Origin of the sequence: Shewanella goraebulensis (assembly GCF_030252245.1) — a bacterium.
Classification (GTDB): domain Bacteria; phylum Pseudomonadota; class Gammaproteobacteria; order Enterobacterales; family Shewanellaceae; genus Shewanella; species Shewanella goraebulensis.
In genome coordinates, this window is record NZ_CP126972.1 from 3,460,289 (window position 1) to 3,517,959 (window position 57,671).

The following is a 57,671-nucleotide window of genomic DNA, read 5'->3' on the forward strand; positions in this document are numbered from 1 at the left end:
CAATAAAAATAGACCCTGTTGACACCATCTTTGTCGGCGGCGCCTCTGGATACACTGGTGCATAAAATGGATCATCAGGGATAGGTTTTTGCTGTGTCGAGCTACAACCTGCCAATATAATTGCTGATGCTAAGACTAGATATTTATTCATCATCCCTTCTCCTAATCATCAAACGCTATAAGTTTTGTGTCACGTAAGACATCATCTGATCGACAGCTGAAATCACTTTAGAATTCATTTCGTAAATTCGCTGACTTTGAATAAGATTCACTAACTCTTCAGTCACATTTACATTTGACGTTTCCAATGCACCCTGTCGAATAGCACCTAAACCATCTAGTGAGGCAGTACCCTGGATTGGTGTTCCACTTGCACCCGTTTCGGTATAAAGGTTTTGCCCCAATGGATCTAGCCCTGATGGATTAATAAAATCACTCATCGAGAGTTGACCGACAACAGTACTTTCCGTCGCGCCAGATAATTTTACTGATACTTCACCTTCGGCTGAAACGGTAATCGATGTGGCATCATCAGGAATAGTAATTGACGGCTGCAATACATAACCAGAACCCGGTGTAACTATTTGACCATTTTCATCAAGACTGAACTGACCATTACGAGTGTAAGCTGCTGTGCCATCAGGCATTTCAACTTCAAAAAAACCTGGTCCTTCAATCATCAAATCCAAAGAGTTATCAGTGGTGAGCATATTACCTTGGGTAAACATCTTTTGAGTCGCGACCACTTTGGTACCCGCACCAATGTTTAAGCCATTTGGCAATTTAGTGTTATCAGCACTAATACCACCAGCTTGATTAACCGTTTGGTAAAGTAAATCTTCAAATACCGCGCGGCTTTTTTTATAGCCAACGGTACTCGCATTTGCCACATTGTTAGAAATAACTGCAATATCGGTTTGTTGGGCGTCTAGGCCAGTTTTACTTATCCATAAAGCGGGATGCATAATAATTACTCCTAACTAATTCTCATTAAAGATGACGAGGCGCGATCAAGATCTTCGGCATTTTTCATCATCTTCACTTGCATTTCGTATTGACGTTGAATATCAATTAACGCCACCATTTCCGATACAGCATTAACATTGCTGCCCTCAACCGCCCCACTTTCGACAGTAACATTAGGGTCATTGGGTGCATTTAAACCCGAAGTCAGTCTGAATAAGCCATCTTCACCACGCATCATTTCAGCGTTATCTGGATTAACTAATTTAATTCGTGCAACTTCTTCAATCACATCTGCAGTTGCGCCCTGCGGTCTTACTGAAATAATGCCATCAGGTGATATTTGAACTTTATCGATAGGCAGCGGCAGTACAATTGGTCCCGCTTCACCCATCACTGGATTACCACGGCCATTGGTAAGTAGCCCTGTACTGTCAAAACTTAGACTTCCTGAACGGGTATAAGCTTCACCGCCTTCTTTACTTTGCACCGCAATCCAACCTTGATCTTTAATCGCAATATCTAAATCACGACCAGTTGTTTTAATTGGGCCAGAGTTAAAGTTATGCCCAGGACTTTCAGTCATAGCAAACACACGCGTTGGTAAACCTTCGCCAAACGCTTGCATGGAGCGAGCTTGAGCTAGATCAGCTTTAAAACCATCAGTATTGGCATTAGCTAAATTATTGGCACGAACAGCCAAAGCATTCATATTTTGCTTTGCTCCACTCATGGCAACATAAAGTAGTTTGTCCATTTGCTGCTCCGTCAAACTTTTTACATAACAAAAGATATACACAGAACTAGCAATCAATGTGCCAAAACACAAAAGGAGCATCAATAAAGGCTAACAAAATGAATTTAAAAAGAAATGAAGTATAAAGTGATAGAAATGAAAGGAGGAAAGAACAATAAAATGGCAAAGAGTTGCCATAGTGGCAACTCTTTGACTAGCTAAAATCGTTGATACATACGATTTAGCGGATTTGAAGAATTGATTGGTTCAAGGTGTTATTCACTTCAAGCGTACGCGAGTTAGCTTGGAAGTTACGTTGAGCAGAAATTAAATCAACCAACTCCGTTGTCAGATCAACATTAGACTGCTCAAGTGCTGAAGACCGAATGCCGCCAAATGTACCGCTATTCGCTTCACCCGCTAGTGCGGCGCCAGAATCTAAGCTCGCCTTCCAAGATGTATTACCTACTTGAGTTAAACCTTGTTCATTAGCAAAACGAACCAAAGCAACTCGTGCTAACGGCTCTGTTGTACCATTACTGTAACTTGCTGTTACTAATCCATCTTCACCGATTCCAACATTAGTTAAGCGACCTACAGTAGTACCATCTTGGGTTAACTCAGTCACTTCAAATGGTGATGCGTATTGCGTTGGGTTATTAAATCCAAGTGTGATTTTCTGGGTCCCATCAGCGCCAGGACCTAAAACATTGGCGCCGTTTACACCCAGCTCTACCGTTTCAACTGTGGTAGGGTCAGATCCAGTATAAGCACCAGCATCATTGAACTTTAATACTGAGCCTTTCCAACCTGAGGCATTTTCTGCTAATGCTGTACCATCAGCAATGCCATCACCAGTTGTATCAACGCCATATGAACCACCATTGGCTTGGTCTATGTCCACTTGCTTGCCATCAACCGCGTAAAAAGCAACCCAGTTACTTTCGCCGGTGTAAGCCCCATCAGTCGGCTTAACAAAATAAGTCGTCATGATATGAGACTCACCTAACGAATCATATATCGTTACAGAAGTTGAATTATTAAACGTGTCTGGATCATTCGGGTCGAAGTTAGCAGGATCTAATGTTGACTCACCCACATTTAAATTCATTTGCAAGCCAACATTACTGGTTTGAACTGGGCTACCTGCGGTATCAGGGATTTTAATCGGTACCGTACTCGATAAACTCACTGAAGTAGAGTTACCGTCAGCATCAACAGGGAAACCTTGAAGATAATTACCTGCAGAATCCGTCATAAAGCTTTCAGAGTTAACTTTGAAAGCGCCAGCACGGGTAAATGAATGATCCTGTGTGCCCACTTCAGAAGCTGTGACAAAAAAACCACCGCCACTGATTGCCATATCAAGTGAGTTACTGGTGAACTGTAAACTACCTTGCTGGAACTGCTGAGCAACTTGAGTCGTTGTTGCACCACCACCCACTGCTGTTTTACTGTTAGAAAAGATAGAATTAGCATAAACATCAGCAAATTCTGCACGCGACTCTTTAAAGCCGATAGTGTTAACGTTAGCAATGTTATTTGCTGTGGTATTGAGATCTTTTTGAGCAGCGGAAATACCACTCAAAGCAATGTTAAACGACATAATTTACCCCTTCTCTTACTAATTCTATTTGTTTTTAATCGACAGTATTCTGACAACTATCGCAATTTAGTTTTTAAGCTTGCCATTATCTAACTTGCCTTAAATTAACTTTCAGCTACTGCAAGTACGTCTGATAATTGAATACCGCCAATACCACGAAGATTTAATATTGCACCAGTTGTTACATCACCTAATGAAACACTGGAAACGTGAGCGTAAGTCGATACCGCTAAATCTTCTGATGTGCCATCAATTTTACCGTTCGCTTTGATGGCATAGTTTCCTTCAGCAACGGGCTCACCATTCTTATCAAGACCGTCCCATGTCACATCGATGTTCCCGCCCGCAGATCCATCAACTTCAAATGTTCTAATGACTTGACCCGTTTCATCTTCGATATTGACAGTAATGCTATCAATCGGAGTTGGCGTACTGATCACCCCTTTGACTTCAGAGCTATCAGTGCCAATATGGCCTGTATCAGACGGAATAAGTACTTTCTGTCCAACAAGGCCAGATGCCTGCAGTGCTTGGCTAGAGCTGGTTAAGGTATTGAGGTTTAGAATCTCTTCATTTAGCTTGGCAATACCATCTACCGTCGAGAAGGATGCCATTTGAGAAATCATTTGATCATTTTCTACTGGTTTAAATGGGTCCTGCATAGACAACTGCTGACTCAATAATGCAAAGAAATCTGATTGAGTCAGTTCCTGACTATTAGGTTCAGGTGTTTCAGCTGCTTCAGCATGCTGAACACTGTCTAAATAAGCATTACTACTCGTTTCAGTTTGCGTGGTGTTAGAAGCTATACCAGTAGAACTCGCTGACTGGGTTTGCGGCAAACTTTGACTACTGTAAGGATTAACGAGGCTCATTTGTTACCTCCAACAAAATTCATATTACTTACCCATACGAAGCGTTTGTTGCAGCATCGATTTTGCCGCATCAGCCACTTGGACATTCATTTGATATGACCGAGAAGCAGAAATCATATCTGCCATTTCTTCCATCACATTCACATTCGGTTTATAAATAAATCCGTCACCATCAGCCATTGGGTGATCAGGAGAAAACTCCTTTAACAACGGTTTATCACTTTCAACAATGCCTTTAACGCTGACACTGTGAGAACTATTCTGTTGACTGGTTGCTTTAGCCATTTCAGCTTCAAAAATCGGATGGCGAGACTTATAAGTTTGCTCAACGCTACTTGAGACAGAATCAGCATTAGCAATGTTACTGGCAGTGGTATTAAGTCGTACCGATTGCGCTGACATACCAGAACCTGACACATTAAATATATTAAAAAGACTCATAATTAATCCCCTCTAATCGCTTTACGCATGCCAGAAAATTTACTTTCCAGAAATCCTAGTGACATTTGATACTCTAATGAGTTTTGCATAAACGCTGCTTGTTCTTGCTGGGAGTCAACGGTATTGCCATCACCTGTATCAGGTTGATTAGGAACGCGGAACTGAACATGTTCTTGGCTAAGGGCCTTTAAATCGAAATGTTTGTCAGTTGTTTGACTCATCTGTAGCCCTTGCTGATGTGAACGAGCACTGTTCATTGCAGATGCAAAGTCGACATCACGGGCCTTATAGCCTGGCGTATTTGAATTGGCGATATTGCTTGATAGCACTTCAGCCCTTTGAGCGCGTATACCCAATGAGTATTGATGTATCCCCAAACCATTTTCAAAATTAATCGCCATAAAATTGCCTCCATCAGCTAACTGAGATGAATAAAGCAAAGGCTGTGCCAAAAAAATGTAGAAATAACCTAGGAAAGGATAAAAAACAAAATGCCAGCGAATGCTGGCATTGGAATATATAAAAAACCTTTAATTACAAAACGTTGAAACTAAGTTTTCTTTTGGTAGTAAATACCTGGATTACATCGAACCATATTGAATTCATCAGTTAAGCCTGAAATAGATTCTGACGCTCCTAAAAATAATATGCCGTTAGGGTTTAGAGCGGCAGCAAATTGCCGCAGTATTTTAGCTTTTGCCTCAGGGGCAAAATAAATCAGTACATTACGGCAGAAAATAATGTCGTATTTGCCAAGTAAGCTATAACTTTCTAGCAAATTATGAGCTCTAAAATTCACTAAACGCTTAACATTATCTTTAATCTTCATATTGCCAGAAGGCAATGGATCAAAAAATTGCCTTTTACGCTCAGGGGATAAACCACGGGCTAATGCCAAACTGTCATATTCCGCATTTTTACAGCGCTCGAGCATTGAGGGTGATAAATCTGTCGCTTGAATTGTGGCATTACCTGGCAATGCGCCCGGCTTACGCTGTTGATACTCAAGAATAGTCATTGCTAAAGAATAGGGTTCTTGCCCTGATGAACACGCCGCTGACCATATTTTTAACGGTCGGCCTAGACGACTATATTCTGGCAATAAAGTATTGTGCAGTAATTCAAACGGGTATTTATCTCTAAACCACAATGTCTCATTCGTGGTCATCGCATCGATAACTTCTGCTCTTAATTGTCTTTCTGTGGGCTTCATCGAACGTTTAACCACTTCAGATAATGAAGGAAGATCATACTTCCCCATTAAAGGTGCTAAACGACTTCTTACTAAATATTGTTTATTATCACCTAATACAATGCCGCTGTGCTGCTCTAAAAAGAGCTTAAACTGATTATATTCTGCTTCAGCGAGTGATTTATTAGTCACATTTACACCCTATTATAAAGAGATTGCCCTTGTGGCCATCTCAGTGTGAACCGGTCACTTAACTATCAAACTTGTTTAATCTTCAGAAAAGGCATAATAAACCTAAGTCTGCCTTTGTATATACTGTCTTTGCATATAATAATAGACAGACTATTGCCACAATGCTTATAAAATTAAGTGTTTATTCACAGCAGATGCTAATTCATCAGGGTTGAATTTTGCGATAAAATCATTAGCCCCAACTTTCTCGACCATAGCTTGGTTGAAAACCCCACTTAAAGAGGTGTGCAATACCACTTTTATGTCTTTAAGCTTAGGATCATCACGTATTTCTGCGGTCAAGGTATAACCATCCATTTCTGGCATTTCAATATCTGAAATAATTAATGGGATCTCGTCAGCAACATTATCCATTTCAGTTGCAATGGCTTTGAGCTTTTCAAGGGCATCTTTACCATCAATCGCAGTATCAATTTGCAAATTTAACGACTCAAGTGAACGTATAATTTGTTTTCTCGCTACCGCTGAATCATCAATGACCATAATGTGATAATGCTGTTCGCGATCAATGGTTAGCGCTTCATCTGCTTCTTTACTGATTTCAGTTTTAACTGGTGATATTTCATCTAAGATTTTTTCAACATCCAAAATCTCTACCAATTCACCTTCAATTTCTGTCACCGCCGTCAAATATGAGTTACGACCGGCACCTTGTGGAGGCGGCATAATAGATTCCCAATTCATATTGATAATGCGCTCAACAGAACTGACTAAGAAACCTTGAATACTGCGGTTATACTCAGCAATAATGATGAAACAGTTTTCAGTTGAAGTTAATGGGCGGCCACCCGTTGCCGCACTTAAATCAATCACAGAAATAGTCGAGCCGCGGATATGTGCAATCCCTTTAATCATAGGGCTTAGGCGCGGTAAAGTGGTTAATGGCGGACACTGTAAGACTTCTTTTACTTTAAAAACGTTAATACCAAAACGTTGACGGCCATTCAATTTAAAAAGCAACAACTCGAGTCTGTTTTGACCAACAAGTTGGGTACGTTTATTGACTGATTCAAGAATACTCGACATAACCCTGCCTTAATTAATACAGCCCCTTCGGGCATTTTCTTATGATTTAAAGCGACACTAATCCTACTACCATCAAATTGTAACACACGCTTGATGTGATTTATTCGCTATATTAATAGCTTTAATGTAATAGGCATACTTATTGCTTTAAATTAATCAATTACCATATAAACCAATATTTTCAGCTGAAAAGTCAAACTTCTGACTTCTGGTTCAATTATTCTTCAGTGAATAGTTCAGCTTAAAAGAATCTTGTTTAAATCAATGTATTTAAACCGCTAACATGAAGTATAGAGGTATTCTGGCAATACTCGCTAGAAACAAAATATGAAGAAAAACATTCTTTTGTTACTTATCTTAATGTGCGCTGCTTTTCCGGCTTTAGCCAGTGAAGACAGTACTATCACCTATTCTTTATCGACCATTACTGCGTTAGCTAAAGAGACTGTTGCAAAAAAAATTGCCGACTCACCTTCATTTAATAGCAATGCAAAAATAAACATTTTGCCGCAACGATTAGAAGGAAGGCTTAACCCCCCTTCATGTTACCCACCCATTCAGGTAGAAATGGCCAGTGACCGACCTATTAACCGCACTAATACTGTCAAAATTAGCTGTATAAGTCCTGAGTACGATTATCCTTGGCAAATGTATTTATCAGTAAAAGTTGAGGTACTCTACCCAGTTGTAACCGCTAAAGGTATTATCGAAAAAGGCGAACTCATCACTGACGACATCATTGAAATCAACTTTGTAGACCAACACAGCATTCGTGGTCAATTTTTCTCTGGTATATCAGACATTATTGGCACGCGCTCAAAAAGGCGAGTAGCAGCAAAAGCACCATTACTTAATAATAACCTATGTTTTGTCTGTAAAGGTGATTCGGTATCGATATACGCAAAAACAAGTAGCTTTGAAATCAAAACAGCTGGAGAAGCGTTGCGAGATGGTAACCTGGGAGATACTATTAGAGTCAAAAACTCTAACTCAAACAGAAGACTAGATGTTATTGTCACAGGTGTTGGAGAAGTTGAAGTTAGGATGTAAAATAATCCTAAAGTTATTTCCATCAAGGCCGATACCCTGTTAGGAATACCATAAATTACGCTGGAGCCTTACATGGCAATTGATATTAACAATCTAAAAACAGCTTCACACACTCAGTTACGCACCAATCGTAACTCAAGTGCTGCGACTAATACTGCAGAAACACCAAGCAGTAATAAAGCAGATGTGAAAACTGATTCGGTCAGCATCACCTCGCAAGCCCAACAGCTGCAAGGAGCTCAAAGCAAAATGGCATCGTTACCAGAAATTGATCAAAGCAAAGTTGATGCAATTAAAACAGCGATTTCAGAAGGTCGATATAAAGTTGACCCAGAAAAGCTCGCTGCTAACATTGCAAGTTTTGAAGCTGACATGAGCGGACTAAATTTCGACCAAGAGTAGTTTCATAATGACTCTTGGCTAATCAAGCGTTACATCAGTAACGTGGATTTTATAAAGAGTAACTTATGAACGAATTACTACAGCTGTTATCTTTTCAGCACGGCACCTTGTCGTCGCTGAAAAAACTTGTATCTGCAGAAAAACAAGCATTAACGGACCAAGACGCTGATACCCTGTTAGCCTTGGCTCGAGAAAAAGTCACTTGCCTTAATAATTTACAACAAAATGACCAGAAACTGGCTAACCATCCAGATAAAGAGCTGCTCAATACAAATGCCGAGTTAGTTCAAAAGGTAGAGGAAGCTAAGGCCATTTTAGAACAATGCAAAGACATTAATAATCAGAATGCCAGTCTTATCGAACTAAATATTGCCAGCCTGAATCGTTTCTCACAAGCAATGCAAATGAGCCGTAATGCTACCAGCCTGACTTATAATGACAAAGGTCATACTTCAACCATCTCTTCATTAGGGTCAAACCTAAAAGCTTAGGTACAAATTCAGGTGTAACCCTAGGTTTAAATCGAAGGTTTAAATCGAAGGTTTAAATCGAAAACTTAGTCTAGTTTTAAGAGTAACTCTATTGATAGCCTTACAAACAAGCGCCTTGTAAAATTGCAGTTTTAGACACAAAAAAGCCGCTAATCAGCGGCTTTATTATCAATTTCAACCCATCAAGATACAGTCTAACTAATAACGTATTAATAAAACTAAAAGTATGTTACTTCTTTGATCTTTCTTGGTCGATTAGCTTGCTGATAAAGCTCCCATACTTGAGCGTAGTCTAACTCCAACTCAGTTACGTACATATCGCCTGCTGGATAACTTTTTATCACCTTAGCGCCTTTAATCATGCCAGATACATTAGCAGACACAGTTTCGCTATTTAATAGCCAATCACTCATTTGGCTATTGGCATCTATTTGTTGGCCGTAAACTTGCTCGGCCAATTCGCGATAGGCTGCTATTTTAGAGGCCTGCATCGCCATTAACACTTTATGTGATTGATCTTTTGCCGGTTGAGTTTTTAAAGGCGCATAACCAATGGCTGTTAATGTCGGAAACTGCTCAGGCGCTTCTGTTTCCCACTGCACATACTTATCATTACTCGCACACCCGCCTAAAGATAATGCTGCCACCGACATCAGTATAAGTAGTAATTTTCTCATAATTGTTCACCTAATACTGCAACCTTCCCTAATCCCGATTGCTCATTACGAAATAACAGACCATCTTGTGAAATCACCTTATTTGATGGCGATAAGAATCCCGGTAAGCTCGCTAAATGCACGAAAGTCTGAACTGCTGATACAACACGGTTGTTGGTCACATTAACAATCCTAGCGTTCAACACTAATCCCTGAGTAGTTGTATCCATTGTCGACACCACTACATGAGAAACCGGTAAATCAGAAGGTAATAATTTCCAGTCACGGCTCAGGATAAATTCACCTTGTTCAGTAGCCCTTATGGCATTAGCAACGTTCATATCGACGAGGTTAAACTCATGAGCATGAAATGCAGCGACAAGACCTTGTTGAAGCTGCAACCCTAATGCATCAGTTTGACTAAACTGGCCCACCTTCACAGGTGTTGTTACCAGCAAAGGCTGATCTGTTCGTAAACTGTCATTTTGCAAAACCAGCTCGTTGACTATTTTTTCAGCAAGAATATTAATGTGAGATTTAGGTGCTAGGCCAACTTTTTCGATATCATAGTAAAGCGCTTGTTTTGATTCAGCTTGTGGCTCTGATGCAAACCAATAGTTAGTATCTGTAGGCTGAACAGCATAAGTCAACTCATCAGGAGCTGCAGGCTCTTTATTAGCACAAGCAACCACCATTAAAGCAATGGGGATTAATATCAGTGATCGCATAGCCTTCCCTTAAATCAGTTATATTTGAATGAAGTCAGTTTTCAAATTCATCGATAAGATCATTAGTGAATTAATACCAAGTAATCAAAATCACATTCCATGCAACTCTATCGGCGGATTATTCAAAAACTTTACTAAGAATGAGCGATAAATTAATCAGAGCTGACAAAAAGACTTTAGTTATAACAGGCACAGTTTTTGCTTTATTTCAGACATTAATAAAAACAGTGCTCAAAAGTCATTTAGTTGGCACTGCAATCGTACTGATTTGTCAAAAGTGAAAATGAACATGCCAAATTTAAGCCTAAAATTATTCGTTTTTTTCTTGTTAGCAATGCTTTCAAGTACTGCTAGCAGCTTAGCTTTTGCGCAACAAGTCGAAGTATCAGGCCAAGCAAAAATCATCGACGGGAATATCGATAAAGCCCGTGAGGCTGCAATCAACCAGGCACTTAACTATGCTAGTTTAAAAGCTGGGGTTAACTTTAATAGCCAGCAAACAATCAACCAAGGTAACCTCACTCAAGATGCGTTTCACATTCAACGAATGGGCGAAGCCAACAATATTGAACTGGTATCTGAAATTGTTACCAAAGCCGATATCACCGTTTTACTAAGGCTTAACCTACAATCACAAAAAGTGGTTCAACAATGTCATAGCCAACAACTCAAAGCAGCGATAATGATCCCGCAAGCAACCATGCGCGACCGCTCACAGTTGCGCTATGGACAACTCGCCAAGTTTGAACAAGCGCTATCTCAACAATACGGTTCAGTCATTAATGGACTATCAAACTATAGTTTTGCTCACATGCATGCAGAAGAAAAACTCGACCATACAAACGAGTTAATTAACTTCAAAGGCAATAGAATCCCTAGCTGGTTAGGTGAAATCACAGATAGCCAATATATATTGCAACCTGAAGTATTAGATATTTCCACCGAGCCTTATCAAAGTTCAATATTCGGTCTATGGAACGATTATCCGGAGCGACAAATCAACTTGCGCTTTACTTTATTCCATGGCATTAGCGGTGAAAAAGTCTGGAGTAAAGACTACTCAACAATGGCTGTTTGGGAGTTTGACCGAGATGAAACAGTGTCACCTTCAACCCAACGTTTCTGGGGTTCTGAATACGGGCAAGCAATGAACCAATTACTACAACAAAGTACCCAAGACATTGATAACTTGCTCAATTGCCGCCCTTTACTGGGTCAAATTGTGGCGAAACAAGGCAACAGAATCATTATTAACTTAGGCCGCAAAAATAACGTCAAGATGGGTGATAACTTCCAAATTGTGTTACAACAAAATATTCCTGATAGAGTGAATTTAATGCGCGCTGTAGCCACCAAGAATCGAGCGACAGTGACCATTGAGCAAGTATCAGAAGAAAGCGCCACTGCTATTCTTGAAGGAGTTAACAGCTCTGGCAATATCCAAATTCAAGATATTGTGATTAAGATTTAAGCCCAAATAGTTCTATATAAAGTTACAACATCCTGGAATCGGCTCAACATTAAGAGCATTCGAGATATTGACCCTATATACAAAGGTTTTAATACAATGACAGCATCAAACTCAGTAATAAAAAATCAATTTGCTATCAGTCAATTTAATGAATATTACCTACCTAGTATCAACAGGAATACCTTCGAAAAAGTCGACTCTACAACTGTTTTTAAGCAAAAATTTAAACAGGATATTTTTACAGAAGACACTCTTCATATAATTGTAGGCTTAGACTCCGGTTTACTGGTTAACTACATTATAGAAGCACCTAAAACCGAAGGGAGCAAATATTTATTCGTTGAGCTCCCTGAAGTTATGACAATGTTAAATATTGATCTTCCTGAAAAACAGAAGGAATACCTTGATGTCATGAGCTTCGATGAGTTTTCTAACATTATTCAATCTAGCCATCACAACTTGTTTTTAGTTAAAAACCAGGTAAAAGTAACCCTTTCATTATCAGCGTCATCAGGCGTCATTGAAGATTACTCTGTTTGCTACAACAATATTTGTAAATTGCTGTCACAGAAAAGCTCATCTTTAAAAGCAAATTTAAATCAGAAATTATTTTTTGCAGAACAATTACTCAATGCTAGTGAAAATCAACAACCTGCAACAATCTTAAAAAATACTTTTAGCGGTAAAACATGCGTTATCGTCGGAGGAGGCCCTTCACTTGATGAACAACTTGATTGGCTCAAACTAAACTACGATAAATTATTCATTATTACCGTATCAAGGTGTGCTTCTAAGCTGTCACTACTTGGTATACCTGCACACATTATTGTGTCAATTGATCCACAAGAGCATAGTTTCGAAGTTAATAGAGAAATGATGGGTCTAGCCCATGAAAGTTTGCTCGTAAACTCCCATCATATTTGCCATAGAATTTTAGCCCAATGGCAAGGACGATCTGTTTTTCTTGGGGAACAATTACCTTGGATTGATAGTAATAACATCCCCACAGTTGGCCCAACTGTTACAAACAGCTCAATTAGAATTGCCATTGAAATGGGGTTTTCTCAAATTCTTTTAACTGGGGTAGATTTTTGTCATTCAAGCACAGGGCTTACTCATACTAAAGGAAGTGTTGAAGCAGCATCTGGAAGTGATAATAGTAGAATCAATCAATGGGTTGAAACTTATGCAGGGAATTTAGCAGAAACCCCCATGTCCTTGTTCCATGCAGCAAATGCTTTACAGCAAGAGGCTACAGCATACCCAAAAACCAACATAATAAACTTGTCCATTAATGCAGCAAAAATTGATGGTATTCAACATATTGACGTAAAAAACATTAAAATTGAACCCGTTTCTTGTACAATTAAGCAGTTCATCGAAAACTTACCACAAAAGCGCCAGAAGGAAAGTCAATTTTTCTATTCACTAGAAAAAGAGCTACGCGCAGCTAAACGTTCTCTTAATAAAATTCACACATTATCAAAAGAAGCGCTTTCACTTATTTCAACGGCCAAAAAATATTCAGTTAAGAGTGACGAATACCAACAAAAAATTGCAGGCATTGAAAGAATCGAATCTAAAATAAATAACCAACATTCCTCTTTCAGTAAACTCATCAAAATTTATGGTTATTTTGAGTTCTCGCAGTTTTTAACCACAAAAGAAACAAACGACTGGTCAGAAGAACAAATGAATTCAATGACTAATAAGTATTATCAAGCATTTGAAATCATGTCAAAAGAGTTAAATGAGTTAGTTCAACAGTCCTTAGAATTAGTTACTGTTAGAAAAGAAGAGTTAAAAGAACGCCCTTCATTTGTTTTATTAAGCACAACTTGGTTCTACTTTAATCAACCAGGCAGAGTTTACTTATGGATAAACAATGCAGGAAAGCAAATAGCTTCAAATTTACCTCAAAGAGATAATGAAGTAATCATTAAATTGCAAAACTCCTATAAAGTACAACTTGAAAGTCGCGCTCATCCATATTTTTCAATGAAGAAAAAAAACCAAGTTCTAACAAACACACTCGCAAAAATTATAGATTTAAAGCAAAGCAAAAACATTGCCGGGCTAAAATTACTTGCCACTAATTTACGTCCATTAATAAGTGTTGATCAATATGCTTCACGATTGTTTCACTTAACCCAATATTTTACTTTTTTTTTAAAAAACGAGTTTGAATCTGCTTTAAATTCGATATTAAGTATTGAAGAAAGCAACCGCTCTGAAGTGGAACATAAACAGATTTTACTTATAGCATTTAAACTACACAATCTAGATTTAGCAGAAAAAACCCTTAATGAATTAGTAAAATACAGTGATGAATATCAACCTCAACACGCACATATTTTATCTTTAAAAGGGGAAAACCAGCAGGCTTTAGATAAATACTTAAATTACCTAGATAAATACCCAACGGATGAAAATACACTCATAAAGCTAGGGATTTTTTTAGCTAACATTGGGCAAACAGAAGGGGCTAGATCTTCTTTTTCTCAAGTATTATCTATTAACAATGAGAACGTAACGGCAAGAAATTATTTGGCTCAAATGAGTCAATAACTTTTACACTTTAATGAATCATAAATATCACTGATATTTTTATTTGGGAGAACTCATTAAATATTTCATGCTATTGAATATTAATGAGTTTCAATTGAATGAATAAAGAACAAACAACTGAATTTAAAAACTTTAAATCAATCATAAAACTTGTATAATTAGCAAAGTCTCCCTATAGCTCAACAGGATAGAGCAGTCGCCTCCTAAGCGATCGATCAGGGTTCGAGTCCTTGTGGGGAGACCACAGTTAACTTCAATCAAGCCTCCTATTATTCAATTATTCAATTATTATAATTTAATCACTGAATGAATTTCTGACACTTTTTTAGGGAGCTGTATCGAGCGACTAAAGTTGAACTTTTTATTTACTATTGTAATTCGAGTATCAATAGATACAGGGGTTCTTCCAGTTTCTAACCTTGAAAAGTTACGATTCTTACTTTCACCAATGTAATGATACTCATGATCAGAATCATATCCACGAACGAAACCTGGCAAGGTCGCTAAAACATCAAAATTATTACCCAGTAATGTCCCTTTAAATGAGTTGAGTACTTTAAGACCAAACTCATCACAAATAACACTGTGAGGCATTGTCAGATTATTAATGATGACATTCATTTCTCCAGTGATTAAGTCCACTTCAATGATACCGCCATCAAAACTGTTACGTTTCCAGTTACCTGTGACGGAGAACATTGAAACATAGGCAAAATCATCAACAATGAAAATATCATTACAATGGTGTTGAGCACTGCCAAATCGAGCTAACTTTTCACTAAATTTGTACTTAAATACCTCTTTCCCCTGATGGTTTACCCCAATAATACAGTCACCATAACTTGACACGATGACCCATAATGATTTGTACTTTCTTAACCCATGAGCCCTAAGCCCTTCTGGCAATTCGATTTGATGACATACTTCAAAATCTTTGTTCATCAACATGATACCGTCACCCTGAGAAGAAAATGCAAAACCTTCGTCATCATGACGAATCAAACCATGGGTATTACCTTTAAATAACTGTTTTGCAGAAGGGTACTCATCAGTTTCTTGGATCAAATATATTCCTCCACCAGAAAAAGTTTCCGCAGAGGAAGGTAGACCACTACTCACAAGAAATTGAAATTGAGTCTCTTCAAGTTGACTCATTTCCATTCTTTCACTTAATAATTCGGCCACATCCGCATCTTGACCCCAAACAAATCCGTAAGCATTAAGCTGATGTTTAACTTCAGTTACTGACGTAGTACACACTATCACTTTGTAATGAGCCGATAAGCCATTTAGCTCATTTGGGCTTTTAACTGGAACACCGTGAAACAATGAGCCTTGTAAGTCGACACTGTTATCGACAATGAATTCTGGCATCAAATGTAGGTTTTTTTCGGCAACAGTACCACTACCGAACAAGATAATTTTTTTCATCATAATCCTTTTTAAATACTGATACCTTTTGCGAAATATAAGTGATGTTCTTTAGGGGAGAAGCTAGGTGACATCATCTTTGAAAGGCTTTCGGGCAATTTAGGTGTAGGAGGTATTGCTTCATTAACATCACTTTGAATTAAGTGTTTAACCTTGCCTAAACGATGTTTTACATACCAATCGTAACCACTTTCTGTCACATCAAGCCACTTAAAAAAAGGTTTAATGTTTGCGGGTTGTTGCTGATATTTATGAGCAAGCTCGGTTGCTTGCTCTAAAGTGACTCGCCCATGTCTAATTTCTCTGGTTAATTGATCAGTTACTTTTCGATAGCCTGTGCGTTGATATTTTAAAATATCATGCAGTTCATAATAAACAGAGCTACCGGCACGTTCATAACAATCAAATGTGGCACGACTCAATTGAGGTTGAAAACCATGTTCAACCATAGCTTTATTTTGCAACAATGGGTCCCACTTAAAATAATTACTTAAATAAATTCCTGTGACGCCTTTTTTGCTTAACGATGAAATATTGGGATATTGATAGTAATTGAGGTGTCGTAAATCAATTTGAGCACCATTACCAATTAACTCTTCCAAGCTGATATCACACATATCGTGTTGCAACCTGCTCCATTGACTCATTTCAACTCTATCATGATGAGTAAACTTACCAACTTGCTCAATAGCTTGGTGCCCCCCCCAAATGACGAGTGGAATATTTCGTTCATTCGCTACATGCACAGGAAAAGAAGTATGAAGAGCATGGAAAGGTAATTGAATATGATCAAATTTGCGCAGTGATGTTCTTACTAAATCTTTATAAACTCTAATGTCAGGATTGAAAACGAACGAATCAACATCAAAGTGGGTAATCAGATTATGTAAGTTATACCAACCAATATCATTATTAAAATAATTATTCACACAGACAACTAATGGAGATAGGCCAAGCTCTAGTACTTTTTCAAGTACATAATAATCGTCAGCATCTCCAACGACCGGTACAACACAGTCATAACTATTATTTTTACTTTTATGTTTTTCTAAAAGAGTTTCAAGTTGCCCTCTTTTAAGCTGCCAATCTATTTGATACTTCTCTAGATGAGTATCACAACCTGAACAAGTATTTTGGTATAACGCTAAACCAAATGGATGTGCAGTGTTATATAAACATGTTGGACATTGTTTAACCATAATTATGAGCCTTTCTTGAATACTCACGATGTAACACTTTATTCTCAACTAACACTGCAGCATATTGCTGCTCCAGAGCCCATTTGATAGAAGCTTGAGAAATACCGCCACTGACAATAATACGGGAACTTTCAAACGGCAACTGGGTCATTAATTGCGTCCGAAAACCTGAATAACCACCTTCATTATCGGTGTCATATATAATGATTTCATTTGCAAAAGTACTGATTAAATCCATGTCAATATTAGCAATATCAATAAGCGACGCAGAAGAGAGATGGCAAACTTTGGCAATATCATCATTAAAAGACATAGGTAATAAGCACTGAATGGCTTGACGACCCATTAGATGAACAGCCTTGTCTAATAATTCAATATTTTGTTCTAAAAATGCCGTTGACAAAATTAATCTTTCAATAGGAAGGTTAGATAGTTTGTAGAGCATCTCGACGCTTCGAATGCCGCCGCCAAAGCTGATTGGAGTCGACGTGTTCAGTGATGAAATAACAGCTAAATCCATTTCAAAACCAGATACAGAATCCGTTGCTCTTACGGGACGAATAATTGCAATCTCGTCACACTCATAACTTTCTAAAGCGTTAACAACAGTCTGTAATGTTCCTAGAGGTCTCAACTTATTCCAATGATATGATTGATAACACTGTCCTTCGTGCAATAGAACTATCGCGCCTTCTCTCACTTTACGTATCCTTATAACATCAACTTCAATAGCTCATGTCCTGTCTGCTGACTTTTTTCAGGATGAAACTGTAATCCTAAAATATTATCCTTCACCAACATCGCATTGTATTTATTGAATGATTCGCTGATGGGCAATTCAAAAGCATCAACGTCTCCGGTGTGTTGATAACCATACTCATGATTATAAAAAACACGGCCTGTTACTTTTTGCTTTCGAGTTAGTTGAGAAGGTGAACAAAAAGCACTTTGACGCAAATTACATTTTTGTAAATCAAAGCTCTCCCAGCCATTATGAGTAGTATCAGAAAGCTTAATGACTTCACCTGGTAATAGCCCCAATCCTTCAATACCACCATCTTCTTCAGTGTGCGAGCTAAGCACTTGAAAACCCAAACATATGCCTATAAGTCTTTTGCCTGATTCTGTGTGTTCTATAATCGCTTTATCAAAACTACCCGATTTTAATCGTTCCATATAAAAACCAGCAGCACCGACGCCAGGTAATATCAAAATATCAGACTTTATATCACTGGCACGATGCACGATTCGAGTTGAAATAAATGCACTTTCAATCCAATGTTGAATTGATCTCACATTACCCGCTCCAATTGATAGAATATCAACCGACATAATCGACTCCAACAGTGAACTTTCTCTTTGGCCTACTTTCTTTATTGATTGTAAACAATTTGGGATTAATCCATTTATTTGCTATCTGCCAGAATTCAGCAACAGTGATCCCGACATAATCTGCGTAATTTTTTATAATGTTATCCCCACAAACACCATCAAATTCAGCAACAATAGCAATAGCTTTCTTTCTGCTTATTTGGCCATTTCGTATTTTTTCATTCACCGAATCTGTCGCTCGACCAAAACCAAATTTATAATACTTAAGCATCATATTGATATTAGTAAATTCTTCATCAATCATTGAAGCATTGGATAAGTCACCCGTAATATGTTCATCATGAGGTCTTAACGTTAATCCCTGTAATGCGGCATAAGCCGAATTATCATCGTTACTCCAATCATCCCAAGCCGCACCTAAATAAAATATATTGATTTTATGTTTGTCGAATCCTATTTCGTCAGGGTAAATATAGTGTTCAGCAAGGTGTGGAGAACTAACCTGTTCTTTAATCCAATCGGTTCCGCCATCTGTTAGCGTATTTAGTTTACGTAAATTATTTCCGTCAAACTCATCAATCCCCTCAACGGCAGCATCGCCGACTTGTAATGCTGGATTTTCCCCCCAAAATATGGTGTTCACCCCCATTTCTATTGCTAAACGAGGTACCGTAGAAAACAGTGACATTTCGGTAGATTTACAAACATTACCAAACTGTCTAAAAGAAGCTAAAGCTAGCTGTGCTGCAGTTTTTGGGGCTGGGGTTGCAACAATAACATCAAAACCCATTTCAATTAAATTAGAAAGGTTTTTGGCTCCGATATCAGTCATTTGTTTAGGTGGGTAAGCACAACATACAAGTAATGGCCTTAACCCTAAACGATCACGCACCCAATGGGCTTGTCGGGTACTATCTTTACCGCCACTGACCCCAACAATGCAATCATACGCACCTTTATTACGTTGTTTGGCGCGACTTGTGATGATTTTCTTTTGTAATTGCTCAAGTTTTACCCTTGAAGTCGTCAGTTGATCGCTACCTGAATATTGGCAAGCAATACAAATACCCGTGTCATTAAATGAGGCATTCGGCCTCAAATTAGTCGTTAAACAGCTTTTACAATATTTCATTTGAACTCGACTCTGACTCATCAATTACAATAAGTTATCTCTAACTATTTACAGTTCACATAAACTTTCAAATATTCATAAATTACAGTTCTATAAACATCATTTAAATCTCAGCACACATGGCATGTGAACATGTCTTTATTTTGCTTTTTTTTCGAGCAAAAACCAATTCAAATCATCTTTAGGGTAAGCCGTATCTCGATGATAAACAAAGCCATAATCTACAAGAGTTAAATCTTTAAACATATCTAGCATTTCTCCTGCAAAATCACGCTTAAACAATTTACCGGCATGACCACGGTACGGAACTTCAACAGGAGTCGGGTTGTAATACTCAATAACACATATGTATCGAGAACTTGAACGATATAGGGCTTGATAAACAGTCGTTAAATCTTCAGGGTTAATATGAATTAACACACCTTTAATGAAGCAAAGATCATAAGCCTTTTCAGGTGAGTAGCTCAAAATGGAATCATGAAACACTTCAATATTTTGATTTTTTTTAAGCTCTGTAACCGCTTGAGCATTAATCTCTATCGCTGATAGTTTTGCATTCGGGCGCAACAATTCAATGGCTTTGAGGTTCATCCCAATGTTAGCACCAAATTCAATAATACTCTTCGTTGCGCCTGTTCGTTTTAAAATTGACGAAAATAGTACTGCATTACTCGCTATTAGCTCTTTATTATCATTACGGTCAATATAATTATTACCAAATTCGCCCGCCCAGAATGACTCTTGTTCAGTTTTGTAACTCACGTCATGTCTCCTAAAGAAATTATTTTTTTACAATTTGTTCTATCAAAAGAGCCTCAGTCATTGCTGTACCACGCTCGATATTTGCTATAGCTTTTTTGCCAATGATTTGGTCGAGATATTTGGGGGGGAAGCCAAATCCAGGGCGAATACTTTTTACGTTATCAACTGTAAACTCTTCACCTTGCTTGACGTCTTTGACTACATACAAAGAACGACGAAACTTTACATTGCCTTTTTCTGCTTCTGTTCTTTCATAGGTCACTTTACCTAGTGCTTGCCAAGCGGTTTTAGCATCATTAACCAACTGAGCAAGCTCTTTAGGTTCTAATGAAAAGCTATCATCGGCTCCACCACCACGTCGATCTAAAGTCACATGTTTCTCAATTAAACACGCCCCTAAAGCAACAGAAGCTACTGCAGTCGCATTATCAATAGTATGATCTGATAACCCAGCCAATACGCCAAAGTAATTAGCGATATCAGATATCGTTTTCAAATTATATTGTTCAGCGGGTGCTGGGTAGCCACTGACACAATGCAAAATAACTAACTCCTTACAACCATGATGGTGAGCTGTCTCAATGGCTTCTTGAATTTCTTGTTTATCCGCCATTCCTGTCGACATAATCATCGGCTTACCAGTTTGAGCAACTCGTTTAATTAAGGGTAAATCAACTAGCTCAAACGACGCGATTTTATAAGCTGGAGTATTTAACTCTTCTAACAAATCCACCGCTGTATTATCAAACGGTGAACTAAAAATTGTTATTCCTAACTCTTTTGCTTTTTCAAACAGCGACTTATGCCAATCCCAGGGGGTATGAGCCCATTGGTAAAGCTCATATAGGTTTCGACCAGACCATAACCCGTCATTTATTTGAAAGTCTTTCTTATTACAATTAATCGTAATTGTATCTGCTGTATAGGTCTGCAGTTTGATTGCATCAGCCCCTGCTTTTTTAGCCTGTTCCATAATGCTAAAAGCTCGATTGATGTCTCCATTATGATTAGCTGAGAGCTCTGCGATTATATATGGAGGATAATTTGGCCCAATTTTTCTACCTGAAATTTCAATATAATTTTTATCCATTCATTTCCTCCACTAAAATCTTATATTTTTTTCCATTAATAACGACAAAAGCAGGAAATCGTTCAGGGTCACAAACTCTTAACAAATTAAATTGAGAGTAAATCGATGCATTCTCATCTAACCGGCTATCATCTTTAGTTCGTTTTCTATAGTACGTACCAATAGATTTACTTTGAGGATATGCACTTACGTTATCAATATGTTTACAAGCCCAGCTCATCAATTCGATTTCAGCTAGAAATAATTTATGATTAATCTCTTGATAAAGTTCTTTGCCAGTTAAGTGAATCGTTTTTTGACGCCAAATATCTCCTGTATCAACTTCATCTTCAGCATTGATTAATGAGAGCGTTAATTTATCTACTCCATTAATAATGTCCCACACATGTGGGCTCCAACCTCGCCCTCTTGGGAGGTCGCTTGCGTGTAGAACTAAATTATAAGTAAACATCTCTCTCACATTTTTACTCACAATTTCTGAACATGAAACCAAGAATAAAATATCACCGGCATAATCTATCTCAGCTAAGGAATTTAATAATTTAATATTATACAGCTCAGATTTTTGCTGTTTCCAATCCTTTAAATAAGAATAAATAGGGTGAGCAGAGTTACTGCATATTATGGTTATATTTTTCATACTAACCTTAGGATTTCTCGAACCACACGATGAGCACCATTACCATCACAAATTAATAAGTTGTTTTGATACAACATTTTCCAGTTGAAACGTAAAGTCTCATATTTCAAAATTAATTCACTGGAAATATCATTCAATTGAATTTTATAACCACAACCACTAGCTACAATTTGGTCACAAATGTTCAATTGATTTTCAGCTAATGGAATCATTATACTAGGCAGCCCTAAACAGGCCCTTTCCCATGATGTCGTTCCTGCCGCACCGATCGATACATCATGTTCCATCATCAGCTGAGCCATGTTTTCGGAAAAGTCGATATGCAAAATATTTAAATACTTTTGACAAAAATTAGCCACACTAATATAGCTAGGAGACTTTTTACTCAATAGTACAGTTACGCTTATATTCTTTAACAACATTAGTTGCTTTAACACCGCTAGCGTTGCATTGGGAGCATCAACCCCTCCCATGCTAACTAAGACTCTCCCTCTTTCGTTCGGTTTTTCACGCTGCAGAGCACTATTTCTCAGTTTCGTAAATTCAGGAGCCAATAGTGCATAGCGACTTCCCATCAGAGCAATATTAACGTCGAAGTACTCATTCGGCTGTCTACCTAAAGATTGATCGATAACCATATCTGCACAATGATGTCGCGTCAGATCATCTATGGCAATAATCTTACAGTTCAAACAATCACGTACTTTTTGCTGCCATAAAAACTCAATTGCATAATGGTCTGTAACAACGATATCTGCATGTTTAATGGTCTCTAAAAAGTCAACGGCATCCTCTAATTGCGAACATTGCAACCAAGCTAAATAATCAGCATCCGTTTGTGGAGAAACAACCGGATTAATTGCTGGCAAAACTATTAATTGAAATCCTTTACTGGTGATATACTCATTTAAGTTACCTTCCAAGTCTCTACTTACAAACTCAATTTGATAACCATGGCATTGCAATGCTTCAGCCAAAACTAAACATCTCATAGTATGGCCATTGCCAATATGGATTGATGCATCGACTCGAAATACAACTTTTATCATAAGTTTTCTTGCATTGCTAAATAGAGAGCTTCTGCGAAATCCCAATCATCTTGGGTGTCAATATCTTGAACTTGTTTCCTTGGTAATACTATACAGCGAGAATGCTCTGAAAATATTGAAAGCCCGGCCAGAAAAGCAGAAGCTTCTCCCCAGTAAAATTGACCTGCATCATGGTATGACTCAACTAAATCTTGCGAGCGGGTTTGCTCATATTCAGGTGAAAACATTGCCACGCTGCCATCTTCAGATAATTTGATTGCACGCTGTATTGGGAAAGCAAATGTTGTTGCGCTAAAGGCAAACTTAACGTGTTCCTCTTTCACTAACTGCCAGCCTTTTTGTAAATCTCTCACTTTTATAAAGGGAGCAGTAGCATAAATGCAGCAAACAAATTCAGGGGCCCAAGATTGTTCTATACACCAAGCAACAGCATGCTGCATAACATCCATCGTTGTAGTGTAGTCATCTGCAATTTCACTAGGCCGTATAAAGGGCACATCCGCACCAAAAGATTTAGCAATTTCAGCTATTTCAAGATCATCAGTAGAGACTATGACTTTATCAAAGCTATTTGAAGCAAATGCAGCTTCAATTGAGTAGGCAATCATCGGTTTTCCATGGAACAACTTAATATTTTTGCGAGGAATACGCTTACTGCCTCCCCGTGCGGGAATGATGGCAATTCTCATGATTCAGCTCCCAAAATCTCAGTTAGGCTTTTAACAACATGATCTTGTTGTTCTTCTGTCATTAAGTGGAACATAGGTATTGAGATTGCTTCTTGATAATATGATTCAGCGTTAGGAAAGTCTCCGTTCTCAAACCCCATCTCTTTATAATAAGGTTGAGTATGAACGGGGATATAATGCAAATTCACACCGACTCCGTTATCACGTAATAAGGTAAATACCTTTTGATGAGACAATGAAACTTTATCCAGTTGAAGACGAATAACATATAAATGGAGGCCGGAATATGTCGATTCAAGCTGAAATGGCAATATGATAGGTAGTTGAGATAACAACTGCCGATAGCGTGTTGCTATTTTATGTCGAGTACTTACAAAGTCATCTAAGCGGTTCATTTGAGAGATACCTAAAGCAGCTTGTAACTCTGTCATTCTGTAGTTAAATCCGAGAGCAGTTTGCTCATAGTACCACCCGCCATGAATTTGATTTTTCATCAAGTCAGGGTTGCGGGTGACCCCGTGGCTTCGAAATAACTGCATTTTTTCAGCTAAATGCAAGCTATTTGTCATCGCAGCGCCCCCTTCAGCGGTTGTCACAATTTTCACTGGATGAAAACTGAACACTGTAATATCGGAGTATTTGCAGCTACCAACAGGGGTATCTTGATATCTGCCGCCTATCGCATGCGAAGCATCTTCAATAATGCTAAATCCATACTTAATAGATAAAGCATGGATTTTCTTCATGTCACAAGATTGGCCGCATAAATGAACAGGAATAACAACTTTGGGTAATTTCCCCATCCCCTTAGCAGTTTCAAGCTTTGCTGCTAGTTCAGTTACACTCATATTGTATGTTTGAGGATCGATATCGACAAAGTCCACTTGAGCTCCACAATATAAGCCACAATTAGCTGAAGCAACAAATGTAATTGGTGATGTCCACAACCAATCTCCTTTACCTAATCCCAGTGCTAAACATGCAATATGTAATGCAGAAGTCGCACTATTCACTGCAACTGAATATTGTGCTTTGGTATATGAAGTTAAAGCCGATTCAAATGCAGGAACCTTAGGCCCTTGAGTCAGAAAGTCTGACTGTAAAACCTCAATGACCGCATCTATATCTTGTTGTGATACTTCTTGTTTACCATATGGGATCATCTGTCACTACACCGTAAAATCAGCATCAATATGTTTTTTAATTAACTCACGTAACCCTTCTACGGTTTCCCACTCCACGTTCGTACCTGAATCATACTTAAATCCAAACGGCACTTTAATCGCTTTGTGATGTTGTAAGTAGTCTTCTTCCGAGTATGTATATGATACTGAAGGTAAAATTGCATAATAACGGCCTAAATCAATAGTATTTAATGAATCTGTATCGGTAATCATTTCTTCATGAAGCTTTTCACCAGGCCTTACACCAACAACATTAATTTCACATTCAGGGGCCACAGCTTTTGCTACATCTAAGATTTTATAAGAAGGGATTTTAGGAATAAAAATCTCACCACCGAGATGATTCCCTAGCGCATACATCACCATATTTACGCCATCTTGCAAGGATATATTAAAGCGAGTCATATCCTTATGAGTTATAGGCAGCACCCCTTCTTTCTTTTTTGCCATGAAAAAAGGAATAACAGATCCTCGTGAGCCCATCACGTTGCCATATCGAACCACACTAAAACGAATATCTCTAGAACCTTTAATATTATTAGCTGCAGCAAATAATTTATCTGAAGCTAGCTTTGTTGCTCCATATAAATTGATGGGTGCACATGCTTTGTCTGTTGATAGTGCTACGACATCTCGAACGCCACATTGCAGCGCCGCATGGATAACATGTTCCGCGCCATCAATATTGGTTCTTATACATTCTGTTGGATTATATTCAGCGGTATCAACTTGTTTGATTGCTGCAGCATGAATGATGACATCCACACCTTCACATGCTTGCGTTAGACGATTTTGGTCTCTCACATCACCAATAAAGAAGCGTAACTGTGGAAATTCTTTTCTAGGATATTGCTGCTGGATTTCGAATTGTTTTAACTCATCACGAGAATAAATAATCACTTTTTTTACATCAGGATATCGCTGTAAAATCGTTTTTACAAATTGCTTACCAAAAGAGCCTGTGCCACCTGTGATCAACACTGATTTACTGTTTAGCATTAATTATTCCCCATAAAACTCTTTTAGACTTAAGTGACACAGATAAACATTCTCTAAATTATTTTTAACCAAAAGGTGAATATGGTCTCAAATAGGATCTCTTAGTCAAAAAGTCGACGATTACATTTCACTCAAATTTGAAAGCAAACATTAGACCATTATTTATCCAACTAAGAGTTTTTCTCAAATATCTCATTGAAAGTCGGTTAACATATAATAGATTAACTTCCATTAAACCATTTAAATCAGCTCCTTGACACCTAACCTACCATTCATAGTACCACGTGAAATTCTTATAGAGTAACTACTGAAACGTGTTAGCTCACTTCTGATAAATCATTTTAGGTTAATCTTAAAAAAGTCATATTACTTTCCCCAAGAAACCATACACCACCTCCAGTTATCAATAAGTTAAATTCAGCCCAATAATGTCACCAAGTTAACAGTTGGTAATTTATATGCCTAGTTGTTACCGATATATAAGGTGATAAAACCATTATTCATGTCATTAGTCACAGTTTGTAAAACTGTATATTGGAAATCCTTATTATTAATATTGTAATACAAATAAATAAGACCTTAGATAGAGTTTGCGATGTCATCTAATAAACTAGTTTTGTTGGTTTGTGTTGTGTTTTTTCTTTGTTCGAATGCAAATGCTGCTTCGTTGGATTTTCGCCAAGAGTATAAAAGCGGAACGGATCAGCATGCAAGTAGAGTGAAAATGGGGCACACTTTTGACAGCAATTTCTCAGTTGGTTTAGAACTTAAATTTAAAGGCGCTGATGGCAAGTTCATGGAAGACTTACAGTCGAATGGGTCTGAATTAGATTTAGGCTACCGATTTAAGCTCAATGACCAATGGACACTTAGCACTGGAATGCCTATTGAATTTGGTTCGTCTGGTGCCACCTACAAGCCGCAGTTACGCTTAACTTATACCTCTAACTCTATTGATGGCCTTTCATTAAGTGGTCGATATCGCCTAGATGTAAAACCTGGTGAAGATATTAAACATTTAAGGCATCGTTATACCGTTAATGTTGGATATAAATACCAAAACTGGACCTTCGGTTTTGAAGGAAATTATTACTACGCCGATAATTCTGAGTACTTGCTATATAACGATAGTAGAACAAACTATGAAAATAATTTAACGGCTCACTATAAAATAGGCAACTGGACTCCTTGGGTAGAATTCGGAGATGTTTCTGTTTCTGATGACTCTAGTCAAAGAGAATTGAGAAGTCGTATCGGGATAAGGTATAGCTTTTAATAACTTAGTTAACCCCATTTATAGTACAAATGATGCGATTTATCTCCTAATCTGCTTTAGCAGTCTCTGGGTTATCAACTAAAAACAGCTGGGCTGTATATTGAACCATGACTGTTAAGTCTTGTTGGCTAGCTATTAAGTAATAGCAGTTGTGTATTTTTATAAGGTTGAGAGCGCGGTTTCACCCTCTCAACAAAGTGAATGATTTATTCAGGTTTTTTAAAGACAAGCGTAAATCTATCAGTATTACCTGTAACTGTTTTGCGGCCAACTTCATAACGAAGTTCGTCATCTGGTCGGTAAAACATATCTGAGGACTTCTCTAATACAAAGCCTGCAGCTTGCACCTCTAAAATAACCTCTACAGGATCTTCACGGCGGCGCATTTCGTCTGCTTCTGGCATCATGTGTCTGCGAGTATGATCGACAATCACATAAACTCCACCAGGTTTTAAAGCGTCAAATGTGGCTTTGTTCAGCTTGGCTTTATCTTCTAAATTAAAGTTATGATACTCACGAATACTCAGCATCATATCGGCATCTGTCATACCAAAATCAATATTACCTAAGCTGAACCTTCTCTCTTTAGAATTCCAATCAAGTTCTATAGGTAGCTTTTTAGTTTTACTCATCGCATTTATCGAGAGTAAATCATCCATTTCATCTAGCCACTCTTTCTTAAACGCAATATGAAACTCACCTTTATCTTTAAGTATAGGTGCCAGAATCTTACTATACCAACCACCTCCAGGAACAAGCTCAATGACTTTCATATCAGGTTTCAAACCAAAAAACTCAAGTGCAACCTCAGGATTACGATTAGCATCCCTTAACTTGTCAGCTTCTGTACGGTGATCCATCTTCATCACTTCTAGGACATTTTCTTGAAAGGGAGTGAGTGCTGCTAATGATGGAAATGAGCAAAAAGCCGATGCACTAACAAGCAACGACGCAAGAAGAGTTTTATTCATGGTAATCCTTAAAAATTAGCTTCCTTAGCGAACAGCTAACATAAGGGAAACTAGCTACATTCGCACTTACTAATGTGTTGCTAATTATGTTTATTAGATTTTAAATTATAGACTGAGGTGCTTGTTTATTACTAACAACCGCTAGTGTTTTGAGTATAGGTAGGTTCAGTTGTATTAACTGATAAGTAAAAAACAAAACACGTATCTGAAAAAGCATATCCTTTCGGTATCACAATAGAGATAAACCCCAAGAAATCCAATACTCCCCAATCTTCGGTGATAGGTGTATTTAGCTGCGCAAACGTAACGGTTTCAAACGTGCCTTCAACAATTTTTTCAATATTATCTAAAGACGGTTTTATATAACCAAAAGTTGTTGTGACCGTTTCCCCATCTAGATCAACAACACCATCGCTTAGGCTCTCTTGCCCCTGAATTGCGGATTTGGAGTAAACCAAACTGTTAGCAGATTTTAAACTTCCTTCAATTCCCGAAAGATTTGCAATAACAGCATCGGATTTTATGTTTAAGAATTTCGGTGCAGCAATAACAGCAATTATGCCTAGAATAATGATCACTACAACCAGCTCAATTAAGGTAAAACCTCTTAACTGATTGTTATGTCTAATTGACATCTCCATTCCCTCGTTCAAGTCACTTTTAACAGTGTAATAAGTCCTATTAAATAACTCTGTACTTAAATTGATGATTAATCAAGCTAACTCATCATAAGTAACTTAAAAAAATAAGTATTTTAATCATTAACTATAAATGACGCTGCTAGATTACTAGCATAAAAAAGCCAGTACGATATACGTACTGGCCTTTCATCACTTAAAATGAATGATGACATTTTAACCTTAGTGATTCATGATTTTTTTAAGCAAATACCATTCGCCACCACATCCCAGGTAAGCTCGTAAAACCAGTGGTGTAATGCTTGAGTTCTCCGCCTTTAAATACCATCACAGTAGGTGTGACTTGTACTGACCACTCTCTGGCTAAAAAGCTTTGCTGATCGTTAATCGTACTCAGGGTGTAACCTTTATCAGCTAAGAAGTGATTCAACCTGTCATCGCTACCAGAGCTCATCGCCACTGATACCACAGGAAAATGCTCGCTCATTATATCAACGGCTGGAGTAACAAAATTGCACACTGGACACCAAGTCCCCCAAAAATAGACTAAAACAGGGTCTTCTTGGCTCATGGCCATCACATCAACTAAATTGCCATCCAAGTCCAAAGCGCTTATAGGCGGCAAAACTTCTGTAGGAATATCCTTGCCACGCCACAAATCAACAGCGGTGGAAACAACTAAAAACAACAGCAACATTATGCCTAGTTGTTTTAAGCCGTTTAATCCTTTTTGAGTCCAAGTTTTTTTATCTAAATCAGCCATGTTCTATTATTCATACCAATGTGTTTACTGATGATGCTTCACTTAATTGATAAGACCGAGCATTATCTAATTTGTATTCAGTTCAACACATTAAAATTGATTAATTACCTGATGCACGCTCAATGGCAGCAAGTACTTGCTCAGTGGTTAATATCACTGGTAACTTAATACCTTCTGGCGCGTTAGGGCCATATACAACGTTAAATGGCACGCCAAAGCGACCATGGCTTTGTAAGTAATCAGTAATTGGCTGAGACGCCGTTGTCCAATCACCTTCAACCAAGGTTATGTTGTCTTGCTTTAACGCAGAGTAAACTGGGTCTTGTAGTATTACCCCAACCTTGTTGGCTTTACAGGTAATACACCAATCCGCTGTCACATCCACAAATACCGTTTTACCCTGAGCTACGCTGCTAGCAATATCGGTTTGCTCTAGCGGCGTCCATGCTAAATCTGTCGGCAGAGGATTTGACCAATCATCTGACGTAGCGAACGCGCCAATAGCAGCAATCATTAGCACCATGCTAAAGCTAGCAATCACAGCAGGTAGACCATATTGTTTAGCCATCAGACCAAAGAATATAATGACGAATAATGCCGCAACCACCCACAACACCACCACGCTGATAAAGCTAGATAACAAGCTGATTAACCACAAACTAGTTATCAATAACATTACCGAGAAGAACACTTTAACGATGTTCATCCAACGGCCAGGTTTAGGGAAATAGCGGGCAATCTGTGGGAACATTGCCACTAATATCCAAGGCAGTGCCATACCAATGGCTAGCGCAGTAAATATCACCACTAGACTCAATACATCCGCCCCTAATGCAAATGCGACAGCAGTACCTAAAAACGGTGCACTGCATGGTGTCGCTAACAATGTCGCAAACATTCCTTGCAAGAAGTGACCACGATGATCATTACCGCCTGTGGTTGCCAACTTAGTTTGCAAACTCGATGGCAAGTTAATTTCAAATGCCCCAAGCATATTAACTGCAAATACTGAGGTCACTACCACCATAAAGCCAATAAACCATGGGTTTTGGAATTGCACTCCCCAGCCAATGGCTTGACCTGTAAATTTAAGCGTAATAACAAAGGCAGCCAACAGCCAAAATGACACAATGATACCTAAAGCTGAGGCAATAAATTGTGAACGAATTTGATTTTTTTGTAGATCTGGCGCCGCAATGACTGAGCTAAGTTTCATGCCTAATACAGGTAATACACACGGCATGACATTAAGAATTAAGCCACCTATAAGGGCGAACAACATCATAGTTAGTAGCGAGCTACCTGCAGCTTCTATTGAAGTTGGCTGTACTCCAGTTTTATATTCATATGCACGCTGATTGTCGCTCACCGTGACATTAAGTTGTTTCTCTAATAGTTTTGGATCCCCTGACCAATTTGATACTTCAAATTGCGCCACCCAAGCATCACTGCCATCGGGTTGAGATTGACGAGTCACACCTATCGGGTTGAAGTTAGTCTCTTTATCGCCATCAACAATCACTTGTGGCCTGCGCCACTGGCTATCTAATACTGTGACTTGCAGTAATTCTTTAATGCTGTCCCAGCCAATGTTGATATTTTCTGCAGATGTTTTTGAATCGACCTGTTGCGGTACAGTAGAAACTGACTTGTTAAATGCGAACATCGCTTCTGTGTCAGCTGTAAGTTCGTCAGCTACAAAATCTAATTCAAGTTCATAGTCGGTTAATACACATACTGTAGTGCACGAAGACAAAGTGAATTTGCCTTTCAGAGCCGTATTCTGGTTAATATCGTCAACTTTCAGGTGAATAGGGAATACACCTTCGTGCTGATACCCCTGAGTTTTATAACCCATAATGGTATATTGCTGCGGTGTTGGCCATTGCCAATCCACCACATCAAGGTTAGACGACTCACTCCAATCTATTTTAGGCGCAATTCCGCCCTCACCCGGCGTACGCCAGTACATCTTCCAATCATCATCTAACTGAACATCTAAAATAGCCGGAACCGTTTGCGTGGTTTCATCTAATTCCCCCGTCAGCATAAAGCGCACTTTAACTGGAGGGTGATTATCATTCACAAGCCAACCTGTCGAGGCGGCATTGGCCAATGGAGTGATGCTTGCCAGCATCAACATCAAAGTAGAAAAAATGATCGTTTTGACAATATTCAACAAACTTTCCTTATATTGCCCTCATTCTGATCGAGCAATAAATATGGTTGTAAAATGACAATTAAAAAATGCGTTACCAAGGACATAGACGATGGCAGCTTAATAGACCGAAATAATGACAAAATAGTTCATCTAATGTCACTAAATTAGTGGATAAAGTGTAAATCTGTGAAGCGGTACTTTATTTATTGATTTTCATGACAACACACCCATTTCCCCCACTCTCATCTAACGCTGTATTTCTGACATAAACTGAAACAGGTTAAATATAGACATACGTTTGAATGATTGCTTTAATCGATTCAGGTGTTTTTGTTGTATTTCGATATTGTGGCCCCAAAGGCATAACTCATCTGAAGTTGGGACACCAAGGAAAGGCAAGACTCACTCATTTATCAATAAAATGAGACAACAATAATAAGGATAATTTTCCATGAAAGTAATGCATTTGAATAAACTCATGCTAGCTATTGGCGTTGCATCTTCAGTTTTTATCGCAGGTTGCGGCAATGACACTGACTACTCTCGCTCCCCTGAAGTTACCCCTGAACCTGAAGTCACACCGCCACTACAAGCTTTTGCGCCAGACGGGATGCTTAAAGCACAAATTCGCCGCACTGCCTATGGCGTTCCACATATTCAAGCCGACAACCTTGAAAGCTTGGGCTTTGGTAGCGGTTATGCTCAAGCTCAAGACAATTTATGTGTCATGGCTGACGGATTCGTAAAAGCAAACTCTGAACGTTCAATGTATTTTGGTCCACATGCCTCAATTGATTTTGCTACTGGTTTACCAACATCAGAAGATAACGGTAATTTAGTCTCGGATTTTGCCTACAAAGCATTAAAAATACGAGAAATGGCCGAAGCCCAGTATCCACAATTTAGTTATAACTCACGTGCATTAATGGAGGGTTTTAGCGCAGGCTACAATCAATTCCTAGCCGATGTTGAAGCTGGTGAGCAAGAAGCTGAGCCATTTTGTGCAGGCCAGCCTTGGGTAAAACCCATCGAAGGGGTGGATATTGCCAATTATTTATTTTCAATTGCCCTGCTCCCGGGCGCAGCAAACTTCTTAGATCTGATTTTTTACGCAAATCCTGGTGATGGCGAAGAATACTTACCTCGCATTGTTGGCCCAGCGCCTTCAGCTACTCAAACCGCGTTTATTCAAGATGTGAACAGTAAACTAATCGCTCGCGCTAATACCATTACTACCCCAGAAACTAATCCACGTGATTTAGGCTCAAACGGCTGGGGGTTAGGTAAAGATAAAACCGAAAACGGTAAAGGCATGGTATTAGGTAATCCTCACTTCCCTCATACGGGCAATCTGCGTTTTTGGCAATCTCATATCACAATTCCAGGTCAACTGGATGTTATGGGCGGATCACTCGTTGGCATGCCAGGGCTAATCAATATTGGCTTTAACAAAGACCTAGCTTGGACACATACCTTCTCAACTGCTGAACATTTCGTGATGTATAACCTTGAACTCGTCAGTGGCGATCGCCTTCAATATCTCTACGAAGGTAAACCGATGCCGATTACCAAAGAAACCGTACAAGTCGTTGTGAATGGCGGTGCTGCGGGGATGCTTATTGCTGAAAAAGACATATACACTACAGCAAAAGGCCCGATTGTCGAAGCTCCAGCAGCCCTTGCCCCCTTTGGTTGGGATGACGGTCAAGCCTTTATGCTGCAAGATGCCAACATGGCTAACAAAGATCCTATCGATCATTGGTTCGCGATGAATCGCGCTAGTAATAAAGATGAGTTTCAGCAAGCATTTAAGAACTATGACGGAGTTATTTTTAATAACACCATGTACGCCGATAAAGAAGGTAATGCCTTTTACATTGATGACTCAACAGTTCCGGGCTTAAGTGACTTTGCCGTATCGTTACTTAAAACTAATCCAGATATTATTGCAGCCAGAGAGCAAGCTGGTTTTACGATTTTACCCGGTAATACTTCAATCTTTGATTTTGACGGACCAACACCTTATCACCGCGCACCAAAGCTTGAGCGTACTGACTTTGTGCAAAACTCTAACAACTCATTCTGGTCAACTAACCTAGCTGAACCATTAGAAGATTATTCACCAATGTATGGCAAGGAACGTGGCCAGTTATCACTTCGAACCCGTATGGCACTGACATTAATGGAAGATGCCGCTGGTGATGATGGCAAGTTCAATGTTGATGAGTTAGAAGCTGCAGCATTATCAAATCGTATTTACTTAAACGATCTGATATTTGCTGATTTAATCAGCCAATGTGACGCTCAAGGCGACACAGCTGTAATGGTTAGTGACACCATATCTAAGGACATCAGCTCTGCGTGTATGGCGCTAAAAGGCTGGAATGGCAAGCAAGATAACGACAGTGTCGGCGGCGCATTGATTCGTGAGTTTGCCCATCAGTTTGATCAAAACAGCATGTTAACTGTGCCATTTGATTACCAAAATGCGGCAATGACCCCCAATACATTAACCACTGACGGCAGTGCATTGGTTGCTCTTGCTCGTGCCGCTCTAAATGTCGAAGCTGCAGGTTTTAGTGTCGACGCGCCTATGGGCACAGTTCAGTTTGTTGAAAAATCACTACCTGATGGCAGCGCTTCGGGCACTAAACTTCCTTGGCCTGGCACTCACAATGCTGAAGGTGGATTTAATGTATTCTCAACCAGTTTGTCAGGCGATGATACCTTAATACCTCAGCATAAATACGCTGCTGTAATGGATGCCGTATCAGCTGCTCCGCTTTCTTCAGGCTTAACTGCAGAGGGTTACCAAATCCGTTATGGTTCAAGCTGGATGATGGCAGTAAGCTTTACTGACGATGGCCCAGTGGCCAAAGGAATTCTTACTTACTCAGAGTCTAGTAATGTCCTTAGCCCATCGTTTGCAGATCAAAGCGTACTGTATTCAACTGAAAAGCAGTTCCGTCCATTGTTATTCACTGAAGCAGACATTGCAGCATCGGTTGAAAGCACCACAGAACTAAGCTTTCAAAAAGGTGAATAGCTTTCTGTTAACTCGTTAATAATCACTTAACTGCACCTTATATGCACCTTTAGCTGCATATAAGTTGTCATCGATACCAAAGCCCGCATTTTGCGGGCTTTATATTGATACAAGTACAGCTAAAAAGCTCAAGGCGTAATGGGAAAAACAATTTAAAACAACAGTGCCCCACTCAATTAAGTAATTCGCAATAAACACCAACAAAAACAACCTAAGCACAACCCGCAAGAAACACGGAAACCCCAAATAAGATACAAATAGATCTAAGGTTAACTCCGAGTTTACATCGGTATATTTTATTTGTAGCCCCTCATTACACATGGCTAAAATCTCGGTCAATTCCCAGTAAAGGGAATACATAAATAAGAAATGGGGTTCAATATGAAAATGTTTAAATCAGCTGCAGCTTTAGCTGTCGGTGTGGCGTTGCTTACGGGTTGCAACGACGAAACAAACAACTACTATCCAGGTGAACCAGCACCTGAAACAACGGATGTACGCATCGGTGCTTATAACTTGTCATTTGACAGAAGTACCTTTGAAGATCTTGTCGCTGAAATGGCGTTAACCGTCGCAGAGCAAGATGAATTAATGGATAAATGGTTCGATGAGTCTCTTAGCGACGAAGAACTAGCTGTGGCAGAAAAGGTTATTCAAATTCGTAACGTTGCTGCAATTATCCAAACTGAACGACCTGCAATCTTATGGATGGGTGAATTCAATAACGATGGTACAGCAGAAAGCCAACAAGCAATTCAAGGTTTCCGTTTAAACTACCTGACTGTGCCACAAAATGCGTTAGGTTCAACGTCTGAAGAATTTGAAGCCCTTGAGCCAATACAATTTGGTTATTTTGAAAACTTCGCCACTAATACTGGCCTATTAAGTGGTCACGACTTGAACCACGATGGTAAAGTTGCCCTTCCTGATGATGCTTGGGGCTTTGGCTTCTACCACGGTCAATATGCATTCAGCTTACTGTCTCAATACCCAATTGATACAGATAACATCCGTACTTTCCAAGACTTCAAATGGAAAGACATGCCAGGTGAAACCAACCCAACCATCATTAACTGTGAAGACGAAAACAATCCGATCCCAGAAGGAAAGGCATGTGGTGATGAATGGTACAGCGCTGAGGCATGGGCAGAAAAGCCAATGTCATCTAAAAACCATGTTGATGCACCTATTATCATTCCTACAGCAGATGGCGATAAAGTCATTCACTTATTAATGTCGCACCCAACACCACCTATTTTCGACACTGTGACTGAAAACAACAAGTTACTTAACCGTGCTGAAATCAAATTCTGGGATGATTACACATCTGGTGAAGGTAGCTATATTTACGATGACGAAGGTAACAAAGGCGGTATCGATAGCGATGCATCATTTGTTATCTTAGGTGACTTGAATGCTGATCCAGAATCTGGAGACGGCTACTTAGATACCATCAAAGACTTAATGTACAGTGACCAAGTTAACCAACTTGCTACTCACGGAATTTACGCACCAAGTAGCTTAGGCGGACCAGAGTGTTTGTCTAACGGTGAATGTAAAGAAGAAAACTGGGGCACTAAGTACCCAGATCTTGTGACCAGCACATCTGGTTTACGCTTAGACCACGTTATCCCTTCAAGTGACTTGAATGTGACTGATTCAGGTGTATTCTGGCCAGCGACTTTCGAAGAAGGTCGTCTAATGATGAATGACGAGCGTGTAGGTAATTGGGGCGGCGGCGGAAAGTCAGTATCTTCTGATCACCGTTTAGTATGGATTAACGTAGAACTTTAATCCGTCAATAAGCTCAATAATTCAGACTAAAAACTGATACTAAAAAGCCCGCGATTTGCGGGCTTTTTTATTACCAATTTATTATATTATCGAGCTATTTTATTCCCAAATCATTTAATGACTAGTTAATTTAGGGCTAGTTATTTTAGGACTAGAGATTACCTATCAGGCTTACGGAGCAAATTTGCTTTCATCCGCTTCCAGTTCTAGTTGCAGTTTTTCTAGTTCATCTAAAATCCGTAAAAACTTTTGACCAAATTCAGTGACTTGATATTCTACTCTTGGCGGTATTTCATTAAATGTCAGTCTTTCTAAAATACCAAATTCAACGTTTCGCTTAAGGCATTCATTCAGCACTTTTGTGGTTAACCCTTCAACATGATTCACCATTGCACCGGGACGATTAATGTCGTTTACTAATAGTTGATACACGGTCAGTGACCACTTACATCCATAAATTGTTTCAACCATCCGCGCACTTTTTTCTGGCGCAGACCTTTTTGAAAATAACACCTTTGATTGTTTCATCATTCTCTTCCGATTAATGCGCACGTTATAAGCATGATGGCATCAACCACCGAACACAACATCCTCTTTATTCTCGAGCCATAAAGGATGTTTCGTCATCACTTTACTGAACATCTTGCTTTGCAAATAACGATTAAGCCAAGCTCTTAAATTGGGATATGGCGACTGTAGATACCATTGCCGCTCAACACGGGCAAACTGACGAATAAACGGCAATAGCGCGATATCAGCCAAGCTTTCTCTGTCTGCCATTAAATAACTGTGCTGAGACAACAACTTTTCTAACTGTTCGATATAGATTTCACATGCCTGTCGGCACTCAGCAATATTCGACTCACTATATCGTTTGGCGCATTTATAATTTTCTAGACAGCGTTTAAACTCACTATCAAATTGATAAATAAGCGTCAGCATGGCATCAAACGCTTCATCATTATCAGCACACAATAAATCATCAGGATCACCTTGAGTTAACGCCCAAAGCATCAGCTCGTAACTTTCTTCGATAACCGTACCGTTTGGGGTTACCACAACAGGCACGGTTCCCTTAGGTGAAGCCAGTAACATTTCAGCGGGTTTATCGCTCAAAACTAAATCACGCAGTAAAACAGCTTGCTGTGACTTATAAATTGCAATTCTTGCCCGCATTGCAAACGGACAATTTCTTAACGAATAGAGTACGGGTAAATCCATGATTTTATTCATTGTTGTGCTGTTTTCCCTACAACTTATATACGAGCTTACTAATTAATAATGTACTTTAACGATATTCATTAGCAAAATATACGGGTAACATCCCCTCACTAAAATTAACTGAGAACCTTTTAGAACATGAAATCGAAGATTGAATTATTAGCCCCTGGTGGTGATGTCGAAGCGATTAAAGCGGCCATTATTGCGGGTGCAGATGCTGTTTATTGCGGCTTAGATACATTTAATGCCCGTAATCGCGCTGCTAATATTTCCTTCGATCAATTGGTCGGGATCATAAGACTTGCCCATCAATACGATTGTCGAATTTTCTTAACGCTTAATATCGTCATTTTAGAGCAAGAGTTTAAGACTCTGATGAAGTTGCTGAATAAATTGGTTAATACCACTTTAGATGGCGTGATCGTGCAAGATATGGGACTGCTTTATGTATTACGTAAACATTTCCCGACCTTAGATATCCATGCATCGACTCAGTTAACGACTCACAATGCGGGTCAAATTCCATTTTTAAGACAACTTGGTGCAACTCGAGTTAATTTATCTCGTGAGCTAAATCTGCGGGAAATCACTACATTGGCAACCGTAGCTAAAGAGCATGACACTTTATTAGAAGTGTTTGTTCATGGTTCATTATGTGTCGCATTCTCAGGTTTGTGTTATTCAACCTCAGCTAGCGCTGGTAATTCAGGTAACCGTGGCCGCTGTAGCCAAGCATGCCGAGAAGAATACGAAACCACAGAATCGGGCAATAACTTTCCCCTGAACATTAAAGACAATTCGGCCTTTTTTGACTTACCTGCGCTTATTGATGCTGGGGTTTATTCGTTTAAAGTTGAAGGTCGTATAAAAGGTGCAAGTTACGTTCACACCGTTATTGATAGCTTCCGAAAGCAAATTGACGGCTATGTTGAAACAGGCGAGCTAACCCAAAGCGGCGAACGTTTATATAAAGTCTTTAACCGCGATTTCACCAATGCCTTCTTGCGCGGTGACTTAAACCAATCAATGTTTATTGATAACCCACGTGATAACTCTAAAAACCACTTGGTTGATCAACTTAAAGCCGACAAAGGCGAATCTATTTCAGTGGTGCAAATCCATGATGCGCAGCAGCAACTGCAACTCGATAAGCAGGCAATCAATGCATCGGTTGACGATAAAATAGCTCACTTAAGTATTGAGAAAATCAAACTCAAGTTAAGTTTTGCCAGTGAACAAGATAGGCCACTGACATTAACGGTCACCACTGAGCAAAACAGCAGCGACTTAGCTGATGCTGACACTAAAACAGTGATGTTTAGCTCAACAAGTTTAATGCGACCAAGTGAAAAATTAAGTGTTGATAAAGAAGCGATTGAAAAACGCTTTAAAAATATCAATAACGCCAACTATGAATTAGTTGAGCTTGATACTGACCAACTTACCGATGGCATGAGTATTCCTTATCGTGAAATCACCACACTTAAAAATGAGCTATTAGCTTATTTAAATGACGGTATTGAAGTCATAGCAGAAGTGGAATTGCCAAAGCTTGAACGCCATGCAAAACCTGCTGAGCAAAAGCCTGCACTATCGATGCTGATTTGTGACGAAGAAGACGCCAAGCTTGCCGATGTGACTGAAGGGGATATTTACTTCAAGTTACCCGACGCTTACAAACGTGGTTGCACTAAATATGTCGATTTTCTGCAGCAAAATCCAAGATTAATCCCTTGGTTCCCGCCAGTACTTATTGGCAAAGACTACGATGTCGCGCTTAATATTTTAGAACAAGTGAAACCACCACTTATTGTCACCAATAACACTGGTATCGCTTACCGCGCCCAACAGCTTGGCGTTAAATGGATTGCAGGGCCGTTCTTAAACACCACTAACTCTTATGCGTTATTAGCGATGAAAGAAGGCTTTGACTGCGCTGGCGCGTTTATTTCAAATGAAATTAATAAGCAACAAATTAAGCAAATCGCCAGACCAAACAACTTTAAAATGCTTTACAGCATTTATCACCCAATTTTATTAATGGCTAGTCGTCAGTGTTTCTTCCAACAAAGTGTTGGCTGTGAAAAACCGCGTATTGATAATGGTTGTATGTTGTCCTGTGATAAGTCCACCAGCATCAAAAACCTCAAAGGCGACTCATTTGCCATTGATAAACAAAAGGCAGGTTACCCAAGTATTTATAATCAAGATCAATTTTTAAATACTGAGATTATTGACGATTTAAGCCATATGTTTGATGGCTTTATGATTGATCTAACCAATATTGGTGCAGGTGATAGAGAGTCTCCAGATAAGGTTGAACTGATTAAGCAGTTTGAAGCCTTACTCGATGGGCAATTTAATGCCAGTGATACGTTAGCCAAAATGGTGCCAGAGTCTACTCATCTGCAATACCAAAATGGTTTGTAAGTCTGACTGCATTATGACTTAGCATTCAAGATACTATCTAGCCCTGCTTATATTTTGCAGGGCTTTTTTATGCTCATAACAAGCTGAAAAATTTAAATTTAACGCTAACCAATACAAAAACTGCAACAAATTGTATCGCCAAGCGTTTACTCATTTATTCATTAAGCCCATTTAAACACTTGTTTAAATTAAGGTTTTTATACTCTTTAGCATATCATCCTAAAAAACAACTCTAAGCAGTTGTTTTAGCTACTTTAAATCTCATTAAGTTTGCATTACATTCTTGATACATTTTGAGGTAAACATCACATTTAACTCATTTTTGCGACATCGGCAGTTAATAATAAGAAGAACTATGAACAGTCATACTGCAAGCAATAAAGAATATTTATTTCCATCAGATACCCCACTCGTTTCCAGTACCGATCCCAAAGGGGTTATTACCCATTGCAACCAAGCTTTTATCGATACCAGTGGTTATAGCCGCGAAGAGCTCATTGGTAAACCGCACAACATAGTGCGCCACCCTGATATGCCTGCAGCCGTTTTCGCCACCATGTGGAAAACGCTTAAAGCAGGAAAGGTGTGGATGGGGCTAGTTAAAAACCGCCGCAAAAATGGCGATTACTATTGGGTCAGCGCGTTTGTCACCCCAGTATATGATGGCAAAACCTTAGTGGGTTATGAGTCAGTTCGAGTTAGCGCCGAACCATCAGAAAAACAGCGAGCGGCTAAGGCTTATTCACGGATTCTCGCAGGGAAATCAGCAGCCCCATTAATGACTCAGCTAAGTCATCATCTGGTAAAGATACTGCCAATTGTTCTACCTAGCCTAGCGCTGATGGGATACTTTGGCTTTCAAGGCAATCACAGTGGGTTATTTGCAACGCTGGCAACAGCTTTGCTTAGCAGCTTATGGAGTCTTAAACAACAAGCCGGTCATTGGCAGCACCTACTGGATATCAGCCCTAAATCGTTCGCAGACGCTACCGTAGCCCAAACCTACTTTGACGATGTCGGCATGAGTGCTCAAGCAAAGCTTGCCTTTATCAGCGAAATGGCAAGGTGTCGCACTGCGTTAACTCGCATTAACGAGTCGGTTTCGGGTTTAGGTGACATCTCCAATATCAGTAAAACCCAAGTCGCCGTAACTCAGACCTCCGTAGAACAACAAGGTATTGCCACACAACAGATTGCTTCAGCGATCACCGAAATGTCTCAAGCGATTCAAGAAGTTGCCCAAAAAATTGAAGAAAACTCTCATAGCGCTGAAAACGCCATTCAATTTGTGGATGCAGGTTCAAAGCTGGCTGATGAATCCTTGTCATCAATTCATCAACTCAGTCATACCGTCGACAGTATTGCTGTTACCGTTAAGGAATTAGCTGACTCAACCGCTGAAATCGGTCAAGCCGCTAATCTCATTTCATCCATTGCAGATCAAACCAACCTATTAGCGTTAAATGCTGCTATTGAAGCGGCTCGCGCAGGTGAGCAAGGCCGAGGTTTTAGTGTGGTTGCTGATGAAGTCCGCGCCCTAGCTTTAAAAACTCGCGAATCAACCGACCAAATTCACAGCGTCATTAACCAGCTATCACAAAGAACTTCCAGCGCTGTAGAAATGTCGACCCAAGGTGAGCTTGCAGCAAAACACGGTGTGGAAGTCGTTGAAAATACCCGTAATGCCCTGAATGAAATTAAAGATGCGGTGGTTAATATTACCGATATGACCTTTCAAATGTCCTCTGCTGTCGAAGAACAAAGCGCCGTGGCCGAACACATTAACCAACAGATTATCGATATCGCAGACGGCGCATCTGAAACTGCCAATGCAGCGAATAAATCGCTTACAGCCAGTGAATCACTTGAAAACACTATCGGCATTTTTCATTCGCTGATCAGACGATTTAGAGTTTAAAAGTTTGGTGCGCGGCGCGCTACACTCCCCCGTGAGTGCTGCGCATCAAGCTTTCTTGTTGTATTAATATAACCCTGCCCTACAGCCCTAGCACTATGATGACCGAGTCGTTATAATCCCAGTCTTAATGCAGACCCACCTCTTTCAAACCTAGGAGCTATTTTTGGCACACACTTACATCCCATTAGATGCATACAAGCGCAAGTGGATTTTTAACCATAAAGATTTGCCTGTGTTAGATACAGATAAAGCGTTAATCAAGCCACTTACCGATAAGAGTGCAATGACTGTCTGGAATCAATGGATAAGTAATAAGTGTAATCGTGCTGAATTATTCTCTAAAGGTGACTGGGCGGCCAAACAAGACGCTTGGAAACAAACTGAACATTGGCAATCTGCATGGGACTCTGATGACAATGCATTGCTAGAGCCCATTGCTGAATTTATCGATTGGGACGACGATACCCAAGTGTTCTTCTGCTACGAAAAATATCAAATTATTGAAACCACTTGGGCGGTGTTTGCCCGTAATTGGAAAGCATTTTTGTTTTTCGATGACGGTCCAATCCTGATTGCTCCCAAGAAAAAACAAGCAATCATGTTTGAACAAAATGGACAATATAAGCTAGGGATGCGCAGCTAAAAACCGATTAGCCACGTTTACTCAAACTTATCAACGTGGCAAGGGCCTGTTGATCTTTCAAGGTTATTTTTGCAGCGAATTGTTATCCATTTATACAAGGCAGAGACTTTGTGGTGTAGTTATTCTACATAAAAAGTCGATAACGCAGTAAAAATGGACAACAAACGCTGCCCAAAGGTTCGACTAAAAGTGTTTTACTCTTTGTTGGATGAATCTTTTTAAATAAAGAAGTGCTTAGATGACTAGGCATCAATCCATCCGCCTTAATTAAAACACTTTTATTTCGAACAAAACTTAACCAGCAAAGATCAACAGGCCCTATCAATACAATTATAAAATGAGTCCTCTATGAAAGCATTTTCAACAATCGCTCTAACCGCTGTTCTTTCAACAAGTTTATTTTCATCGACGCTAGTACAAGCTAAAACCGTATCAGGTGTCGAACTTGAAGATAACCTGACAATCGCAGAGCAATCTCTTGCATTAAATGGCGCAGGTGTACGCAGTAAATTCTTTATGGATTTGTATGTTGGCAGCCTTTATATCGCAACGCCAGCAACCGACTTAACGTCTGTATTAGCACAACCAATAGCAGTTGTTCGGCTTAACATCACCTCAGGTATGATTACCTCAGATAAAATGGTCGATGCCATTAACGAAGGTTTTGATAGCGCTACAGACGGTGACATTAGCCCAATACAAGCTGAAACTACTCAGTTTATGGGCCTATTTACTGAAGAAGTCAGCAAAGGGGATCAATTTACCTTTGTTACTCATAAAAGTGCTGGCGTAACCAGTTTTAAAAACGGCGTTGAACAAGCCACTATTGAAGGCGAAGCGTTTAGACAAGCACTGCTGAAGATTTGGTTAGGCGACGACCCTGCACAAAAAAGCTTACGTAAAAAGATGTTGGCTAAATAGTCTATCGATAGATTGGTATTATAAGCCTTTCATGCAGATGTAAGGCTTTCTCGTTTTAAGATAAGAATATCTATTACCAAGCTAAAAAATATTTTTAGATGGTATTTTCATACTTGTACAAATAAAATTTAGCCAATTGTAAAATTAGATAGAAACTCTGACATTAAGGCTCAAGAGTTAAAGGTTTTGGTTCTTCTTTTCCAAAATAATTCCAATCAACCAAATTATATTCTTTATGTTTGATAGCATGCATGAAGTTAAAAAAGTGCTGTCTGACGACCGCAGAATCTTCAAAATTTGCATAAATTGTAAGCCTATAATCACTTTCCTTGACGATAATACTGAAACTATTTTTCCCTAATACACCATAGTCTTTGCCATTAATGTCGTAAACAAAGTCTGTGTCTCTGTTAAATGCGGCATTCTTAATAAACAACGTCTGCCAATTTTCAAACCAATTAACATCTACGGTTTTTTTAAAGCTTTCTTCGTCAACAATTTTATCGCACTGGAGTATTGATGGTGTAATTTCATAACCTTTACGAACAATGTCATGAACTGTATTTTGATAAAACATTTCTAACTTTTGACGTTGCTCATGATTTAATATCTCTATGATTTTAGGACCCAATGGAGAACTATTAATTTCATTGAGTTTCTTCTGTCCATCTCTATCCACTGTAATTAAAAATGCAATACCTTTATCTTCTGAACCAAAAAACCAAGTGTTTTCAGGAAATGGCTCTAGTAGTGTGAAATCAGTCAGATCAATAACAGGAATGACTGAGTTAAATACTTTAATAGAAAATGGAGTATCTCTTTTGATAGAGTCCCAGTCATTTTTTGACCATGTTAACTCTAATCTTTTTGAGGTCAGGTACTCATTTACTGGTTCGCAAAAACTTGAGTATGATTTGTCTTTGGCAAAGGCGTTAAACGAAGTTACCAAGATTAAAATACAAATCCATTTGCACATTAAAGTTCCTATATAACAATTGATTATGCTAATAATCAGAGTCTAAAAATAAATATCAAAAAGCGACTATTAGATCGCTTTTTTGTTTATCACAACAATCTAATTATTGAGTGATTAAAACTTAATATCGAACGCTAAACCAATAGCTGCTTGATTTTCTAGCTCATCAGTCACTTCAGGCTGACTTAACTCCATTTCGCTGTTGAAGAAGTATCCGCCGTAAGCATTCACTGTCGCTTTATCACTGATATTCCAGCCCGCTCTTAAAAAGCTCACCCACTCTTCCACTTCAATGGTTTGCTCAGCATCTGAAATCAAAAAGCGCTCTGTGCGTCGAGATGTCCCTAAACCAAAATCCCACTTTTCATTCAAATTATAAGTCAACTCAAGACCAGCAGGTCCACTAAAGCCCGCTTCAAAGGGGTTACCTAGCGTTAACTTATCAGTAATTTTCCAGCGCACGGCGATGTAAGGTACGGTTTTAACTTCTGAAATATCATTAAGATATGCCACACCAAAGCCGAGCATGTTGCCAGACTCAAAACGATACATCGCCGAGCCAACTACACCATAGCTTTGTGCATCTGAAGATGATGCGGTATTGGCATAAGAATATTGCAGCTTAGGCGCAACCATAAACATCCAATTCTGATTTGGACGGTAAATCAGTGACAAACCCGCACTGTATTTATTGATTGAACTCCAAGGCGTGACTTGGCCGTTCAACACACCGCTATCGATGTTTTTAAAGCCATAATCTAAATTGTCATAACCAATATTAGCGCCGATCATCCACTCTTTGTTGATTGGCATCGCACCCGATAACTTTAAGCGCCAAACATCACGTTGTAACTCAGCGTTAGTGTCACCCACTTGGGCTGAGTCTGTGGAAGTGCGCGAGACATGAAACTTAAACGGGGAGTAATCTCTCGCGATAACTTGAGGAGCAAGGAGAAGTCCAGCAAGCGCTGTTAACTTAACCACTTTTTTAACAGAACTTACGTCAAGCTGATTAGCCTGGAACAAGCTTGGAATAACTTTCATTAACTGCTTCCTTTCTCATTATTATTGTGGTCGAAATGATTAATACTCAATAGCAAAAGGTAATACCAAGGCACTACCAATTTGGATCACAATTTCAATATATTATGAGATATTACACAGTTTTAGCATGACACAAAAGCACTGATTTACATTCAAATCTTAAATACGGTGAGCCGTTAAAAATAGGTTAACGCTATCGTTTATATATTGCTCTCGATCGGCAATTAAATCGCTCACATCTAAGCCTAGCTCTAGTCGAAGCTTTACCTCACCAAACAACATTAAACATAACCTCACGGCACAATCATGCGGCTTTTCAAAATAAAAAACGTCTTGTTTGTTGACTTCACCCAAGTACTCACTTAATAAGCCCAATATGTGTTTTGGGCCAGCATCAAAATAAAGCTTGGATAAATTCGGGTGAGTTTCAGCATGAGCCAAACAGGTTTTAAATACAGCTACGACTTCATCACTAATGATTAGCTCGCCAAACTGGTGCGCAAAGGTACGAATTGTATTTTCAGGATTTGTTGCGTCTTCTAGTAAGTTGCCCGTTAACTGATGAACAACACATTTAGATTCGATAGCAGCAATAAACAACTCATCTTTAGAGCCATAGTGAGAATAAACCGTTTGCTTTGATACGCCTGCCTTCTTCGCCACCATATCCATACTGGTGCTCGGAAAGCCTTGAACACAAAAAAGCTCAATGGCCGATTGCAGTATCGTTGCTTTTTTTTGCTCACTTCTTGTTCGCGGCAAGTCATGATTACATGTCACTGGAATATCAGAAATTTTGCTCATAAACTCTTCTTTTTTGTCTCAACAGGCGCACGTTATCGCTTTACAACTTAACAACAACGATAACATTTAATCACAAATTAGACTGGACAGTCTAGTTTTTTGGCCATAAACTAAGCCTAAAATGGACTAGACAGTCTAGTTTTAATTATTGAGCATCACACAGATGTCATTCGCAGGTCAATACAATAGCTATGATTTGCCTTGGAAGTTGCATTAGCAATAGGAATGTTCCCATGAAAACAGCGACGCGTTCATTATCCGCACTCAGTATTGTCATTTCATTTTTGCTGCTAAGTGGTTGCGGCAATGATGAAACCATCCCAACGCCTTCTGTGGCTATGCCGAATGTCATCACCCAACCCTTACGGTTTAATTCAAGTTATCAACATCAGCAAAGTTACACAGGCACTGTCCGCTCAGCTGATACCACAGGTGTAGGATTTGAACTTGCAGGCAAGCTAAGTGACATTATCGTCGACAGCGGTGATACTGTGATTAAAGGGCAAAAGCTTGCCACCTTAAACACCCAATTACTTGAAGCTGAGCTGCAACAATTAAGTGCATCACTGCAACAAACCCAAGCGGATTTAGATTTAGCCCAAAGTAACTTGGAACGCTCCATTGAGCTCAAAAAAAAGCAGTATGTTTCTGAGCAGCAATTCGATGAAACCCAGCAGCAAGTCGCTAGTCTTTTAGCCAATCAAAAACGCCTTAAAGCCTCGCTATACGCCACAGAACTTAAACTTGAGAAATCAACATTAGTCGCTCCATTTAATGGCACCATCAGCAAACGTCATCATAATTTAGGTGAAGTGATCGCGTTAGGTAGCCCAGTATTTACCTTAATCGGCACAAATCAACAGCAAGCCTATATTGGTGTTCCCCATAGCGTCGCTCAAACGCTTAAATCAAATCAAGTCGTTGATATTCGCATTGGAGACCAAACCCATAAAGGCTTAATCGCTGGTATCAGCGCCGAAATAGACCCTGTCACTCGTACTGTTCAATTACGTATCGACTTACCCAACAATAGCCAAGTGATTAATGGCGAAATTGCCTACCTTGAGTATCAACAGCAAATTGCTGATGCGGGATATTGGGTACCAATATCATCGCTTACCGACGGTGTTAGAGGCTTATGGAATGTCTTTGTGGTCACGAAAAATGAACAAGGACAAGCCCGAATAGAACGCCGAGACGTTGATATTTTATATACCACAGAAAAACAAGCTTACATCAATGGTGCGATTCAAAAAGACGATGTAATTATTACTCAAGGCTTGCATAAACTGGTGGTAGGACAGCGTGTAAATCCCACTTCTGAGACTGTGGCGAGGTCATTATGATTAAGGCCTTTGTCGAAAACGGCAGACTCGCCAGTCTTATGATTGCATTACTATTGGTGGCTGGTTTAGGCGCTATTAGTAGTTTGCCTCGCACAGAAGATCCCACCATAACCAATCGCTTTGCTTCGGTTATTACCCAGTACCCTGGCGCTTCAGCTGAACGTGTCGAAGCGTTAGTCACTGAAGTATTAGAAAATGAGCTGCGCCGCCTAGAAGAGCTAAAGCTGGTTCAATCCACTTCCCGTCCTGGCATTTCAGTGATTCAATTGGAGTTAAAAGACACGGTACTTGATACTGCTCCCGTATGGTCTAGAGCCCGAGATCTGATTGCAGACAGTAAATATCAACTGCCCACATCGGCGCAAAATAGTTTATTGGACGATCAAACAGGCTATGCCAACACTGCCATTTTAGGCTTGGTATGGAACAGCGACACCCCCATCCGTACTGATGTGCTAAACCGCTACGCTAAAGAGTTACAAAGCAAGCTTCGGGTATTAAACGGCACTGATTTTGTAAAATTATCAGGCACACCTGATGAAGAAATATTAGTAGAACTTGATGGCAATAAAATCAGCCAACTCAAGTTAACCCCAGCAAGTATTGCAAGCATTCTGTCAAACGCTGACAGTAAAATTTCTGCAGGTCAAATCAATAACGCCACATTTAAAGCCTTAATTGAGGTATCAGGTGAGCTAGATTCCATTACTCGGGTTAGCGAAGTACCGCTAAAAATTGATGCAAGCGGCCAGATTATTCGCCTTGGTGACGTGGCGAATGTCAGTCGTCAACCGAAAACCCCTGCAACCAGCATCGCATTAATTAATGGCGAACCTGGGGTACTAGTGTCGGCACGTATGATTGATAATAACCGTGTTGATAAATGGCAAGCTCAAGTGAGTCAGGTAGTTGAAAGCTATAGTGCAAACCTGCCTGCCAACATTGATGTGCAATGGCTATTTGATCAACAAGGTTATACCAGTGTTCGTCTTGGCGACTTAGTCATCAATCTGATCCAAGGATTTTTGATCATTCTTTTTGTACTTATGTTAACACTTGGGCTGCGTAACGCCGTTATTGTGGCGCTATCACTACCGCTAACTGCGCTCTTCACCCTTGCTTGCATGAAATACACCGGCTTACCCATCCATCAAATGTCAGTCACAGGCTTAGTGGTTGCTCTTGGGATCATGGTCGATAACGCCATTGTGATTGTCGATGCCATTGCCCAGCGCCGCAAGCAAGGGCTAACCAAGCTTGAGGCTGTGAGTAAAACCTTACATCACCTTTGGTTGCCTTTAGCTGGCTCTACTATCACCACGATGTTAGCTTTTGCGCCAATTGTACTCATGCCTGGCGCTGCTGGTGAGTTTGTTGGTGGCATTGCTATTTCAGTCATGTTCGCTTTGTTAGGGTCTTACATCATTTCCCACACGATTATTGCAGGCCTTGCGGGACGCTTTAGTCAAGATAACGAGTCCATGGCTTGGTACCAAAAAGGCATGGCCTTTCCTCGCCTAGGACACGCTTTTAAAGCCAGTTTACGCTTTGGCTTATCAAAACCCTTACTCACAGCCATACTCATCGGAATATTACCGGTATCGGGCTTTTATGCTTCGACAAAAATGACCGAGCAATTCTTTCCGCCTTCAGACCGAGATATGTTCCAAATTGAAGTCTATTTAGCGCCTCATGTCAGCCTAGATAACACCCTTAAACAAGTTAAAAGCATTGATGAGCGTCTTGAGTCAATTGACGATGTTGAAATGATCACTTGGGTGGTTGGCGGTAATACACCTTCGTTTTATTACAACCTTACCCAACGTCAGCAAGGGGCAACAAACTATGCTCAAGCTATGGTGAAAGTCACTGATTTTAACGCTGCCAATAGATTGATTTTATCGCTGCAACAAGAATTTGATGCTGACTTCCCTCAGGCACAAATCTTGGTCAGAAAGCTTGAACAAGGCCCACCATTTAATGCACCAGTAGAACTGCGGATCTATGGCCCGTCATTGGATACATTAAACCAGTTAGGCGAGCAAGCCCGTGGCTTACTGATGGACACAGAGGATGTGATTCATACCCGTGCCACCTTGAGTGCAGGATCACCTAAAGTCTGGTTACAAATAAACGAAGATGCCAGCTTAATGAGTGGTCTCAATTTATCTGATATCGCTAAGCAAATAGAAATGGCGACCACAGGTATTATTGGCGGCAGTATTTTAGAGCAAACGGAATCATTACCTGTTCGAGTTAGGCTTGCTGATACGTCTAGAGAAGAAGCAACGCGTCTAGCAGAACTTAACTTAGTCTCTAGCCAAGGAGACACCATCCCGCTTTCAGCAGTATCACAAAACCAAATTAATGTGAGTCGTGGCGGTATTCCTCGCCGTAACGGCGAGCGAGTGAACACAATAGAAGCATACATTGTCAGTGGGGTTTTGCCCGGTAAGGTGCTTAATGACGTTAAAACAAGGTTAGAACAAATTGAGTTACCGTCTGGTTATCATCTTGAAATTGGTGGTGAAAGTGCCAAACGAGACGAAGCCGTTGGTAATTTACTGTCCAATATCGTCGTGGTAGTGACCCTGCTATTGGCCACTGTAGTGTTATCGTTTAACTCATTCAGATTAACCGCCATTATCTTACTCAGTGCCTTCCAGTCTGCAGGGCTTGGCTTACTAGCCGTTTACCTGTTTGGTTATCCGTTCGGCTTTACCGTCATCATTGGCTTATTGGGCCTAATGGGTCTGGCAATTAACGCTGCTATTGTGATTTTAGCTGAATTAGAAGACGTACCAGAGGCTCGGTTAGGCAATAAAGACACCATTATTGCCTTAGTGAGTGGCTGTGGCAGACACATTGGATCAACCACTATCACTACCATTGGCGGCTTTTTACCCTTGATCATTGCTGGCGGTGGATTCTGGCCACCCTTTGCCATTGCAATAGCGGGCGGTACATTACTAACCACCATGCTGTCACTTATTTGGGTACCCACCATGTACCTTATTTTAATGAAGAAAAAACAACAGAATTCTGAAATATTGTCGCCCGTACAAGTTTAATATAATCAACTACTAACCATCAAAAAAACGACGCATTAATGCGTCGTTTTTTATTATAGAATCGCCAATTACACATTCACGAATTTACTCAATCTAGACATGATCTCAATCAAGTCATCTTGGTCTTATTTACTCTAGATTGGAGTGACCTTTAATTCGGAAACTATCAAATGAACTATCGAAATTGGTCAATAACAAAACAAATAACGTACTTTTCGTTAGCGCTCACGATACTAGTATTCAGTATTATCTCTTCAGTATCCTATTTCAGCTCATCTAATGTATTAAAAGACAAAGCTATTGATTCGATGAACGAGCAAATGCAAAGTAATGCTGCGCTCATCGAACTGCAATATGTCAGCTTATTAAATCTTGCCCGCCGTAACGCTGATATTCTTCGTGCTATGTATCCTGGCAATTTTCATAAACCTGATCGCAGCGTCAGAATTTACAGCACTCAAACCCCTGCACTCGTTCATGAAAATACCCAAATTAATGCCACCAAAAGTAGGGTCGATCGCTTTTCAAATCTCACTGGCGGCACAGCAACTATCTTTGTTAAAGATGGTGATGACTTTTTACGGATCTCAACCTCGCTTAAAAAAGCCGATGGTTCAAGAGCATTAGTGACCTATTTGGGTAAAGGCCACCCAGGTTATCAAACACTAATTAGAGGAGAAACCTACGAAGGGTATGCCAAGTTATTCGGCAAAGATTACATGACAGTTTACCGCCCAATCAAAAATGATAGCGGTGAAGTCATTGGTATTCTGTATATAGGTTTTGACATTACAGAGTCAATCACTGAGCTACAAAAAACCATCAACAATCTGGTGGTAGAAGAATCAGGCTACTATATGCTGGTAAGAAACAGCGATAAAAATCTGATTTCGCATCCTCGATTTAATACTGGGGATGAACTCAACCCTGAAATTTTAAATGGCTTAGATGCCAATAGAATGATCGGCAATCATTTTAGCTACGAGTATCTCAATAATCAGCAAAAAACTATGTTTGCCAATAGCATTAATATCCCAGGTTGGAATTGGACATTAATAGGCTTAACTGAGGCATCAGAGCTAAATAATGAAAGTTTACAGCTGCTATATATCACCGCTGGCGTTGCTGCTTTAGGGATTATTCTAATCAGCGGTTTACTCGCTATGTTACAAGTTAAGACACTAGCACCGCTTAAACTTTTACAACAACAACTGCAAGCATTAGGCAAAGGCGACCTTTCTCAGACATTTGAGGTAAAAGATCCTCAAAGCAACAATGAAATCGACCGCATTACCGCCAGCGCGGCGGACATGTCGACTAATTTAAAAGACTTGATCGACTCATTGCAGCACTCGGTTGAAACATTAGAATCTCAGGCGCAAAAAGCCCAAGAAATGGCAAGGGAAAATGGTGATGAGTCTGAATCACTCATGATGCAAACCAATCAAATCGCCACTGCAATTGAAGAAATGTCAGCCTCTATTCGTGATGTGGCAAATCATTCCAATGAAGGTGCGACTAAAAGCCAGCAAGTGGATGAGTCATCACGTAGCGGTCATCAACAACTTACCGAAGTCGTTGAGTCACTCAATTCACTTAAAACCCAGCTTAATGAAAGCCAAGCTAATATTGAAAATGTCAGTAAAGAAAGTGAAGCCATTAACCAAGTTACCGAAGTGATTAACAGTATTGCCGAGCAAACTAACTTACTGGCGTTAAATGCGGCTATTGAAGCGGCAAGAGCTGGTGAGCAAGGACGCGGCTTTGCAGTGGTAGCTGATGAAGTTCGATCGCTTGCTCAGCGCACTCAGAGCTCGATTTCTGAAATCAGTAAAACCATTGGCCAATTGCAATCGCAAGTTAAAAGCACTGCCCAGCAAATGGAAGACAGTCATAAATTGGGCACTTATTCTGCAGAGCAAGGCATGGAAACCAGTCACCAATTGAGCCAAATCACCGAAAGTATCGGTGAATTAGCTACATTCACTAGCAGCATCGCTAGCGCTACAGAGCAGCAGAGTGCTGTAGCTGATGAAATTACCCGTAATCTTCATCAAATATCTTCGCTTGCCAATGAAGGCCAAGAGCGCGCTGGAGATACAGTTGAAGTGGCTGATGGATTAACAGAGCTCGCAGGTGAACTTAAAACTAAGATTAATTTCTTTAAGGTTTAAGCTCATTTAGTTTAGGTTCATTTAGTTTAGGTTCATTAAGACTTAAGTTAATAGAAGATTTTTATTAGTTGAAATAAACCTTTGCGAACTCAGGTCTTTATTAGGGCATGAACTGAAAAGTTCATGCCCTTTTGTTTCATAACAAATGGCCGTAACAGCAAAAATCAAAGACTGAATAAAATGATTCGCTCAAATTGATAAGGAAAAGCATGAAAAAACGTACCATAGCCGCATTACTTTCAAGCCATGCGCTCGTACTTGCCGTGGGTTTTGGCGCAGGTATTTACGCACTTCCGATTCTGACTGCGCCAGATGCACCTAGTAGCGAGCAAGTAACGTCTATCGACACTCAGCAACGCTTTACCACTGAGTTTACCAGAGATCTAAAAGACAGTGACGCATTGCACTGGGGCGAAGGTAAAGTCACCATTGGTGACGAGTTTATTACCCTCAATGGTAACCTCTCACCTGGGCCTGATTTTAAAGTGTATTTGGCAAAAGAATTTGTCGAGACCGAAGCTGACTTCATTCGCTTAAAATCAACCATGGTTCAAGTGGCAGACGTGAAAACCTTCGATAACTTTTTGGTTCCTATTACTACAAACGTCAATGTCGCCGATTACAACACCATCATCATTTGGTGTGAAAGCTTTAATCAATTCATTACAGCAGCTCAATATCAGTCTATTTAATCGTTAAACAAGACTTTAGCTATTCCTACTATGATTTTTAGCCAATAAAAAACCCTGCACTGTGGCAGGGTTTTATTTTTCTAGCTTAAACTACTGGTTACTTATCAGAGTCAGATTCTTTGATTCTGTCTAAGTTTTCAGTGTTTTCAAGCCAAAGCGCATTAATGATGCCAAAAGCACAGGCTAGTAATACACCTAGTATCCAAGAGAAATACCACATAATGGCTCCTTAATTAATAAAGTGATGTCTTGTTCTTTTCAATGAACTCACGGTTCAAGCGACCAAACATCTTGTAATAAGTCCAAGCGGTATAACTCAGTACAATCGGTACGAAAATGATTGCAGCCCAAGTCATTACAGTAAGTGTAATCTCACTCGCCGTGGCATCCCACATGGTTAAACTCACATTCGGGTCTAATGAAGATGGCATGATGAATGGGAACATTGCTGCGCCACAAGTCAAAATGATACCTGCAATAGCTAATGAGCTAAACAAGAAGGCAAAACCACTACGGTTTAAGCGACTCGCAAGTACAACCAGTACTGGCATAAGCAGACCCAATACAGGGAATAGCATCGTCAGTGGGTACTTATCGTAGTTAGCTAACCAAGCGCCAGCTTCAACAGCAACGGTTTTAGTCGTTGGATTTGAAGGGCCAGCAGTATCGATAGCAGAAGTAATCACGTAACCGTCAATACCGTTTACTAACCAAACACCTGCAATAGCAAATAACACAGCAACAAGAAGACCTGTGATTTGAGCAGCTTTTGCTGCACGAACACGTAGTTCGCCTTCAGTCTTCATTTGTAGCCAAGATGCACCTTGCATCACGAACATAAACGCTGCAATTAAGCCTGCTAATAAACCGAATGGGTTAAGTAAGCCAAATAAGCCACCGTGGTACGTTGCACGTAAGAACTGATCAAAATCAAATGGTACGCCTTGGAGTAAGTTACCAAACGCAACACCGATAATCAGCGGAGGCACAAAGCCACCGATACATAACGCATAATCCCACGACTTACGCCATCTTGGATCTTCAATTTTCGAGCGGTAATCAAAGCCCACTGGACGTAGGAATAAGGCAAACAGTACCAACATCATAGCCACATAGAAGCCAGAGAAAGATACGCCGTAAACCATAGGCCATGCAGCAAACAGTGCACCACCAGCAGTAATTAACCAAACTTGGTTACCATCCCAGTGCGGAGCAATGGTGTTAATCATGATACGGCGGTCAGTATCGTCTTTACCAATGACTGGCAATAACGCACCCACACCCATATCAAAACCGTCGGTCACAGAGAATCCAATTAGCAACACGCCAATCAGAGCCCACCAGATAAATCTTAGTATTTCATAATCAAACATAATCAGGTCCTCAGATTAAGCATCTTGGTTTTCAAAATGATATCTACCTGTCTTAAGGCTTGATGGGCCAAGACGAGCAAACTTAAACATTAAGAACAATTCAATCACTAGTAGAATCGAGTAGAACACAGTGATAGAAATGATACTGAACCACAGATCCGAAGTCGTTAGACTCGACGCTGACATAAAGGTCGGAAGCACTTCTGAAATAGTCCAAGGTTGACGACCGTATTCAGCCACAAACCAACCACATTCAATCGCAATCCAAGGTAACGGTAAGCTGTAAAGTGCAGCACGTAATACCCAAGGCTTCTCTTCAATCTTATGGCGCGTGCTTTGCCAGAACGCAGCAGCGAACACGAATAACATAATCACACCGGCACCAACCATAATACGGAATGACCAGAACATAGGTGCTACGTTAGGGATTGAGTCTTTAGCTGCAGCTTTAATTTGCTCTTCTGTCGCATCAACCACATTTTCAGTGTAACGCTTCAATAGCAAGCCATAACCTAAGTCACCTTTAGTCGCTTCAAAGTTGGCTCGTAGCTCAGGACTTTCGTCACCAGCTTTAAGTTGCTCAAGGAATGAGTAAGCAATCATACCGTTACGAATGCGGATCTCATGCTCATCAATTAAATCGATAATCCCTGTCACTTGCTCATCTAGTGAACGTGTCGCAATGATACCCATTGCAAAAGGAATTTTAATTGCGAAGTCAGTTTCCATTTTTTCTTGATTCGGGAAACCTACAGCAGTAAAGGCTGCTGGAGCTGGCTCAGTGTGCCACTCAGCTTCAATTGCTGCTAACTTAACGCGTTGTACTTCACCGACTTTATAGCCAGATTCATCACCTAATACGATAACCGAAAGGATAGATGCCATACCGAAACTTGCAGCAATCGCAAACGAGCGACGAGCAAACGGTAAGTCACGACCTTTAAGGATGTAGTAAGAGCTGATTGCAAGAACGAACATCGCACCAGCAACATAACCAGATGCTACAGTATGAACGAACTTAACTTGCGCTACTGGGTTAAATACCACTTCAGCGAAGCTGGTCATTTCCATACGCATTGTTTCGTAGTTAAACACAGAACCTACAGGGTTTTGCATCCAACCGTTTGCAACCAAAATCCATAAAGCCGACATGTTAGAAGCAATGGCGACTAACCAAGTGACTGCTAAATGCTGACGTTTGCTGAATCGATCCCAACCGAAGAAGAACATACCCACTAGAGTCGACTCTAGGAAGAATGCCATTAGGCCTTCAATGGCCAATGGTGCGCCGAAAATATCACCCACATAATGTGAGAAATAAGCCCAGTTAGTACCGAACTGGAATTCCATTGCTAAACCGGTGGTCACACCTAAAGCAAAGTTAATCCCGAATAATTTACCCCAGAATTTAGTCATGTCTTTATAGATCTGGTTATCAGTCATCACATAAAGTGATTCCATGATCGCCAAAATAAAGGCTAAACCTAAGGTTAACGGTACAAACAGAAAGTGATACATGGCTGTAAGCGCGAACTGCAATCGTGACAGCTCTACAACCTCTTCAATAATCATTGGTGACTCCTTACTCGGTACATCCAAATGCCATGATGATTCCCATCAATCACAACAAGTGCCATTGCAGGAAAAAATTTAAAATACTTTAAGTAGCAACATTGCCACGTTAACAACTTGTTAAACACAAGCTTTATTTCATCTCAATCTTGTGGGTAGTTTATCTTGTTAAAACACCTCGCAAATGAGACATTTATCACACTTAAGCCCAAAAAGTGACTTAACACTACAAATCCAAAACCACTAATAATGACTAATCATTAAATATCAACAACTTAAGTGAAAAATCAAATACTGTAGACCTGTAATTTATATCACCGAAATTTGATGCCAATCAACATAATCAGCTATAAAAAATGGCTTTTATGCGGGTTTTGAGCAGGCGCGCAAACTACCACCTTTTAGGGGTTGACCCGAAAGCGAATACTTGCTAGGGATTTGTTTACATTTTTGTAAAATCAACATCTCTAATCCACTCAAAACTAATAAAAACACTCCTAAAACAAAAAATAAACTTTCAACATTTAAGCAATAGAATATTTAACCCTAAAATCAAACCCAAAATAAAAACAAACAACTGAATTAATTAACTAAAAAATCATTCATCTTTAAAAAAAACAACAAATAAAGATGTAAATAGATAAGTTTTACTAATGATAAAGATTAATTTTATTCGTTTGAGTGTTTTTTAAAACGAATATAGAATTTGCCCTGTGTTGAGAGTAGGTCGATTGAACTTGAATAAAATGGATATCAAGTTGCATCCCCAACTCTACTAATTTTAAATATTACTGAGTGGAGATTTAGAAAATGACTAAATTATTTGAGCGTTTCATCAACAGCTACAAAAAAGTATTTGTTGAAATGTACCAA

The 57,671-nt window shown here is 39.6% G+C and carries 51 protein-coding genes and 1 tRNA gene (1 of these 52 cut by a window edge); 17 read left to right on the top strand and 35 right to left on the bottom strand.

Annotated elements, in window-relative coordinates; genetic code table 11:
• The 9 genes from flgH to QPX86_RS14710 all read right to left on the bottom strand — a co-directional run.
• On the bottom strand, positions 1 to 151 hold the start of the coding sequence (gene flgH / locus QPX86_RS14670) for a flagellar basal body L-ring protein FlgH (protein WP_220754750.1). 524 nt of this gene lie to the left of the window's left edge; the window shows 151 of its 675 coding nt (coding positions 1-151); its start codon is at positions 149 to 151; its stop codon lies beyond the left edge, outside the window.
• Between the two features lie 25 nt (positions 152 to 176).
• The gene (gene flgG, locus QPX86_RS14675; protein ID WP_220754716.1) at positions 177 to 965 is read right to left on the bottom strand and encodes a flagellar basal-body rod protein FlgG; all 789 of its coding nucleotides are present in this window, start codon (positions 963 to 965) and stop codon (positions 177 to 179) included.
• Positions 966 to 976: 11 nt separating this feature from the next.
• Positions 977 to 1,720 carry a flagellar basal-body rod protein FlgF gene (gene flgF / locus QPX86_RS14680; protein WP_102528995.1) on the bottom strand — a complete coding sequence of 248 codons (744 nt, stop codon included), beginning with the start codon at positions 1,718 to 1,720 and terminating at the stop codon, positions 977 to 979.
• Between the two features lie 220 nt (positions 1,721 to 1,940).
• Positions 1,941 to 3,305, bottom strand: coding sequence for a flagellar hook protein FlgE (gene flgE / locus QPX86_RS14685; RefSeq protein ID WP_220754715.1), 1,365 nt, complete (start codon positions 3,303 to 3,305; stop codon positions 1,941 to 1,943).
• Between the two features lie 104 nt (positions 3,306 to 3,409).
• The gene (flgD, locus tag QPX86_RS14690; RefSeq protein ID WP_285163081.1) at positions 3,410 to 4,180 is read right to left on the bottom strand and encodes a flagellar hook assembly protein FlgD; all 771 of its coding nucleotides are present in this window, start codon (positions 4,178 to 4,180) and stop codon (positions 3,410 to 3,412) included.
• A 24-nt stretch (positions 4,181 to 4,204) separates the two neighbouring features.
• Positions 4,205 to 4,621, bottom strand: coding sequence for a flagellar basal body rod protein FlgC (gene flgC, locus QPX86_RS14695; RefSeq protein ID WP_220754713.1), 417 nt, complete (start codon positions 4,619 to 4,621; stop codon positions 4,205 to 4,207).
• 2 nt (positions 4,622 to 4,623) lie between these two features.
• On the bottom strand, positions 4,624 to 5,022 hold the full coding sequence (gene flgB, locus QPX86_RS14700) for a flagellar basal body rod protein FlgB (RefSeq protein ID WP_102528991.1): 399 nt from the start codon (positions 5,020 to 5,022) through the stop codon (positions 4,624 to 4,626).
• A 149-nt stretch (positions 5,023 to 5,171) separates the two neighbouring features.
• Complete coding sequence (locus tag QPX86_RS14705) at positions 5,172 to 6,005, bottom strand: CheR family methyltransferase (RefSeq protein WP_285163082.1); 834 nt, start codon at positions 6,003 to 6,005, stop codon at positions 5,172 to 5,174.
• 165 nt (positions 6,006 to 6,170) lie between these two features.
• The gene (locus tag QPX86_RS14710; RefSeq protein ID WP_220754711.1) at positions 6,171 to 7,091 is read right to left on the bottom strand and encodes a chemotaxis protein CheV; all 921 of its coding nucleotides are present in this window, start codon (positions 7,089 to 7,091) and stop codon (positions 6,171 to 6,173) included.
• Between the two features lie 327 nt (positions 7,092 to 7,418).
• On the opposite strand from QPX86_RS14710, the gene flgA reads away from it, so the two are divergent.
• From flgA to QPX86_RS14725, 3 genes are all read left to right on the top strand, one after another.
• Complete coding sequence (gene flgA, locus QPX86_RS14715; protein ID WP_285163083.1) at positions 7,419 to 8,141, top strand: flagellar basal body P-ring formation chaperone FlgA; 723 nt, start codon at positions 7,419 to 7,421, stop codon at positions 8,139 to 8,141.
• Between the two features lie 72 nt (positions 8,142 to 8,213).
• Positions 8,214 to 8,543, top strand: a complete 330-nt coding sequence (gene flgM, locus QPX86_RS14720; protein ID WP_220754709.1) for a flagellar biosynthesis anti-sigma factor FlgM — start codon at positions 8,214 to 8,216, stop codon at positions 8,541 to 8,543.
• Between the two features lie 65 nt (positions 8,544 to 8,608).
• Complete coding sequence (locus QPX86_RS14725; RefSeq protein ID WP_220754708.1) at positions 8,609 to 9,034, top strand: flagella synthesis protein FlgN; 426 nt, start codon at positions 8,609 to 8,611, stop codon at positions 9,032 to 9,034.
• Positions 9,035 to 9,252: 218 nt separating this feature from the next.
• Here the strand turns inward: QPX86_RS14725 and QPX86_RS14730 are convergent, their stop codons facing one another.
• Both QPX86_RS14730 and QPX86_RS14735 read right to left on the bottom strand, forming a co-directional pair.
• Complete coding sequence (locus QPX86_RS14730; RefSeq protein ID WP_285163084.1) at positions 9,253 to 9,711, bottom strand: LPP20 family lipoprotein; 459 nt, start codon at positions 9,709 to 9,711, stop codon at positions 9,253 to 9,255.
• Entirely contained in the window at positions 9,708 to 10,418 is a 711-nt protein-coding gene (locus QPX86_RS14735) for a FlgO family outer membrane protein (RefSeq protein ID WP_285163085.1), read from the bottom strand. Before QPX86_RS14735 ends, QPX86_RS14730 begins: the two co-directional genes overlap by 4 nt.
• Before the next feature lie 283 nt (positions 10,419 to 10,701).
• Here QPX86_RS14735 and QPX86_RS14740 point away from each other — a divergent pair, with 283 nt between their 5' ends.
• The 3 genes from QPX86_RS14740 to QPX86_RS14750 all read left to right on the top strand — a co-directional run bounded on the left by QPX86_RS14740 (position 10,702) and on the right by QPX86_RS14750 (position 14,701).
• Positions 10,702 to 11,889, top strand: coding sequence for a flagellar assembly protein FlgT (locus QPX86_RS14740; RefSeq protein ID WP_285163086.1), 1,188 nt, complete (start codon positions 10,702 to 10,704; stop codon positions 11,887 to 11,889).
• Positions 11,890 to 11,985: 96 nt separating this feature from the next.
• On the top strand, positions 11,986 to 14,457 hold the full coding sequence (locus QPX86_RS14745; protein WP_285163087.1) for a 6-hydroxymethylpterin diphosphokinase MptE-like protein: 2,472 nt from the start codon (positions 11,986 to 11,988) through the stop codon (positions 14,455 to 14,457).
• A 168-nt stretch (positions 14,458 to 14,625) separates the two neighbouring features.
• A tRNA-Arg gene (locus QPX86_RS14750) sits at positions 14,626 to 14,701 on the top strand.
• Positions 14,702 to 14,745: 44 nt separating this feature from the next.
• Here QPX86_RS14750 and QPX86_RS14755 read toward each other — a convergent pair.
• The 12 genes from QPX86_RS14755 to pseB form a co-directional block, all read right to left on the bottom strand.
• The gene (locus QPX86_RS14755) at positions 14,746 to 15,888 is read right to left on the bottom strand and encodes a DUF4915 domain-containing protein (protein WP_220753034.1); all 1,143 of its coding nucleotides are present in this window, start codon (positions 15,886 to 15,888) and stop codon (positions 14,746 to 14,748) included.
• Positions 15,889 to 15,899: 11 nt separating this feature from the next.
• Positions 15,900 to 17,087, bottom strand: coding sequence for an N-acetyl sugar amidotransferase (locus QPX86_RS14760; protein WP_220753035.1), 1,188 nt, complete (start codon positions 17,085 to 17,087; stop codon positions 15,900 to 15,902).
• Positions 17,080 to 17,787 carry a HisA/HisF-related TIM barrel protein gene (locus QPX86_RS14765; protein ID WP_220753036.1) on the bottom strand — a complete coding sequence of 236 codons (708 nt, stop codon included), beginning with the start codon at positions 17,785 to 17,787 and terminating at the stop codon, positions 17,080 to 17,082. The genes QPX86_RS14760 and QPX86_RS14765 overlap by 8 nt, the downstream gene beginning before the upstream one ends.
• A gap of 11 nt (positions 17,788 to 17,798) precedes the next feature.
• A complete protein-coding gene (gene hisH, locus QPX86_RS14770) occupies positions 17,799 to 18,419 on the bottom strand; it encodes an imidazole glycerol phosphate synthase subunit HisH (RefSeq protein WP_220753037.1) in 621 nt (206 codons plus the stop codon).
• A complete protein-coding gene (locus tag QPX86_RS14775; RefSeq protein ID WP_220753038.1) occupies positions 18,409 to 19,551 on the bottom strand; it encodes an N-acetyl sugar amidotransferase in 1,143 nt (380 codons plus the stop codon). The genes hisH and QPX86_RS14775 overlap by 11 nt, the downstream gene beginning before the upstream one ends.
• Positions 19,552 to 19,689: 138 nt before the next feature.
• Positions 19,690 to 20,313, bottom strand: coding sequence for a pseudaminic acid biosynthesis-associated methylase (locus tag QPX86_RS14780; RefSeq protein ID WP_220753039.1), 624 nt, complete (start codon positions 20,311 to 20,313; stop codon positions 19,690 to 19,692).
• Positions 20,314 to 20,332: 19 nt separating this feature from the next.
• Complete coding sequence (pseI, locus tag QPX86_RS14785) at positions 20,333 to 21,403, bottom strand: pseudaminic acid synthase (protein ID WP_220753040.1); 1,071 nt, start codon at positions 21,401 to 21,403, stop codon at positions 20,333 to 20,335.
• The gene (locus tag QPX86_RS14790) at positions 21,396 to 22,043 is read right to left on the bottom strand and encodes a formyltransferase family protein (RefSeq protein ID WP_220753041.1); all 648 of its coding nucleotides are present in this window, start codon (positions 22,041 to 22,043) and stop codon (positions 21,396 to 21,398) included. The genes pseI and QPX86_RS14790 overlap by 8 nt, the downstream gene beginning before the upstream one ends.
• A complete protein-coding gene (pseG, locus tag QPX86_RS14795) occupies positions 22,040 to 23,092 on the bottom strand; it encodes a UDP-2,4-diacetamido-2,4,6-trideoxy-beta-L-altropyranose hydrolase (protein ID WP_285163089.1) in 1,053 nt (350 codons plus the stop codon). The genes QPX86_RS14790 and pseG overlap by 4 nt, the downstream gene beginning before the upstream one ends.
• The gene (gene pseF / locus QPX86_RS14800) at positions 23,089 to 23,781 is read right to left on the bottom strand and encodes a pseudaminic acid cytidylyltransferase (protein WP_220753043.1); all 693 of its coding nucleotides are present in this window, start codon (positions 23,779 to 23,781) and stop codon (positions 23,089 to 23,091) included. Before pseF ends, pseG begins: the two co-directional genes overlap by 4 nt.
• Positions 23,778 to 24,944, bottom strand: coding sequence for a UDP-4-amino-4,6-dideoxy-N-acetyl-beta-L-altrosamine transaminase (gene pseC, locus QPX86_RS14805; protein WP_220753044.1), 1,167 nt, complete (start codon positions 24,942 to 24,944; stop codon positions 23,778 to 23,780). The genes pseF and pseC overlap by 4 nt, the downstream gene beginning before the upstream one ends.
• Positions 24,945 to 24,950: 6 nt before the next feature.
• Positions 24,951 to 25,964, bottom strand: coding sequence for a UDP-N-acetylglucosamine 4,6-dehydratase (inverting) (pseB, locus tag QPX86_RS14810; protein ID WP_285163090.1), 1,014 nt, complete (start codon positions 25,962 to 25,964; stop codon positions 24,951 to 24,953).
• Positions 25,965 to 26,559: 595 nt separating this feature from the next.
• Here pseB and QPX86_RS14815 point away from each other — a divergent pair.
• Entirely contained in the window at positions 26,560 to 27,240 is a 681-nt protein-coding gene (locus tag QPX86_RS14815; RefSeq protein WP_285163091.1) for an oligogalacturonate-specific porin KdgM family protein, read from the top strand.
• A gap of 206 nt (positions 27,241 to 27,446) precedes the next feature.
• Here QPX86_RS14815 and QPX86_RS14820 read toward each other — a convergent pair whose 3' ends face one another.
• The 4 genes from QPX86_RS14820 to QPX86_RS14835 all read right to left on the bottom strand — a co-directional run bounded on the left by QPX86_RS14820 (position 27,447) and on the right by QPX86_RS14835 (position 31,791).
• The gene (locus QPX86_RS14820; protein WP_220753047.1) at positions 27,447 to 28,211 is read right to left on the bottom strand and encodes a class I SAM-dependent methyltransferase; all 765 of its coding nucleotides are present in this window, start codon (positions 28,209 to 28,211) and stop codon (positions 27,447 to 27,449) included.
• Between the two features lie 131 nt (positions 28,212 to 28,342).
• Entirely contained in the window at positions 28,343 to 28,846 is a 504-nt protein-coding gene (locus QPX86_RS14825) for a prepilin-type N-terminal cleavage/methylation domain-containing protein (protein ID WP_285163092.1), read from the bottom strand.
• Positions 28,847 to 29,090: 244 nt separating this feature from the next.
• Positions 29,091 to 29,612 (bottom strand): protein disulfide oxidoreductase, encoded by a 522-nt coding sequence (locus tag QPX86_RS14830; RefSeq protein ID WP_285163093.1) that lies wholly within the window; start codon positions 29,610 to 29,612, stop codon positions 29,091 to 29,093.
• A 100-nt stretch (positions 29,613 to 29,712) separates the two neighbouring features.
• Positions 29,713 to 31,791, bottom strand: coding sequence for a protein-disulfide reductase DsbD family protein (locus QPX86_RS14835; RefSeq protein ID WP_285163094.1), 2,079 nt, complete (start codon positions 31,789 to 31,791; stop codon positions 29,713 to 29,715).
• Positions 31,792 to 32,233: 442 nt separating this feature from the next.
• Between QPX86_RS14835 and QPX86_RS14840 the strand changes: the two genes are divergently transcribed.
• Entirely contained in the window at positions 32,234 to 34,819 is a 2,586-nt protein-coding gene (locus QPX86_RS14840) for an acylase (RefSeq protein ID WP_220753127.1), read from the top strand.
• 381 nt (positions 34,820 to 35,200) lie between these two features.
• Positions 35,201 to 36,613 (top strand): endonuclease/exonuclease/phosphatase family protein, encoded by a 1,413-nt coding sequence (locus tag QPX86_RS14845; protein ID WP_285163095.1) that lies wholly within the window; start codon positions 35,201 to 35,203, stop codon positions 36,611 to 36,613.
• A 171-nt stretch (positions 36,614 to 36,784) separates the two neighbouring features.
• On the opposite strand, the gene QPX86_RS14850 is transcribed toward QPX86_RS14845, so the two are convergent.
• The gene (locus QPX86_RS14850; RefSeq protein WP_285163096.1) at positions 36,785 to 37,141 is read right to left on the bottom strand and encodes a winged helix-turn-helix transcriptional regulator; all 357 of its coding nucleotides are present in this window, start codon (positions 37,139 to 37,141) and stop codon (positions 36,785 to 36,787) included.
• 42 nt (positions 37,142 to 37,183) lie between these two features.
• Complete coding sequence (locus tag QPX86_RS14855; protein ID WP_285163097.1) at positions 37,184 to 37,846, bottom strand: glutathione S-transferase; 663 nt, start codon at positions 37,844 to 37,846, stop codon at positions 37,184 to 37,186.
• 126 nt (positions 37,847 to 37,972) lie between these two features.
• Between QPX86_RS14855 and QPX86_RS14860 the strand changes: the two genes are divergently transcribed.
• The 4 genes from QPX86_RS14860 (at position 37,973) to QPX86_RS14880 (ending at position 43,746) form a co-directional block, all read left to right on the top strand.
• A complete protein-coding gene (locus QPX86_RS14860) occupies positions 37,973 to 40,264 on the top strand; it encodes a peptidase U32 family protein (protein ID WP_285163098.1) in 2,292 nt (763 codons plus the stop codon).
• A gap of 355 nt (positions 40,265 to 40,619) precedes the next feature.
• Positions 40,620 to 42,182, top strand: a complete 1,563-nt coding sequence (locus QPX86_RS14865) for a methyl-accepting chemotaxis protein (RefSeq protein WP_285163099.1) — start codon at positions 40,620 to 40,622, stop codon at positions 42,180 to 42,182.
• 163 nt (positions 42,183 to 42,345) lie between these two features.
• Positions 42,346 to 42,825, top strand: a complete 480-nt coding sequence (locus QPX86_RS14870; protein WP_055025085.1) for a DUF2947 domain-containing protein — start codon at positions 42,346 to 42,348, stop codon at positions 42,823 to 42,825.
• Positions 42,826 to 43,173: 348 nt separating this feature from the next.
• The gene (locus QPX86_RS14880; protein WP_285163100.1) at positions 43,174 to 43,746 is read left to right on the top strand and encodes a chalcone isomerase family protein; all 573 of its coding nucleotides are present in this window, start codon (positions 43,174 to 43,176) and stop codon (positions 43,744 to 43,746) included.
• Positions 43,747 to 43,909: 163 nt separating this feature from the next.
• Here the strand turns inward: QPX86_RS14880 and QPX86_RS14885 are convergent, their stop codons facing one another.
• From QPX86_RS14885 to QPX86_RS14895, 3 genes are all read right to left on the bottom strand, one after another.
• Positions 43,910 to 44,722 carry a hypothetical protein gene (locus tag QPX86_RS14885; protein ID WP_080916284.1) on the bottom strand — a complete coding sequence of 271 codons (813 nt, stop codon included), beginning with the start codon at positions 44,720 to 44,722 and terminating at the stop codon, positions 43,910 to 43,912.
• A 114-nt stretch (positions 44,723 to 44,836) separates the two neighbouring features.
• The gene (locus tag QPX86_RS14890) at positions 44,837 to 45,766 is read right to left on the bottom strand and encodes a DUF6268 family outer membrane beta-barrel protein (RefSeq protein WP_055025087.1); all 930 of its coding nucleotides are present in this window, start codon (positions 45,764 to 45,766) and stop codon (positions 44,837 to 44,839) included.
• Positions 45,767 to 45,925: 159 nt separating this feature from the next.
• A complete protein-coding gene (locus QPX86_RS14895) occupies positions 45,926 to 46,570 on the bottom strand; it encodes a TetR/AcrR family transcriptional regulator (RefSeq protein ID WP_192021333.1) in 645 nt (214 codons plus the stop codon).
• Between the two features lie 233 nt (positions 46,571 to 46,803).
• Between QPX86_RS14895 and QPX86_RS14900 the strand changes: the two genes are divergently transcribed.
• From QPX86_RS14900 to QPX86_RS14915, 4 genes are all read left to right on the top strand, one after another.
• Positions 46,804 to 47,916 carry an efflux RND transporter periplasmic adaptor subunit gene (locus QPX86_RS14900; protein ID WP_285163101.1) on the top strand — a complete coding sequence of 371 codons (1,113 nt, stop codon included), beginning with the start codon at positions 46,804 to 46,806 and terminating at the stop codon, positions 47,914 to 47,916.
• Entirely contained in the window at positions 47,913 to 50,987 is a 3,075-nt protein-coding gene (locus tag QPX86_RS14905; protein ID WP_285163102.1) for an efflux RND transporter permease subunit, read from the top strand. Before QPX86_RS14900 ends, QPX86_RS14905 begins: the two co-directional genes overlap by 4 nt.
• Before the next feature lie 170 nt (positions 50,988 to 51,157).
• The gene (locus tag QPX86_RS14910) at positions 51,158 to 53,161 is read left to right on the top strand and encodes a methyl-accepting chemotaxis protein (RefSeq protein ID WP_285163103.1); all 2,004 of its coding nucleotides are present in this window, start codon (positions 51,158 to 51,160) and stop codon (positions 53,159 to 53,161) included.
• Between the two features lie 209 nt (positions 53,162 to 53,370).
• Positions 53,371 to 53,853 carry a DM13 domain-containing protein gene (locus QPX86_RS14915; RefSeq protein WP_220753058.1) on the top strand — a complete coding sequence of 161 codons (483 nt, stop codon included), beginning with the start codon at positions 53,371 to 53,373 and terminating at the stop codon, positions 53,851 to 53,853.
• A 97-nt stretch (positions 53,854 to 53,950) separates the two neighbouring features.
• Here the strand turns inward: QPX86_RS14915 and cydX are convergent, their stop codons facing one another.
• The 3 genes from cydX to QPX86_RS14930 are packed head-to-tail and all read right to left on the bottom strand — an operon-like array spanning position 53,951 to position 56,798.
• Positions 53,951 to 54,073 (bottom strand): cytochrome bd-I oxidase subunit CydX, encoded by a 123-nt coding sequence (cydX, locus tag QPX86_RS14920; protein WP_220753059.1) that lies wholly within the window; start codon positions 54,071 to 54,073, stop codon positions 53,951 to 53,953.
• A 13-nt stretch (positions 54,074 to 54,086) separates the two neighbouring features.
• Positions 54,087 to 55,226: a cytochrome d ubiquinol oxidase subunit II gene (gene cydB, locus QPX86_RS14925; protein ID WP_220753060.1), complete on the bottom strand. Its 1,140-nt coding sequence runs from the start codon at positions 55,224 to 55,226 to the stop codon at positions 54,087 to 54,089.
• Positions 55,227 to 55,241: 15 nt separating this feature from the next.
• The gene (locus tag QPX86_RS14930) at positions 55,242 to 56,798 is read right to left on the bottom strand and encodes a cytochrome ubiquinol oxidase subunit I (protein WP_220753061.1); all 1,557 of its coding nucleotides are present in this window, start codon (positions 56,796 to 56,798) and stop codon (positions 55,242 to 55,244) included.
• Positions 56,799 to 57,671: the final 873 nt, after the last annotated feature.

Bases quoted from the DNA above. Each gene is read 5' to 3' on its own strand.
- flgG (WP_220754716.1), bottom strand. From the start codon at position 965: ATGCATCCCGCTTTATGGATAAGTAAAACTGGCCTAGACGCCCAACAA.
- flgF (WP_102528995.1), bottom strand. From the start codon at position 1,720: ATGGACAAACTACTTTATGTTGCCATGAGTGGAGCAAAGCAAAATATG.
- flgE (WP_220754715.1), bottom strand. From the start codon at position 3,305: ATGTCGTTTAACATTGCTTTGAGTGGTATTTCCGCTGCTCAAAAAGAT.
- flgD (WP_285163081.1), bottom strand. From the start codon at position 4,180: ATGAGCCTCGTTAATCCTTACAGTAGTCAAAGTTTGCCGCAAACCCAG.
- flgC (WP_220754713.1), bottom strand. From the start codon at position 4,621: ATGAGTCTTTTTAATATATTTAATGTGTCAGGTTCTGGTATGTCAGCG.
- flgB (WP_102528991.1), bottom strand. From the start codon at position 5,022: ATGGCGATTAATTTTGAAAATGGTTTGGGGATACATCAATACTCATTG.
- QPX86_RS14710 (WP_220754711.1), bottom strand. From the start codon at position 7,091: ATGTCGAGTATTCTTGAATCAGTCAATAAACGTACCCAACTTGTTGGT.
- flgA (WP_285163083.1), top strand. From the start codon at position 7,419: ATGAAGAAAAACATTCTTTTGTTACTTATCTTAATGTGCGCTGCTTTT.
- flgM (WP_220754709.1), top strand. From the start codon at position 8,214: ATGGCAATTGATATTAACAATCTAAAAACAGCTTCACACACTCAGTTA.
- QPX86_RS14725 (WP_220754708.1), top strand. From the start codon at position 8,609: ATGAACGAATTACTACAGCTGTTATCTTTTCAGCACGGCACCTTGTCG.
- QPX86_RS14730 (WP_285163084.1), bottom strand. From the start codon at position 9,711: ATGAGAAAATTACTACTTATACTGATGTCGGTGGCAGCATTATCTTTA.
- QPX86_RS14735 (WP_285163085.1), bottom strand. From the start codon at position 10,418: ATGCGATCACTGATATTAATCCCCATTGCTTTAATGGTGGTTGCTTGT.
- QPX86_RS14740 (WP_285163086.1), top strand. From the start codon at position 10,702: ATGAACATGCCAAATTTAAGCCTAAAATTATTCGTTTTTTTCTTGTTA.
- QPX86_RS14745 (WP_285163087.1), top strand. From the start codon at position 11,986: ATGACAGCATCAAACTCAGTAATAAAAAATCAATTTGCTATCAGTCAA.
- QPX86_RS14755 (WP_220753034.1), bottom strand. From the start codon at position 15,888: ATGAAAAAAATTATCTTGTTCGGTAGTGGTACTGTTGCCGAAAAAAAC.
- QPX86_RS14760 (WP_220753035.1), bottom strand. From the start codon at position 17,087: ATGGTTAAACAATGTCCAACATGTTTATATAACACTGCACATCCATTT.
- hisH (WP_220753037.1), bottom strand. From the start codon at position 18,419: ATGTCGGTTGATATTCTATCAATTGGAGCGGGTAATGTGAGATCAATT.
- QPX86_RS14775 (WP_220753038.1), bottom strand. From the start codon at position 19,551: ATGAAATATTGTAAAAGCTGTTTAACGACTAATTTGAGGCCGAATGCC.
- pseI (WP_220753040.1), bottom strand. From the start codon at position 21,403: ATGGATAAAAATTATATTGAAATTTCAGGTAGAAAAATTGGGCCAAAT.
- QPX86_RS14790 (WP_220753041.1), bottom strand. From the start codon at position 22,043: ATGAAAAATATAACCATAATATGCAGTAACTCTGCTCACCCTATTTAT.
- pseG (WP_285163089.1), bottom strand. From the start codon at position 23,092: ATGATAAAAGTTGTATTTCGAGTCGATGCATCAATCCATATTGGCAAT.
- pseF (WP_220753043.1), bottom strand. From the start codon at position 23,781: ATGAGAATTGCCATCATTCCCGCACGGGGAGGCAGTAAGCGTATTCCT.
- pseC (WP_220753044.1), bottom strand. From the start codon at position 24,944: ATGATCCCATATGGTAAACAAGAAGTATCACAACAAGATATAGATGCG.
- pseB (WP_285163090.1), bottom strand. From the start codon at position 25,964: ATGCTAAACAGTAAATCAGTGTTGATCACAGGTGGCACAGGCTCTTTT.
- QPX86_RS14815 (WP_285163091.1), top strand. From the start codon at position 26,560: ATGTCATCTAATAAACTAGTTTTGTTGGTTTGTGTTGTGTTTTTTCTT.
- QPX86_RS14820 (WP_220753047.1), bottom strand. From the start codon at position 28,211: ATGAATAAAACTCTTCTTGCGTCGTTGCTTGTTAGTGCATCGGCTTTT.
- QPX86_RS14825 (WP_285163092.1), bottom strand. From the start codon at position 28,846: ATGTCAATTAGACATAACAATCAGTTAAGAGGTTTTACCTTAATTGAG.
- QPX86_RS14830 (WP_285163093.1), bottom strand. From the start codon at position 29,612: ATGGCTGATTTAGATAAAAAAACTTGGACTCAAAAAGGATTAAACGGC.
- QPX86_RS14840 (WP_220753127.1), top strand. From the start codon at position 32,234: ATGCATTTGAATAAACTCATGCTAGCTATTGGCGTTGCATCTTCAGTT.
- QPX86_RS14845 (WP_285163095.1), top strand. From the start codon at position 35,201: ATGAAAATGTTTAAATCAGCTGCAGCTTTAGCTGTCGGTGTGGCGTTG.
- QPX86_RS14850 (WP_285163096.1), bottom strand. From the start codon at position 37,141: ATGAAACAATCAAAGGTGTTATTTTCAAAAAGGTCTGCGCCAGAAAAA.
- QPX86_RS14855 (WP_285163097.1), bottom strand. From the start codon at position 37,846: ATGAATAAAATCATGGATTTACCCGTACTCTATTCGTTAAGAAATTGT.
- QPX86_RS14860 (WP_285163098.1), top strand. From the start codon at position 37,973: ATGAAATCGAAGATTGAATTATTAGCCCCTGGTGGTGATGTCGAAGCG.
- QPX86_RS14865 (WP_285163099.1), top strand. From the start codon at position 40,620: ATGAACAGTCATACTGCAAGCAATAAAGAATATTTATTTCCATCAGAT.
- QPX86_RS14880 (WP_285163100.1), top strand. From the start codon at position 43,174: ATGAAAGCATTTTCAACAATCGCTCTAACCGCTGTTCTTTCAACAAGT.
- QPX86_RS14885 (WP_080916284.1), bottom strand. From the start codon at position 44,722: ATGTGCAAATGGATTTGTATTTTAATCTTGGTAACTTCGTTTAACGCC.
- QPX86_RS14890 (WP_055025087.1), bottom strand. From the start codon at position 45,766: ATGAAAGTTATTCCAAGCTTGTTCCAGGCTAATCAGCTTGACGTAAGT.
- QPX86_RS14895 (WP_192021333.1), bottom strand. From the start codon at position 46,570: ATGAGCAAAATTTCTGATATTCCAGTGACATGTAATCATGACTTGCCG.
- QPX86_RS14900 (WP_285163101.1), top strand. From the start codon at position 46,804: ATGAAAACAGCGACGCGTTCATTATCCGCACTCAGTATTGTCATTTCA.
- QPX86_RS14905 (WP_285163102.1), top strand. From the start codon at position 47,913: ATGATTAAGGCCTTTGTCGAAAACGGCAGACTCGCCAGTCTTATGATT.
- QPX86_RS14910 (WP_285163103.1), top strand. From the start codon at position 51,158: ATGAACTATCGAAATTGGTCAATAACAAAACAAATAACGTACTTTTCG.
- QPX86_RS14915 (WP_220753058.1), top strand. From the start codon at position 53,371: ATGAAAAAACGTACCATAGCCGCATTACTTTCAAGCCATGCGCTCGTA.
- cydX (WP_220753059.1), bottom strand. From the start codon at position 54,073: ATGTGGTATTTCTCTTGGATACTAGGTGTATTACTAGCCTGTGCTTTT.
- cydB (WP_220753060.1), bottom strand. From the start codon at position 55,226: ATGTTTGATTATGAAATACTAAGATTTATCTGGTGGGCTCTGATTGGC.
- QPX86_RS14930 (WP_220753061.1), bottom strand. From the start codon at position 56,798: ATGATTATTGAAGAGGTTGTAGAGCTGTCACGATTGCAGTTCGCGCTT.